This is a genomic window from Bacillus sp. SH5-2 (assembly GCF_008368905.1).
In the GTDB taxonomy this organism is placed as follows: domain Bacteria; phylum Bacillota; class Bacilli; order Bacillales; family Bacillaceae_G; genus Bacillus_A; species Bacillus_A luti.
This window is the reverse complement of the sequence record NZ_QOSD01000025.1, coordinates 57,672-115,342: the sequence shown is the minus strand read 5'-3', so window position 1 is coordinate 115,342 and position 57,671 is coordinate 57,672. Positions and strand designations below refer to the sequence as shown.

62 protein-coding genes, 1 pseudogene and 2 other annotated features (2 of these 65 cut by a window edge) are annotated in these 57,671 nt (G+C 36.5%); of the genes and pseudogenes, 12 read left to right on the top strand and 51 right to left on the bottom strand.

Annotated features, from left to right (window positions below):
* A protein-coding gene (locus DN410_RS22115) for a TetR/AcrR family transcriptional regulator (RefSeq protein WP_000023674.1) crosses the window boundary here: on the top strand, positions 1-176 show its final stretch. Its footprint begins 442 nt before the window's first position; the window shows 176 of its 618 coding nt (coding positions 443-618); its start codon lies off the left edge, out of view; its stop codon occupies positions 174-176.
* 42 nt (positions 177-218) lie between these two features.
* On the opposite strand, the gene DN410_RS22110 is transcribed toward DN410_RS22115, so the two are convergent.
* The 24 genes from DN410_RS22110 to DN410_RS21990 all read right to left on the bottom strand — a co-directional run bounded on the left by DN410_RS22110 (position 219) and on the right by DN410_RS21990 (position 25,620).
* Positions 219-1,304 carry a M42 family metallopeptidase gene (locus DN410_RS22110; protein ID WP_060632484.1) on the bottom strand — a complete coding sequence of 362 codons (1,086 nt, stop codon included), beginning with the start codon at positions 1,302-1,304 and terminating at the stop codon, positions 219-221.
* A 70-nt stretch (positions 1,305-1,374) separates the two neighbouring features.
* Positions 1,375-1,866 (bottom strand): dUTP diphosphatase, encoded by a 492-nt coding sequence (locus tag DN410_RS22105; RefSeq protein WP_000365050.1) that lies wholly within the window; start codon positions 1,864-1,866, stop codon positions 1,375-1,377.
* A 469-nt stretch (positions 1,867-2,335) separates the two neighbouring features.
* Complete coding sequence (gene rplT / locus DN410_RS22100; protein WP_001138362.1) at positions 2,336-2,692, bottom strand: 50S ribosomal protein L20; 357 nt, start codon at positions 2,690-2,692, stop codon at positions 2,336-2,338.
* Positions 2,693-2,729: 37 nt separating this feature from the next.
* Positions 2,730-2,930: a 50S ribosomal protein L35 gene (gene rpmI, locus DN410_RS22095; protein WP_001125945.1), complete on the bottom strand. Its 201-nt coding sequence runs from the start codon at positions 2,928-2,930 to the stop codon at positions 2,730-2,732.
* Positions 2,931-2,951: 21 nt separating this feature from the next.
* Positions 2,952-3,455: a translation initiation factor IF-3 gene (gene infC / locus DN410_RS22090; protein WP_000973214.1), complete on the bottom strand. Its 504-nt coding sequence runs from the start codon at positions 3,453-3,455 to the stop codon at positions 2,952-2,954.
* A gap of 62 nt (positions 3,456-3,517) precedes the next feature.
* Positions 3,518-3,638, bottom strand: a sequence feature (ribosomal protein L20 leader region).
* A 210-nt stretch (positions 3,639-3,848) separates the two neighbouring features.
* Entirely contained in the window at positions 3,849-5,786 is a 1,938-nt protein-coding gene (gene thrS / locus DN410_RS22085; RefSeq protein WP_149178071.1) for a threonine--tRNA ligase, read from the bottom strand.
* 47 nt (positions 5,787-5,833) lie between these two features.
* Positions 5,834-6,062: a binding site (T-box leader), on the bottom strand.
* Between the two features lie 31 nt (positions 6,063-6,093).
* A complete protein-coding gene (gene ytxC, locus DN410_RS22080; protein ID WP_149178070.1) occupies positions 6,094-6,975 on the bottom strand; it encodes a putative sporulation protein YtxC in 882 nt (293 codons plus the stop codon).
* Positions 6,976-7,252: 277 nt separating this feature from the next.
* Positions 7,253-8,191 (bottom strand): primosomal protein DnaI, encoded by a 939-nt coding sequence (gene dnaI, locus DN410_RS22075; RefSeq protein ID WP_149178069.1) that lies wholly within the window; start codon positions 8,189-8,191, stop codon positions 7,253-7,255.
* 33 nt (positions 8,192-8,224) lie between these two features.
* On the bottom strand, positions 8,225-9,631 hold the full coding sequence (locus DN410_RS22070; protein ID WP_149178068.1) for a replication initiation and membrane attachment family protein: 1,407 nt from the start codon (positions 9,629-9,631) through the stop codon (positions 8,225-8,227).
* 148 nt (positions 9,632-9,779) lie between these two features.
* The gene (nrdR, locus tag DN410_RS22065; protein ID WP_001203687.1) at positions 9,780-10,241 is read right to left on the bottom strand and encodes a transcriptional regulator NrdR; all 462 of its coding nucleotides are present in this window, start codon (positions 10,239-10,241) and stop codon (positions 9,780-9,782) included.
* 288 nt (positions 10,242-10,529) lie between these two features.
* Positions 10,530-10,913 carry an adenosylmethionine decarboxylase gene (gene speD / locus DN410_RS22060; protein WP_002003660.1) on the bottom strand — a complete coding sequence of 128 codons (384 nt, stop codon included), beginning with the start codon at positions 10,911-10,913 and terminating at the stop codon, positions 10,530-10,532.
* Between the two features lie 387 nt (positions 10,914-11,300).
* Positions 11,301-12,329, bottom strand: coding sequence for a glyceraldehyde-3-phosphate dehydrogenase (locus tag DN410_RS22055; RefSeq protein WP_000198976.1), 1,029 nt, complete (start codon positions 12,327-12,329; stop codon positions 11,301-11,303).
* A 109-nt stretch (positions 12,330-12,438) separates the two neighbouring features.
* Positions 12,439-13,041, bottom strand: a complete 603-nt coding sequence (gene coaE / locus DN410_RS22050; protein ID WP_149178067.1) for a dephospho-CoA kinase — start codon at positions 13,039-13,041, stop codon at positions 12,439-12,441.
* A 51-nt stretch (positions 13,042-13,092) separates the two neighbouring features.
* On the bottom strand, positions 13,093-13,725 hold the full coding sequence (ytaF, locus tag DN410_RS22045; protein WP_149178066.1) for a sporulation membrane protein YtaF: 633 nt from the start codon (positions 13,723-13,725) through the stop codon (positions 13,093-13,095).
* Positions 13,726-13,797: 72 nt separating this feature from the next.
* Positions 13,798-14,628, bottom strand: coding sequence for a DNA-formamidopyrimidine glycosylase (mutM, locus tag DN410_RS22040; RefSeq protein ID WP_149178065.1), 831 nt, complete (start codon positions 14,626-14,628; stop codon positions 13,798-13,800).
* Between the two features lie 12 nt (positions 14,629-14,640).
* Positions 14,641-17,274 carry a DNA polymerase I gene (gene polA, locus DN410_RS22035; protein ID WP_149178064.1) on the bottom strand — a complete coding sequence of 878 codons (2,634 nt, stop codon included), beginning with the start codon at positions 17,272-17,274 and terminating at the stop codon, positions 14,641-14,643.
* Between the two features lie 282 nt (positions 17,275-17,556).
* The gene (gene phoR / locus DN410_RS22030) at positions 17,557-19,320 is read right to left on the bottom strand and encodes a sensory box histidine kinase PhoR (protein WP_149178063.1); all 1,764 of its coding nucleotides are present in this window, start codon (positions 19,318-19,320) and stop codon (positions 17,557-17,559) included.
* Positions 19,313-20,032 carry a two-component system response regulator PhoP gene (gene phoP / locus DN410_RS22025; protein ID WP_149178062.1) on the bottom strand — a complete coding sequence of 240 codons (720 nt, stop codon included), beginning with the start codon at positions 20,030-20,032 and terminating at the stop codon, positions 19,313-19,315. The genes phoR and phoP overlap by 8 nt, the downstream gene beginning before the upstream one ends.
* A gap of 162 nt (positions 20,033-20,194) precedes the next feature.
* Positions 20,195-20,431 carry a hypothetical protein gene (locus DN410_RS22020; RefSeq protein ID WP_149178061.1) on the bottom strand — a complete coding sequence of 79 codons (237 nt, stop codon included), beginning with the start codon at positions 20,429-20,431 and terminating at the stop codon, positions 20,195-20,197.
* A gap of 91 nt (positions 20,432-20,522) precedes the next feature.
* Positions 20,523-20,996: a MaoC family dehydratase gene (locus DN410_RS22015; RefSeq protein ID WP_000914178.1), complete on the bottom strand. Its 474-nt coding sequence runs from the start codon at positions 20,994-20,996 to the stop codon at positions 20,523-20,525.
* A 216-nt stretch (positions 20,997-21,212) separates the two neighbouring features.
* Positions 21,213-22,151 (bottom strand): malate dehydrogenase, encoded by a 939-nt coding sequence (gene mdh, locus DN410_RS22010; RefSeq protein WP_149178060.1) that lies wholly within the window; start codon positions 22,149-22,151, stop codon positions 21,213-21,215.
* Between the two features lie 19 nt (positions 22,152-22,170).
* Complete coding sequence (icd, locus tag DN410_RS22005; RefSeq protein ID WP_000206898.1) at positions 22,171-23,463, bottom strand: NADP-dependent isocitrate dehydrogenase; 1,293 nt, start codon at positions 23,461-23,463, stop codon at positions 22,171-22,173.
* 159 nt (positions 23,464-23,622) lie between these two features.
* Positions 23,623-24,771: a citrate synthase gene (gene citZ / locus DN410_RS22000; RefSeq protein WP_149178059.1), complete on the bottom strand. Its 1,149-nt coding sequence runs from the start codon at positions 24,769-24,771 to the stop codon at positions 23,623-23,625.
* 387 nt (positions 24,772-25,158) lie between these two features.
* Positions 25,159-25,620, bottom strand: coding sequence for a DUF441 domain-containing protein (locus tag DN410_RS21990; protein WP_000625507.1), 462 nt, complete (start codon positions 25,618-25,620; stop codon positions 25,159-25,161).
* A gap of 423 nt (positions 25,621-26,043) precedes the next feature.
* Here DN410_RS21990 and ytvI point away from each other — a divergent pair, with 423 nt between their 5' ends.
* The gene (gene ytvI, locus DN410_RS21985) at positions 26,044-27,162 is read left to right on the top strand and encodes a sporulation integral membrane protein YtvI (protein ID WP_149178057.1); all 1,119 of its coding nucleotides are present in this window, start codon (positions 26,044-26,046) and stop codon (positions 27,160-27,162) included.
* 507 nt (positions 27,163-27,669) lie between these two features.
* Here the strand turns inward: ytvI and DN410_RS21980 are convergent.
* The 8 genes from DN410_RS21980 to dnaE form a co-directional block, all read right to left on the bottom strand.
* Positions 27,670-28,059: an FxsA family protein gene (locus tag DN410_RS21980; RefSeq protein ID WP_149178056.1), complete on the bottom strand. Its 390-nt coding sequence runs from the start codon at positions 28,057-28,059 to the stop codon at positions 27,670-27,672.
* Between the two features lie 194 nt (positions 28,060-28,253).
* The gene (gene pyk / locus DN410_RS21975; RefSeq protein WP_149178055.1) at positions 28,254-30,011 is read right to left on the bottom strand and encodes a pyruvate kinase; all 1,758 of its coding nucleotides are present in this window, start codon (positions 30,009-30,011) and stop codon (positions 28,254-28,256) included.
* A 53-nt stretch (positions 30,012-30,064) separates the two neighbouring features.
* A complete protein-coding gene (gene pfkA / locus DN410_RS21970) occupies positions 30,065-31,024 on the bottom strand; it encodes a 6-phosphofructokinase (RefSeq protein ID WP_149178054.1) in 960 nt (319 codons plus the stop codon).
* A gap of 128 nt (positions 31,025-31,152) precedes the next feature.
* Positions 31,153-32,127, bottom strand: a complete 975-nt coding sequence (gene accA / locus DN410_RS21965) for an acetyl-CoA carboxylase carboxyl transferase subunit alpha (protein WP_000818792.1) — start codon at positions 32,125-32,127, stop codon at positions 31,153-31,155.
* Complete coding sequence (accD, locus tag DN410_RS21960) at positions 32,115-32,984, bottom strand: acetyl-CoA carboxylase, carboxyltransferase subunit beta (RefSeq protein WP_071710384.1); 870 nt, start codon at positions 32,982-32,984, stop codon at positions 32,115-32,117. Before accD ends, accA begins: the two co-directional genes overlap by 13 nt.
* 185 nt (positions 32,985-33,169) lie before the next feature.
* Positions 33,170-33,814 (bottom strand): FadR/GntR family transcriptional regulator, encoded by a 645-nt coding sequence (locus DN410_RS21955; RefSeq protein WP_149178053.1) that lies wholly within the window; start codon positions 33,812-33,814, stop codon positions 33,170-33,172.
* Between the two features lie 14 nt (positions 33,815-33,828).
* On the bottom strand, positions 33,829-35,037 hold the full coding sequence (gene ystJ, locus DN410_RS21950; RefSeq protein ID WP_179958635.1) for an NADP-dependent malic enzyme: 1,209 nt from the start codon (positions 35,035-35,037) through the stop codon (positions 33,829-33,831).
* Positions 35,038-35,170: 133 nt separating this feature from the next.
* Positions 35,171-38,497, bottom strand: a complete 3,327-nt coding sequence (gene dnaE / locus DN410_RS21945; protein ID WP_149178051.1) for a DNA polymerase III subunit alpha — start codon at positions 38,495-38,497, stop codon at positions 35,171-35,173.
* Positions 38,498-38,539: 42 nt separating this feature from the next.
* Between dnaE and DN410_RS21940 the strand changes: the two genes are divergently transcribed.
* Together DN410_RS21940 and ytrI are read left to right on the top strand one after the other, a co-directional pair.
* Positions 38,540-38,953, top strand: a complete 414-nt coding sequence (locus tag DN410_RS21940) for a YtrH family sporulation protein (RefSeq protein WP_002019462.1) — start codon at positions 38,540-38,542, stop codon at positions 38,951-38,953.
* Positions 38,950-39,453, top strand: a complete 504-nt coding sequence (gene ytrI, locus DN410_RS21935; protein WP_149178050.1) for a sporulation membrane protein YtrI — start codon at positions 38,950-38,952, stop codon at positions 39,451-39,453. Before DN410_RS21940 ends, ytrI begins: the two co-directional genes overlap by 4 nt.
* A 51-nt stretch (positions 39,454-39,504) precedes the next feature.
* Here the strand turns inward: ytrI and DN410_RS21930 are convergent, their stop codons facing one another.
* Entirely contained in the window at positions 39,505-40,437 is a 933-nt protein-coding gene (locus tag DN410_RS21930; protein ID WP_218947477.1) for a DHH family phosphoesterase, read from the bottom strand.
* A 240-nt stretch (positions 40,438-40,677) separates the two neighbouring features.
* On the opposite strand from DN410_RS21930, the gene DN410_RS21920 reads away from it, so the two are divergent.
* Positions 40,678-40,983, top strand: coding sequence for a YtpI family protein (locus tag DN410_RS21920; protein ID WP_001144781.1), 306 nt, complete (start codon positions 40,678-40,680; stop codon positions 40,981-40,983).
* Positions 40,984-40,990: 7 nt separating this feature from the next.
* On the opposite strand, the gene DN410_RS21915 is transcribed toward DN410_RS21920, so the two are convergent.
* Together DN410_RS21915 and DN410_RS21910 are read right to left on the bottom strand one after the other, a co-directional pair.
* Complete coding sequence (locus DN410_RS21915) at positions 40,991-41,254, bottom strand: DUF3949 domain-containing protein (RefSeq protein WP_149178047.1); 264 nt, start codon at positions 41,252-41,254, stop codon at positions 40,991-40,993.
* A 222-nt stretch (positions 41,255-41,476) separates the two neighbouring features.
* Positions 41,477-42,790 carry a CBS domain-containing protein gene (locus tag DN410_RS21910; protein WP_098545481.1) on the bottom strand — a complete coding sequence of 438 codons (1,314 nt, stop codon included), beginning with the start codon at positions 42,788-42,790 and terminating at the stop codon, positions 41,477-41,479.
* Positions 42,791-43,037: 247 nt separating this feature from the next.
* Here DN410_RS21910 and DN410_RS28065 point away from each other — a divergent pair, with 247 nt between their 5' ends.
* The gene (locus DN410_RS28065) at positions 43,038-43,196 is read left to right on the top strand and encodes a hypothetical protein (RefSeq protein WP_162200550.1); all 159 of its coding nucleotides are present in this window, start codon (positions 43,038-43,040) and stop codon (positions 43,194-43,196) included.
* Positions 43,197-43,236: 40 nt separating this feature from the next.
* Here the strand turns inward: DN410_RS28065 and DN410_RS21905 are convergent, their stop codons facing one another.
* Complete coding sequence (locus DN410_RS21905) at positions 43,237-43,920, bottom strand: metal-dependent hydrolase (RefSeq protein WP_149178046.1); 684 nt, start codon at positions 43,918-43,920, stop codon at positions 43,237-43,239.
* A 149-nt stretch (positions 43,921-44,069) separates the two neighbouring features.
* On the opposite strand from DN410_RS21905, the gene pepQ reads away from it, so the two are divergent.
* Positions 44,070-45,167: a Xaa-Pro dipeptidase gene (gene pepQ / locus DN410_RS21900; RefSeq protein ID WP_149178045.1), complete on the top strand. Its 1,098-nt coding sequence runs from the start codon at positions 44,070-44,072 to the stop codon at positions 45,165-45,167.
* Between the two features lie 29 nt (positions 45,168-45,196).
* On the opposite strand, the gene DN410_RS21895 is transcribed toward pepQ, so the two are convergent.
* The 8 genes and pseudogenes from DN410_RS21895 to DN410_RS21860 all read right to left on the bottom strand — a co-directional run bounded on the left by DN410_RS21895 (position 45,197) and on the right by DN410_RS21860 (position 48,760).
* Entirely contained in the window at positions 45,197-45,571 is a 375-nt protein-coding gene (locus DN410_RS21895) for a hypothetical protein (protein ID WP_071710374.1), read from the bottom strand.
* Between the two features lie 132 nt (positions 45,572-45,703).
* Positions 45,704-45,910, bottom strand: a complete 207-nt coding sequence (locus DN410_RS21890; RefSeq protein ID WP_001248905.1) for a hypothetical protein — start codon at positions 45,908-45,910, stop codon at positions 45,704-45,706.
* Positions 45,911-45,973: 63 nt separating this feature from the next.
* Positions 45,974-46,105: pseudogene (locus DN410_RS21885) on the bottom strand (anti sigma factor C-terminal domain-containing protein); the annotation flags it as partial.
* Between the two features lie 190 nt (positions 46,106-46,295).
* Entirely contained in the window at positions 46,296-46,751 is a 456-nt protein-coding gene (locus DN410_RS21880) for a GNAT family N-acetyltransferase (RefSeq protein ID WP_149178044.1), read from the bottom strand.
* A 71-nt stretch (positions 46,752-46,822) separates the two neighbouring features.
* Positions 46,823-47,167 (bottom strand): DUF6176 family protein, encoded by a 345-nt coding sequence (locus DN410_RS21875; protein ID WP_149178043.1) that lies wholly within the window; start codon positions 47,165-47,167, stop codon positions 46,823-46,825.
* Between the two features lie 2 nt (positions 47,168-47,169).
* On the bottom strand, positions 47,170-47,958 hold the full coding sequence (locus tag DN410_RS21870) for a GNAT family N-acetyltransferase (RefSeq protein WP_149178042.1): 789 nt from the start codon (positions 47,956-47,958) through the stop codon (positions 47,170-47,172).
* Positions 47,955-48,287, bottom strand: a complete 333-nt coding sequence (locus tag DN410_RS21865) for a cupin domain-containing protein (protein ID WP_000450941.1) — start codon at positions 48,285-48,287, stop codon at positions 47,955-47,957. The genes DN410_RS21870 and DN410_RS21865 overlap by 4 nt, the downstream gene beginning before the upstream one ends.
* Before the next feature lie 44 nt (positions 48,288-48,331).
* On the bottom strand, positions 48,332-48,760 hold the full coding sequence (locus DN410_RS21860; RefSeq protein WP_149178041.1) for a hypothetical protein: 429 nt from the start codon (positions 48,758-48,760) through the stop codon (positions 48,332-48,334).
* Between the two features lie 178 nt (positions 48,761-48,938).
* Here DN410_RS21860 and DN410_RS21855 point away from each other — a divergent pair, with 178 nt between their 5' ends.
* Complete coding sequence (locus tag DN410_RS21855; protein WP_000594567.1) at positions 48,939-49,154, top strand: helix-turn-helix transcriptional regulator; 216 nt, start codon at positions 48,939-48,941, stop codon at positions 49,152-49,154.
* Positions 49,151-49,576: a hypothetical protein gene (locus tag DN410_RS21850; RefSeq protein WP_149178040.1), complete on the top strand. Its 426-nt coding sequence runs from the start codon at positions 49,151-49,153 to the stop codon at positions 49,574-49,576. The genes DN410_RS21855 and DN410_RS21850 overlap by 4 nt, the downstream gene beginning before the upstream one ends.
* 51 nt (positions 49,577-49,627) lie before the next feature.
* Here DN410_RS21850 and ald read toward each other — a convergent pair whose 3' ends face one another.
* Both ald and DN410_RS21840 read right to left on the bottom strand, forming a co-directional pair.
* Positions 49,628-50,761 (bottom strand): alanine dehydrogenase, encoded by a 1,134-nt coding sequence (gene ald / locus DN410_RS21845; RefSeq protein WP_149178039.1) that lies wholly within the window; start codon positions 50,759-50,761, stop codon positions 49,628-49,630.
* A gap of 213 nt (positions 50,762-50,974) precedes the next feature.
* Positions 50,975-51,766 carry an SDR family oxidoreductase gene (locus DN410_RS21840; RefSeq protein WP_149178038.1) on the bottom strand — a complete coding sequence of 264 codons (792 nt, stop codon included), beginning with the start codon at positions 51,764-51,766 and terminating at the stop codon, positions 50,975-50,977.
* 147 nt (positions 51,767-51,913) lie between these two features.
* Between DN410_RS21840 and DN410_RS21835 the strand changes: the two genes are divergently transcribed.
* Entirely contained in the window at positions 51,914-52,372 is a 459-nt protein-coding gene (locus tag DN410_RS21835; RefSeq protein WP_001066672.1) for a universal stress protein, read from the top strand.
* Positions 52,373-52,427: 55 nt separating this feature from the next.
* Here DN410_RS21835 and DN410_RS21830 read toward each other — a convergent pair whose 3' ends face one another.
* Positions 52,428-53,099, bottom strand: a complete 672-nt coding sequence (locus tag DN410_RS21830; protein WP_149178037.1) for a hypothetical protein — start codon at positions 53,097-53,099, stop codon at positions 52,428-52,430.
* 82 nt (positions 53,100-53,181) lie between these two features.
* Positions 53,182-53,877, bottom strand: a complete 696-nt coding sequence (locus DN410_RS21825) for a hypothetical protein (RefSeq protein WP_149178036.1) — start codon at positions 53,875-53,877, stop codon at positions 53,182-53,184.
* Positions 53,878-53,972: 95 nt separating this feature from the next.
* Between DN410_RS21825 and DN410_RS21820 the strand changes: the two genes are divergently transcribed.
* Both DN410_RS21820 and DN410_RS21815 read left to right on the top strand, forming a co-directional pair.
* On the top strand, positions 53,973-54,152 hold the full coding sequence (locus tag DN410_RS21820; protein WP_000342758.1) for a hypothetical protein: 180 nt from the start codon (positions 53,973-53,975) through the stop codon (positions 54,150-54,152).
* A 96-nt stretch (positions 54,153-54,248) separates the two neighbouring features.
* Complete coding sequence (locus tag DN410_RS21815; RefSeq protein WP_149178035.1) at positions 54,249-54,818, top strand: DinB family protein; 570 nt, start codon at positions 54,249-54,251, stop codon at positions 54,816-54,818.
* 37 nt (positions 54,819-54,855) lie between these two features.
* Here DN410_RS21815 and DN410_RS21810 read toward each other — a convergent pair whose 3' ends face one another.
* From DN410_RS21810 to DN410_RS21800, 3 genes are all read right to left on the bottom strand, one after another.
* Complete coding sequence (locus tag DN410_RS21810; RefSeq protein ID WP_149178034.1) at positions 54,856-55,209, bottom strand: DUF3139 domain-containing protein; 354 nt, start codon at positions 55,207-55,209, stop codon at positions 54,856-54,858.
* A gap of 102 nt (positions 55,210-55,311) precedes the next feature.
* Entirely contained in the window at positions 55,312-56,700 is a 1,389-nt protein-coding gene (argH, locus tag DN410_RS21805) for an argininosuccinate lyase (protein ID WP_149178033.1), read from the bottom strand.
* Positions 56,697-57,671 carry the 3' portion of an argininosuccinate synthase gene (locus tag DN410_RS21800; protein WP_149178032.1) on the bottom strand. It continues 231 nt past the right edge of the window, so the window shows 975 of its 1,206 coding nt (coding positions 232-1,206); its start codon lies beyond the right edge, outside the window — the gene reads right to left on this strand; the stop codon is at positions 56,697-56,699. The genes argH and DN410_RS21800 overlap by 4 nt, the downstream gene beginning before the upstream one ends.

The following is a 57,671-nucleotide window of genomic DNA, read 5'->3' as shown; positions in this document are numbered from 1 at the left end:
AACTTATGGTTCCCCGTGACATTCTTATTAGCTACGTGACAGGTGCTCATATCGGAATGATTATGTCTTGGTTAAAAAGGGGCATGATATATACTCCGCATTTCATGGCCATGCAATTAACTCGTTTAATTATTTTAGGAGCCCATACTGCTGCAGGATTAGAAAGACCTTTTTAAAACATAGAAAGAGCGAAGGAAAGGTTCCTCCGCTCTTTTCTATTAATTAAATGTAATGTTATGTACAGCCTCTTTATCAAGACGTTTAATAACTTCTACAATTAACTTCACTGCATTTTCATAGTCGTCACGGTGTAACATTGCCGCATGAGAATGAATGTATCGCGTTGCAATCGTAATTGCCATAGAAGGAATACCATTTACAGCAATATGAATTGCACCAGCATCTGTTCCCCCGCCCGCTACTGAATCATATTGGTACGGAATTTGCAATTCATCAGCAACATCAACTACAAAGTCACGTAAACCTGTATGTCCAATAACAGAAGCATCATATAAAATGATCTGTGGTCCATCGCCCATTTTACTTTGCGCTTCTTTTGCCGTTACACCAGGTGTATCCCCAGCGATACCAACATCTACTGCGAATGCGATATCTGGTTTAATATAGTTTGCAGATGTTTTCGCACCACGAAGACCGACTTCTTCTTGTACAGTCCCTACGCCATATACAACGTTCGGATGCTTTTCATCTTTTAATTGTTTTAATACGTCAATTGCAATTGCACAACCAATACGGTTATCCCATGCTTTTGCAAGCAACATTTTTTCGTTCTTCATCACTTGGAATTCAAAGTAAGGTACAACTTGGTCTCCAGGTCGTACACCCCACTCCATCGCTTCTTCTTGGCTAGAAGCACCAATATCAATGAACATGTCTTTAATGTCAACTGGCTTTTTACGTGCTTCTGGAGGTAAAATGTGCGGTGGTTTTGAACCAATTACACCTGTTACGTCTCCTTTACGCGTTACAATTGTTACGCGCTGTGCAAGCATAACTTGTGACCACCAGCCACCAACCGTTTGAAAACGAAGGAAACCTTTGTCATCAATTTGCGTAATCATAAAGCCAACTTCATCTAAATGACCTGCAACCATAATTTTCGGGCCGTTTTCTTCCCCAACTTTTTTCGCAACTAAACTTCCCAAATTATCAGTAGAAAGTTCATCTGCAAACGGCTCGATATATTTCTTCATTACTTCACGTGGTTCACGCTCATTACCAGCAATACCACGTGCATCTGTTAATTCTTTTAGCATTGTCAATGTCGCGTCTAATTTTGTCATTGCCAACACCCTCCTTTTTCTTCAGTCACTTCATTATACAATAATTAAATTGAAATATTCAAAAATTAAATTAGTATCCTTGTGTTTGACGCTGATGATTTACTTCATTTTTGTCTAAATACGCTTTTTCAATCTCTTCTTGTTCAAATTCAAGCGCTTGTCCAAGTCGAAGATAGCTTGTAAATAATTCAATATAGTTCGTAATAGATGGTTGATCCGTAAAACGAATCACCTTAGCATATGTGTCTAAGAAAATTTCGACTTGTGTTTTATTCGTTTGTGCACACTTATAGAATAGGAAGTTTTTATCAATACCTAAATCAATTCCGATTGATAAAATAAAATGCAAACCGTCTACGTATTCTTCTAATATTACTTCACGTTCTGAAGCCGGTTTATTGCTCCAATATTTAAAACAACGTGTTTCATTTGCAAGTTCTCCAATTTCTACAAGAAGAGCTAACATTTTTTCTTTTAACAACTTTTTCGGTTGTAAGTCATGTTCTTTCGCAATACGGTCATCTAATTCTTTTTGTAATTTAAATAGTTGTAGTAAGTCCATTCTATTGTCCTCCTCCAACATCGCATTTTACGCAACAATGTTGTTTCATCTCAAAGTTCATTATTATTTTTCGTTTTTTATTAATAAGTCAGCCATTTATCTCTTTACAAAATAGCTTGTCCTTAATTTACAAATACGTTTCAATCATCACTATTAGATTATTCACTCCGATTGGTGCTAGTTAATACTTATCGGGGGATTGCCCACTAATAAAAATATTATTTTATCTGATGAAAGTTCCATATCATCTTTCCATTATAGCAGTGTCGTTTCAGGTAGGAAAGATACTCTTCTTTCCAAAGAAGTATAATTGAAAAAAGCCAGGAGGATTCTCCTGGCTTTATATATATATTCTTCTATATTGCTATGGCTTTTATATTGATTTTGTCATATCGATAACGACATACTTCTCTTTGAATACAAACAAAAAACCTTAGAAGAAAAATCTTCTAAGGTTTCAACTAATTAATTAGTTAATGTTGTTTTTTGCAACTGTTGCTAATTCAGCGAAAGCTTTTTCGTCATGAACAGCTAAGTCAGCAAGCATCTTGCGGTTAACTTCGATGCCAGCATTTTTAAGACCGTGCATTAAGCGGCTGTAAGAAAGACCATTCATACGAGCTGCTGCGTTGATACGTGTAATCCATAATTTACGGAAGTCACGTTTCTTTTGACGGCGGTCACGGAATGCATACATTAGAGATTTCATAACCTGTTGGTTAGCAACCTTGAATAATGTATTTTTTGAACCGTAGTAACCTTTTGCTAATTTAATTACTTTTTTACGACGTTGACGAGTAACTGTACCACCTTTTACTCTTGGCATAATATTACCTCCTAATTGTTCTATATATCAGCCGAACTTATTTTAAGTTGTCAAGCATTTGACGAATGCGTTTGAAGTCACCAGCGCTTACTACACCAGCTTTACGTAGTTTACGTTTAGCTTTTGTAGATTTGTTAGCGAATAAATGGCTTGTGTAAGCGTGAGAACGTTTCAGTTTACCTGATCCAGTCTTTTTGAAACGCTTTGCAGCGCCGCGATGAGTTTTTTGTTTAGGCATAGGTATTTCCTCCTCTATCTATTACTTATCGTTTTTCGGTGCTAAAACTAAGAACATACTACGTCCTTCCATTTTAGGCTTAGATTCGATTGTACTAACTTCAGCACAAGCTTCTGAGAAGCGATCTAAAACACGTTGACCGATTTCTTTATGAGTAATGGCACGTCCTTTAAAGCGAATTGACGCTTTAACCTTGTCGCCTTTCTCTAAAAACTTGATAGCATTACGAAGTTTTGTGTTAAAGTCGTGTTCATCAATTGTTGGACTTAAACGAACTTCTTTCATGCTAATTACTTTTTGATTTTTGCGCTGTTCTTTTTCTTTCTTCTGTTGCTCAAAGCGGAATTTACCGTAGTCCATAATGCGGCATACTGGCGGTTTCGCATTTGGAGCAACTAATACTAAATCAAGATTAAGATTTGCAGCTAAGTCTAAAGCGTCATTACGAGACTTGATTCCAAGTTGATCGCCATTTGCGCCAACTAAACGTACTTCACGTGCACGAATTTGCTCGTTAATCATCATATCCTTGCTAATAGTAAGCCACCTCCAAGGTTTTCTCAGAACATAGTTTGTAGTCATAGAACCCGACAAAAAAAGTGCGGGCATACGACACCCACACTTGTAAAATCTTAAGTAAGAAATACATTTACCTGTAAACTGCGAATGCGTCCATCAGGTGAGAAGCGGGTGCTTCTACTTGTTCCACAAAACAATATTCTATTATCCTTGATGAGTTTATCATAGGACATGACGTCTGTCAAGAAGACGCGATGTGTTTTACTAACAACAAGAAATATTGTAACAAACAACTACCATACTTGCAATACTTTTTTATGATAAGTATCATATGGTTATTTTTTCTAATTTCTCTCACTTATATTACATAGAAAAGCCGCGGTATACCGCGGCTCTTTCTTATCGTTTGCCTTCTACTTTAATCATGTCAACAAAGGCCTCTAGTGCGATTGTTTCTGATTTTTGTTCACCATATTTACGTACGTTTACGCCATTTTCAGTTACTTCATTGTCACCTACTACAAGCATGTACGGAATTTTTTGCATTTGTGCTTCACGGATTTTGTAACCGATTTTCTCTTCACGAGTATCTAATTCAACACGGATACCAGCACGTCGTAATTCATCTTGTACTTTCTTCGCATAGTCTAAATGTACTTGCGGAGAAACTGGAATTACTTGTACTTGAACTGGAGCTAACCAAGTCGGGAATGCACCTTTGTATTCTTCGATTAAGAAGGCTACGAAACGTTCCATAGTTGATACAACACCACGGTGAATTACAACTGGACGATGTTGTTTGCCGTCTTCACCAACGTAAGCTAATTCAAAGCGTTCTGGAAGTAAGAAGTCTAATTGTACAGTTGAAAGTGTTTCATCTTTTCCAAGAGCAGTACGAACTTGAACGTCAAGTTTTGGACCGTAGAATGCCGCTTCACCTTCAGCTTCATAGTAATCAAGACCCATTTCATCCATAGCTTCTTTTAACATACCTTGTGCTTTTTCCCACATCTCATCATCAGCATAGTACTTTTTAGTATCTGCTGGGTCGCGATAAGATAGACGGAATGAATAGTTCTCTAAACCGAAATCTTTGTACACTTCTAGAGTTAAGTTTACAACGCGTTTCAATTCTTCTTTAATTTGATCTGGACGAACGAAAATGTGCGCATCGTTTAAAGTCATTCCGCGTACACGTTGTAATCCAGATAACGCACCTGACATTTCATAGCGGTGCATTGTTCCAAGTTCCGCAATACGGATTGGTAGTTCACGGTAGCTGTGAATATCGTTTTTATAAACCATCATGTGGTGAGGGCAGTTCATTGGACGAAGAACTAACTCTTCATTATCCATCTCCATTGATGGGAACATACCATCACGGTAGTGGTTCCAGTGACCAGAAGTTTCATAAAGCTCTCTGCTTCCTAGTACTGGAGTGTATACGTGATCATAGCCTAAGCTTGCTTCTTTATCAACGATGTAACGCTCGATAATACGGCGGATTGTTGCGCCTTTTGGTAACCAAAGTGGTAAACCTTGTCCTACTTTTTGGCTATTAGTAAATAGTTTTAGTTCTTTACCTAATTTACGATGGTCGCGCTCTTTTGCTTCTTCAAGCATACGTAAGTGCTCATCTAATTCTGCTTTCTTAACGAATGCAGTACCGTAAATACGTTGTAACATTTTATTATTGCTATCGCCGCGCCAGTAAGCACCTGCAACGCTTAATAATTTAAACACTTTAATTTTCCCTGTAGATGGAAGGTGAACACCACGACAAAGGTCGAAGAATTCGCCTTGCTCATAGATTGAAATAACTGCATCTTCTGGAAGATCGTTAATTAAATCTAATTTTAACTCATCGCCGATTTCTTCAAAGCGACGAATTGCTTCTGCACGTGGTACTTCATGACGAACGATTTCTAAGTTCTCGTTCACGATTTTTTGCATTTCTTTTTCGATTTTCTTGAAGTCTTCAACTGTAATTGCTTCTTCCATATCAATATCGTAGTAGAAGCCATTTTCAATTACTGGACCAATGCCAAGCTCAACCTTAACATCTTTATATAAACGTTTTAACGCTTGTGCTAAAAGGTGGGCTGTTGAGTGGCGTAAAATATATAAGCCATCTTCAGAATCTAATGTGATGATAGAAACTGCACCATCTTCTTCGATTGGTGTAACAAGATCGATCATCTCATCATTTAATTTTCCAGCCACAGCTTTTTTCTTTAAGCCTGGGCTAATAGAAGCTGCGATTTCTTCAGTTGTTACGCCTTTTGGAAACTCCTTCACAGCTCCATCAGGGAAAGTAATTTTAACTACATCTGCCATCACTGGTCACTCCTCTTTTTCTCAAAATAAAAAACACTCATCCCGTAAAAAGGGACGAGTGTTGAATTCGTGGTTCCACCCTTGTTCCAATTAACATAATTGTTAATTGCTCAAGTTCAACATAACGGTGTTGTCCGTTAGCAATTACTAGAAAAATCGTTCACTGCTAAAGTTTAGAGGTGGTAAGTAATAATCCCGTACTAGGAAGCTCACACCCTAAGGCTTCCCTCTCTGAAAATCGTAGAAAACTACTCATGTCCTCATCATGACATTTCGATATATTTCATTTATGTAGGTAATTATATGCTCAAAAACTTAGAAAATCAAGGGCGTTACCTTTATTTTTTAAATTTTTCACATTGCGCTCAAACTCATGTAATCCATGTAATTGTACTCGTTCTTGAAATACGTTTCGCAACGTAATAATCATATTGTGGTCTTGTTCTTTCGTATATAAATAAATTTTTTTCGGCGAAATAGAAAGCAGTGGTGCAATTACTTTCGTATCAATATATACATCCTTTTGCTTTAATAATTCTTCATCTATATATTGGACCAATCTCTCCTGTTTTAAACGCCTACCTTTATCATCATAAAAAATAAAGCTTTCATCAAAAATAAGGTGTACACAGGACAAACGTGATTTCCGACTACTCACTTGTTGCCGAAGCGTCTCAATGAACATTTGATACTCTTGTTCCATCTTATACTCATCAATCGCCACTTCCGCAAGCTTAGCTACCATTTCCCTATATGTACGAAGACGAAAACGAACATATGATGTAAACGAGAATGAGAGCGGATCACAAATCCAATTATTTAAAGAAGACTTAATGTATGATTCAAATGCATTGCGTGTTAAATCTTGTGCTACACCTTTTCTTCTTCCCTTTAAAATCTCCTGTGCCATATGCAATATTTGATGACACTCTTCTTGTTCTTCATAAAAGAACTTTTCTTTTAAGGTTGTATATATCCACTCATTTTGTTTCACATTCACAATGAAATACACCATTACTGGTAATAAAATCTTTTCAATATAATTCGATTCACAGACCGGTATGTGAATCACAACTTTCTGTTCCTGCAAGTACACACTCGTTTCCTTATATAACATTTCCGCTCTTTTCAGTAGTTGTTTATATACGTGCATAGCATCATTTTTTTCTTCGAAGCAAATTTCAATCACTTTTGTCCCCCCTTTTATCCCCGCTCTAAAGGATTGTATCTATACGTTACAAATCCTATAAGAGTTTGGCCCGTGGAAGTTCACTCTTAGTAGAATTTCATTTCCTATCGTTAGAAGATCCACTCGATATGGCTTGCTAATTTTATATATATTAAGGGAGGGAGAAAAAAATGATACAAGCTACTATGAATTTTCTATAAGAACTTTTCATTTTACAATTCAGCTGGTGTAAAACGCGTTCAAAACGAAAAAAGAGCAAGCCTCTCAGCTTGCTCTTTTACTTATGACGACGGTTTTTCCCGCCAATTGAAATTGGTTTTGCTAAATATTTAATCCGTTCCATAATACGAGCTGCTTTCATTTCTTCCGCTTCACCACGTTGTGTATACGTTAAATGATGTTCCAGCTCCTTGAAATCAAAGTTAGACGTAAAGAACGTCGGCAAGTTTTCTAGCATACGGAATTGTAAGATTGCGCCGAGCACGTCGTCACGTACAAAGCTTGACATCGCTTCTGCTCCGATATCATCTAACATTAGCACTTGTACACGTTTAACGGCATCAATTTTTTCCCCAATCGAATTATCTTGAATCGAACTTTTAATTTCACGTAAAAATTCTGGGAAGTATACAAGCATCGAACTTATTTTCTTTCGAGCAAGTTCATTCGCGATTGCTCCTAATAAATACGTTTTTCCTACACCAAATTTACCGTACAAATATAAACCTTGTACTTTTTTACCTGGTTCATATGTACTTAAAAATTCATTTGCCGCTCCGATTGCATGGATACGTGCATCTAAATCGGAAGGATCTAAATTCTCCATGGTTGCCTGTAAAATATCATTTGGCATATATACACTTTGAACGAGTTTTTCGTATTTTTTTCTCTCGTCATACGCTACTTTTCTAATGCAGCGATCATATTGAATATCAATCATCTTACCTTGGATAACAAGCTTTGGTTCATATCCTTGCAGCATGTTTTTACATGACCCTAAATCTGGACAATCCACGCAACCTACACTTTGTCCAATATATTCATATAACTTCACGAGACTGCGCTCAATCATAGAAGTTGTTACTTCACCTTGATGTTCGTCTATAAATTGTTTCACACGCGGATGTGCCATCACTTCCGCTTTTAATACTTCATATCTATTTTTAAAATTTTCATTTTCCATTAATTTTGCAAATGAATTTTGAATATGCTCCATTTTCTCACCTCAAAGAGCGTTCATTCTCTTCTATTAATCACGCTTATATTTTTTCAACACTTCTTCTAGTCGTTTTCGTTCATCTTCTAACGTACTTGCACCTTTTTCAACACTTACATCTTTTTTCACAGTTTCTTTCTCTTGTTCTTTCGGCTCTTCTTTCAGCCAATCTGGTACCATTTCTTTTCGTACTGTTTTCTTCGAAGTACGGCCTTTTTTCTTCGTCTCAGCCCACTCTTGATATTGACGGTTTTCTTCTTTCGCCAGCGCCATCGCTTCAGCTACTGTACCGACCTTTTTACGCGCCCAATGACCAGCAATCTTCTCCACATACGTTTTCGCAAGCTTCATATCTGAGCGTAGCATAACGTAATAAATAAGTACATTCACAACTCCTGGCGTTAATTTTTGGTTCATCATTACATCTTCAACGATTTGCAAGTCTGCTTTCGTCGCCTCTGCACCACCGGATATCTCTTTCAATAGCTGTTTTGGCGAGATTTCTTCTAACTGCTTTATTAGCATCTCTTCCTGCGTAGAAGGCTCTTTTTCTTTCATCATACGCGCACTATGAGGCTGTACTCTTTCGCTTAATACAGGTAATGCTTGACCATTTTCAAATTGATACCAATCTCGTGCCCCTTTTCTAAGTCTCTCAATATCAATTGTTTGCATCTCCGTCACCGCACCAAGAACGATATTCTGCATCGATAATACATCTACACCATATACGTAAGAAAGTGTAATCACACATTCTCTCACTTGATCTGTAATCGCCTTTTTAGGAACAAGAGCTGACAGTCCATCTACAAATAAGGAAAAATCAAAGAAATCATTCCAAACTTCCGGAGCGTCTCCCTTCTCATTACTTGGCATAGTTGTCGTTTTCGGAATACGAAGGTCTTCTTGCGCATGCTCAAGCTGCCCTGGATTAAACGATCCAAACACATCATTGAAAGAGCGCGTAACATTTTCATAAGAAGCAAAATCAAATTCTTCTTCTAAGAAATATTGCTTTACTTGATTATATTTTGTCCGACTCAATCGATTGTATAAAAAGATACTTAAAACAATATCATCAAAAAACTGCTTCGGAGACAAAGGCGGTTGCAACTCGTATATAAACATTCGAATATCTTTTTCTTTCTTAATATATACCTTTAAAAGCCCAATCGCCTCTAACTTCACTCGCTCCTCATATATTTCAGGAAGTTGCATTTGCATAGTCACCATAAGGGAATGATGTGTATTCTCTTTTCCAAATACACGATCCTGCTCTAACTCTCCCCACAGCGTCATGTATAAACTAAAAGCTCTACTACCTATTAACGGCTGATACAACATTGTTAACACTTTTCGGTCGTAATTATGTAGTAGCCCTTTCGCACTTACTTTGTAACGATCAATTGGCAATAGCTCCATCCATGACTGTTTTTCCATTCTTGCTTTTCCTTTCTCTCATCCAATCTATCCTCAAATTCATTCTATCTTCATTATATATTTTATTAGCGAAAGAGAGCTATTAGCTTACGCTTCTAGCTCTCTTATCTCATTACTTACAGTATGTAAAGAGAATGGAATAAGGTTTCTATTCTCTTTCTTTTTGCAGTATATCTTTTAATTCTTCAATAAATACATTTAAATCTTTAAATTGACGATATACAGAAGCAAAACGCACGTAAGCAACATCATCGATATCACGAAGTTCTTCCATAACTATTTCACCAATCATATCACTTTTCACTTCTGAAATACCTAAATTACGAAGTTCACGTTCCACACTTTGTGTTACTTCCTCTAATTGCCTTAAAGATACTGGTCTTTTTTCACACGCTTTAATTAAACCACGTAAAATCTTTTCTTTATTAAATTCTTCTCGTGTACCTTCTTTTTTAACAACGATAAGAGGCGACTCTTCTACTCTTTCAAATGTCGTAAAGCGACTTAAACAACTTTCACACTCTCTCCTTCTTCGAATAGAGCGCCCCTCGTCTACCGGACGCGAATCTAACACTCTTGTGCCATTATGAGAACAGGATGGACAACGCAATATATTCACTCCTTTACACTATAATCTTTATTTTCTCTCTACTCACTTCACCTAAAAATATATATACAATATTATATAACTCATTCTAACGCTCTTACCACTTTAAGTTTCAACGCATTATTCCATCATTAAGTTTTCCAACAAAATGAGATATTAGATGCGGCGCTAACTTATTTGTAAAAATTCCATTTATTGAACTAACGAGTACGTTACGTTTTTCCTTTTTTATAAACTAAAAAAGAGGTGCATTATACACCTCTTTACATTTTAAATCAATTATGTTCTTTTTTAAAGAGCTTTTGTTTCTCTCTGCTTAATTTCGAAGCTACCAGTGCCTCGAGGAAGCTCGATGCTCTCACGCGTTTTCGCGTTTAAACCTTCTGCAATATATTCTGCAGCAACATTTGGATCAATACGATCCCCACAAGTATAAACATCAATACTTGCGTAACCGTGCTCCGGAAAGCTATGAATTGTTAAATGTGATTCCGAGATAATTACTACTCCACTTACACCTTGTGGTGCAAATTTATGAAAAGCAACCTCACGTACTTCAGCACCAGCTCTTAGTGCTGCATCCACAAATAATTGTTCAATATACGGCATGTCGTTAAGCTTGTCGAAATCGCAATCCCAAAGTTCAGCAATCACGTGACGACCCATCGTATCCATAGTATCCATTCTACAGTTCCCCCTTGTAAATTTATTCTAACTGTTCGAATTGAAAACTAATTTGCAATTTGGCTTGCTCCACTACCACGGGGGAAAGTTAGTCCAGAGAGGTCCTAACCCTTTAAGTAGTGACTACGTACCTCAGCTCTTAAGTTTACGAGTGTTAGTATACTTTGTTTATTTTCATTTTGCAACAACAGTTTTTTCGATTTTCTGTCATATTTTCCTCTTTACTTTTCCCTAAAAAAAAGAAATGATTCACGAATGCAGTAATCCCAACGCTTTGTGGTATGTCCACTTTTTAAAATATACTCATATAATTTTTTTCCTTTTCAGAAAAAATTAAAAAGAGAGGGCAAATATTCACCTGCCCTCTCCCTTATTTACTTAAATATGTTGCACATTTTTTTGTTTCGCTAATTCGTCAACAACTAACGTTACAAGATCTACAACACGACGAGAGTAGCCCCACTCGTTATCGTACCAAGCAAGTACTTTCACTTTACGCTCACCCATTACCATTGTAGATAAACCATCGATAATAGCTGAGTGTGTATTTGTATTAAAGTCGATAGATACTAATGGCTCTTCACTGAACTCTACAATGCCTTTTAACGCACCGTTCGCAACAGTTTTGAATGCATCATTAATAGCTTCAACTGTCACATCACGTTTTACATCTACTACTAAGTCAACAAGAGACACGTTTGGCGTTGGTACACGAAGTGCCATACCGTGAAGTTTTCCGTTTAAGTGTGGAAGAACTTTTGCTAGCGCTTTCGCAGCACCTGTCGTTGTCGGAATAATTGATTGTCCGCAAGCACGTGCTCTTCTTAAATCTTTATGTGGGTTATCAATATTTTTTTGGTCATTTGTATAAGCGTGAACAGTTGTCATTAAACCGTTTTCAATTCCGAACTGCTCATCTAACACCTTCACAACAGGCGCTAAACAGTTTGTTGTACAAGATGCATTTGAAATCACAGTATGTTTTGTAATATCTAATTGGTCTTCGTTCACACCAACTACAATTGTTACATCTTCATTTTTACCAGGCGCTGTTAAAATAACTTTTTTCGCTCCAGCTTCAACGTGAAGAATTGCTTTTTCTTTTGAATTAAATTTACCAGTTGCTTCAATTACAACTTCAACACCTAGATCTGTCCAAGGCAATTCCTTTGGATCGCGGTTGTTTAAAAGGCGAATCATTTTTCCATCAACTAATAAGTGATCTTCAAATGCTTCTACTGTTCCGTCAAACTTGCCGTGAACTGTATCATATTTAATTAAATGTGCTAACGTTTCAGATGGATAGCTTGCATTGATTGCTACAATTTCGAATGCGCTTTCTTTTATTGCCTGACGAAATACCATTCTCCCAATACGTCCAAATCCATTAATTGCCACACGAGTCATAATATGTTATCCCCCTTGAATGCGTTATACTATTTATCTCCAATCCCAATAATAGTATAACACAAAAAGGAGATATGTCACTAAGCATTTTCACTAATTTCACAATTTTTTAGCCAATAATGTTCCATTCCTTTAAAATTTCCTGTAATTGTGTTTTCGTTTCCATAATTGTGCCATCATTATTGATCACTTCATCTGCATTCTTCACTTTTTCTTCTAATGGCATCTGAGATTGAATACGCGCCTTTGCTTCTTCTTCTGAAAAATTATTTCGTTTCATTAAGCGTTCTAATTGTGTTTTCGGCGTAACTGCTACAACTAAAACGCGATCCACAAGACTTGTTAATTTACTTTCAAACAAAAGCGGGATATCTAACACAACCGCTTGCACACCTTTTTTTATGTACATTTCTTTTTGTGTATTCATTTCTTCACGTACTGCAGGATGCACAATTTTATTTAACTGCAATCGTTTTTCTTCATTATAGAAAACGATGTTTCCCAATTTCGGACGATCCAGTTCCCCATCTTGTTGTAACACTTCCGCTCCAAACACTTCTACTATTTTGTTATATGCGGGTTTTCCTTGTTCTACAACTTCTCTTGCAATAACATCTGCATCAATAACTGGTATACTTAGCTCACGAAACATTTTTGATACCGTACTTTTTCCGCTTGCAATGCCTCCCGTTAATCCAATTACTACTGTCATAATAATCCTCCTCATAATAAAAGGCGCGAAACTAATGTTCCACGCCCATACTTACATTTTCCAAATTCCAATAATGATGAGTAATACCCCAGGCAGGAATGTAAATTTTTGCAACCATTTCATATTCGACAAAACCGTACCAAGCTTCATTCCAATAAATAAAAATAAAGAACTCATTACTGCGACTAATATTGCCATCATGGCAGGTGCATAACCTAATAAAGATGCACCAATTCCAGCGCCAAATGAATCTACAGAAAGAGCTATACCGAGAAGTAATGCTTCTCCTGCAGAAATAATTCCCGATTTATCAAAATCTGCAACAGTCGGTTTCCGTAAAATTTGAATCACTAGTCCTAGTGAAGCAATCTCTAATTTCCAGACCTTCTCCTCTTGCTTCGGTTCTTCTTTTTTATCACTCCGAAAAAATTGGTATAACACCCAAATCCCTATTCCAATAAGAACAAGCCCACCGATACGCGTTGCGATAACAGGTGAAAAAATTTTCGCGATCATATGTCCAATTCCCATTGAAACAAGCATAACAGCTGCTGAACAAATTCCGATAATTATAATTGATCTTAGTGGAATTCTCACGCTTCTTAAACCATATGTTAGCCCTACACTACAGCTATCTAAGCTTAATGTAAAAGCTAATAAAATAAGAGATAAATAAAGGTACATCGGTAAGCTCCTCCCTTATACATAGCTCTGCTGTATGTATATGACAAATGCCTATCCGATGTTATCTCTTTTCTATATTCTAGGCTGACAAATTGGGCAGTAATGCGTTCCTCTCCCGCCAACAACTGTTTTTTCTAAAATCGTACCGCAAGTCACACATGGTTCTCCTTTTTTTCCATATACATTTAGAAGCTCTTGGAATGAACCAATTTGTCCTTGCGAATTGATATACGTTCTAATTGTACTACCGCCTCGCTGCACTGCTTCGCCTAGCGTTGTAACAATCGCTTCGTATACTTTCTCGATTTCTTCTTCTGTTAAAGATGACGCTGCTCGCTCTGGATGGATGTGAGAACGGAATAAAACTTCATCTACATATATATTTCCAAGCCCTACTAAAAGACGTTGGTCTAATAATACGACTTTTATTTTGCGATTTGTCTTTTGCAATCTCTCTTGTAAATACTTCGGTGTCAATTCAGCATCAAATGGCTCTGGTCCTAAGTCAGCAAGAGGCATTTGATTCAATTCTTCACCTTTCTTAAAGAGATGCATCGTACCAAACTTTCTCACATCTTTATAATGCAATTCAGTTCCATCTGTAAATAAGAAACGGACATGCGTATGTTTATCAATTGGTTCATCCTCTTGATGCAGTAAAAACTTACCTTCCATACGTAAATGGGAAACAATGACATAATTTGTTACATATAAAAGCAAAAACTTTCCTCTTCGCTTTATATTTTCAATCGTCTCGCCTCTTAACATTTCTTTAAAGATTTCTGCATCATCTGGACGTTTTACTATTTTTGGATAGGTAACGATGACATCTTCAATCGTTTTTCCTGTTACAAGATTTTCAAGTGTCCGTCTGACGTTTTCAACCTCTGGTAATTCAGGCATTTCATCACTTCCTTATTTTGCGTCGTACCAAGTTGGACCGTAAGAATAATCAACTTTCAGCGGAACTGCGAGTTCAATTGCATGTTCCATCACTTCAGGTACAAGCTTCTCTAATTTTTCAATTTCTTCTTTTGGTGCTTCAAATATTAATTCATCGTGTACTTGCAGAAGAAGACGCGCTTGTAATCCTTCTTCTTCTAGACGATCCGCCATAATAATCATCGCTTTTTTAATAATATCTGCTGCAGTACCTTGAATTGGTGTATTCATAGCTGTACGCTCAGCGAAGCTACGCAAGTTGAAATTACGACTCGTAATTTCTGGAATGTAACGGCGGCGATTTAATAAGGTAGCCACATATCCTTTTTGCTTCGCATCTTTTACGATGTCATCCATGTATTCTTGTACACCAGGGAAACTTTCTAAATACTTTTCAATAAATTCCGCTGCTGCTTTTCTTGTAATACCTAGGTTTTGTGAAAGACCATAATCACTAATACCATACACAATTCCGAAGTTAACAGCTTTCGCTTGTCGTCTCATATTCGAAGTTACTTCATCTTTTTCAACACCAAATACATCCATAGCTGTTTTCGTATGAATATCCATGTCATGTTGGAACGCTTCGACTAGCCCTTTATCATTTGCAATATGAGCTAATACACGAAGTTCAATTTGCGAATAATCTGCTGCGTACATAATCCACCCTTCTTCTGATGGAACGAATGCCTGACGAATCTTTCTCCCTTCTTCTAATCGAATCGGGATATTTTGCAAGTTCGGATCCGTTGAACTTAATCGGCCTGTTTGCGTTAATACTTGATTGAAACGAGTATGAATTTTAGATGAATCTTCATGTACAACTTTTAATAAACCTTCAATATAAGTTGAATTTAGTTTTCCTAATTGACGGTAATGTAAAATGTTTGGAATAATTTCATGGTGATCCATCAGCTTGTCTAGTACATCAGCTGACGTAGAATAGCCTGTTTTCGTCTTTTTAATAACTGGTAAATTTAAGTTTTCAAACAGAATAACACCAAGCTGCTTCGGTGAATTAATATTAAATTCCGTTCCCGCAAGCTTATAAATTTCCTGTTCCATTTCCTTTAATCTACCTGCAAGTTCTACTCCCATATTACGAAGACGTTCCGTATCAACTTTTACACCTTTTACTTCCATATCAGCTAATACACGTGCAAGTGGCAATTCTAACTCTGTAAACAGTTCATATTGCTCATTCTTTTCTAACTCTTCAACGAATGTTTGCTTTACATCATGTAATACATGCACTTTACGAGCGACATGCTCCGCTACTACTTCTAGCTCTGGAACAGCACGCTTCGCACCTTTTCCGTAAACTTCTTCATCAGATTTCACAGCATGCGTTTCTTTCATTTTCGCTACAGTACGGAAATCTTTATCTGTATCAGCCGGGTCAAGTAAATAAGCAGCGATTAATAAATCAAAGTCAATCCCTTGTATATCTATACCGTTCCATTTCAGTGCAACGATCGCACGCTTCGCATCAAATGTATGCTTTCTCATTTCTCCATTTGCAAGCCACTCTTTAAAAGCATCTGACTTAAGAGCAATGTCTGTCTGAATAAAGTAACAACCATTTTCATTTTGAATACCAAAACCTTGAATATCCGCTTTATGATAGTTATCTTCCTGTACTTCAACAATAAGTGCACTATCTTGCTGAAGCATTTCTTCTGTAACTTCTTCCACGATATCAAATGTAATATCATCTAATTCAGCTGGAGCTGTTTCCTCAGGTGTAACACCTAACTTATTTAAAAGAGATGTAAATCCTAAATTCTCGAACATTGGAATGACATCACTTGCTTCATATCCTTTATACTCCATATCATCCACATTCACAGTAATTGGTGCGTCTGTAATAATTGTTGCAAGATCTTTACTCATAAGAGCTTGGTCTTTATTTGCTTCCAGCTTTTCTTTTAATTTCTTCCCGCTTACTTGATCTATATTTTCATATACTGCTTCAACCGTTCCAAACTGTGTTAACAATTTAATCGCAGTTTTTTCACCAACTCCTGGTACACCTGGAATATTATCTGATTGGTCTCCCATTAAACCTTTCATATCGATAATTTGTTTTGGTGATAAACTGTATTTCTCAAATAAAGCTTCTGTCGTATATTCATCTACTTCTGTAATTCCTTTTCGAGGAATGCATACAAGCGTGTTATCAGAAACAAGTTGAAGTAAATCTTTATCTCCTGAAATAACTTTTACACTTGCCCCTTGCTCACTCGCTTCTTTCGCTAACGTTCCCATAATGTCATCCGCTTCGTAATTTTCCAGCTCATAACGTGGCACATTGAACGCATCAAGCATTTCACGAATAAACGGGAACTGCTCTGATAATTCAGGTGGAGTCTTTTGACGTCCGCCCTTATACTCACTATACGTTTTATGACGGAACGTTGTTTTACCTGCATCAAATGCTACTAACATATGCGTCGGCTTTTCTTCCTCTAATATTCTCATTAACATCATTGTAAAACCGTAAATTGCGTTCGTATGTATACCTTTGTCGTTATTTAAAAGCGGTAGTGCAAAGAAAGCACGATACGCGATATTATTACCATCTACTAGTACGACCTTTTTTTCCAAAATCGAAACCTCCCCATACAAATTTGAAATGATTTTTTTCACAGAAAAAAACCGTTCCTTTCCTCTCTCTATATTAACATGACTAATAGAGAGAAGAAAAATAACGGTTATTTTCCTATATATAAATCGGCTTATATTGGCATAAAGGGAAGTGACGAGAATAGCACAACTACTCTCGTCCAAAATTACTCCTTGGATGAAGGGGTTTTCATCTATTATATTAACAGAGCTTTATTAATATTTAATTAAGCCATTGTTAATATATTGTAAACATCCATCATCCTATTTATCAGTTGCTGATTTTGGTAAAACAACCGTAAATGTTGTCCCTTCTCCAACTTCACTATCCACTGTAATTGTACCGTGATGCGCCTCAACTAAATGCTTTACAATCGATAACCCAAGGCCTGTACCACCAGTATTTCTACTTCTCGCTTTATCCACTCGGTAAAAGCGTTCAAAAATACGTGGAATTTCATCTTTACTAATACCAATTCCAGTATCCGATACTTTTATATAAGCATTATATTTATCTTCTGCTAATTCTACAGAAACAACGCCTCCAGCAGGTGTATATACGATTGCGTTATTCATTAAATTAATAAAGATTTGCTTCAAACGACTTGGATCTCCAATGACAGAGACACGTTTTAACGCATTTACTTGTAAAGAGATTTCTTTTTCTCCCGCTTTATTATCAAGCACCATATGAATGTCTTCAAGAAGCCCCTTCATATCAACGGTCCCCATACTCAATTTAAATCCTTGTTGCTCAATCTTTGATAAATCTAATAAATCTTCAATTAACCCTTGCATACGTTCACTTTCTTTTAAAATAATATGCAAGAAATGTTCGCAGAATTTTTTATTATCCATAGCACCGTCTAAGAGCGTTTCTGAAAAACCTTTAATAGAAGTAATCGGCGTTTTTAGTTCATGAGAAACATTCGCTAAAAAGTCTTTTCTCATTTGTTCCAATTTCTTCAGCTCAGTAATATCATGGAATACAAGAACAATCCCTTTCCATTCATGGTTTGTCCCAATAATCGGTGCTCCATATACTTCGAAATGCTTTCGCTCAATTCCAAGTGGTAACAACATTTGTTTACGCACTTTCACTTCTGTCATAAAGATTTCTTCCACTAGCTCTATAATTTCTGTATGGTGGAACGACTCATAGTATAAACGATCTAAATATTCTTCGTCTGTTACGTGGAAAGTCTCCTTATACGAACGGTTTACAAGATTTATATAACCGCGGCTATCAATTAGAATCATTCCACTTCCCATATTTTCAATTAATGTGTGCAGGCGGTCTTGTTGCATTTCTTGCTCAAGCGTCATCTCTTGTAAATTACGCGCTAAAATATTAATTGCTTTACTCAGCATTCCTGTTTCATCCGAATGACTTTCGTATGCACGCGCTTTATAATTACCCTTCGCTAATTCGATTGCAACTTTCGTAACGGATTCAATCGGTCTAATATATTGCCCTGTAATTTTCATACCCAAGAATACAACTACGAGACAAGCGATGACAAATCCAATGATTAATAATCCCCACGTTTTCTGGTGAACATCCCTCAAAGTATCAATTGTACTTTTCACCAAAATATATCCTTGTTTTCCTTCTACATCCTGAACGAATACAACATGATAAAACTTATTTTTTTGATCCGTTTCTTTCGTAATCACTTTATTTCTTTGCTTCGCTGTTTCAGAGGAAAGTTCTTTAATCATCTCTTGGCTAAACGCAGATCGTTGCCCTTTGCTATATTGAACTTTATTGTTTTCATCCACAAATAGAATAGAAGCTGGTATTTTCTCTTCCAACTTTTCAAATACATACGGATTTTTTAAAACATCATCAAAGCCTTGTTCTTCTGCTAATACGGCAACATACTCTATCTCTTTTACCATTCTCTCTTTAGCATGATCTATATAGTAGTTTTCAAACACGGTTTCCAGCAACAAACCTAGTCCGACTAAAATAAACACAATAAGAGAAACAAATGTAAAAAGAAGCCTGGAACGAAATTTATTCATCCCCTTTTGGCTCCTCTAATTTATAACCTAAACCACGTATCGTTTTAATGTACGTCGGTTTTTTCGTATTTTGTTCAATTTTATCGCGCAAATGGCTTATATGGACATCAACAATTCGCGTATCACCAGCAAAATCATAATTCCATACAGCACTTAATAATTGATCACGCGTCAATACGCGACTCTTATTTTTCGCAAGATAAACAAGTAGTTCAAATTCTTTTGGTGTTAATTCAAGCTTTCTTCCTTGGAAATAAGCCTCATAAAACTCTGGTAAAATTTTAAGTTCTGCAATTAGGATGCTATCTTCATCTGGCGCTTCTGCAACTTGTTCTTCTTGTTGCAATTTCGTACGACGCAAAATCGCCTTCACACGAGCAACTACTTCCCTTGGACTAAATGGCTTCGTCATATAATCATCTGCCCCAAGTTCAAGACCTAGCACCTTATCAAACTCATCATCTTTTGCTGTTAACATTAAAATCGGCGTCATAACGCGCTGCAATCGTAATTCTTTACAAACTTCCATACCATCCATTTTTGGAAGCATTAAATCTAATATAATTAAATCCGGACGTTCTGTTGTCGCTTTTTGAAGCGCCATTTCTCCATCCATCGCTGTTATAACTTCAAAACCAGCTTGTTGTAAATTAAATTCAATTAAAGTTAAGATAAACTCCTCATCATCAACTACTAAAATACGATTGTTCATTCTTTTCCTCCAAGTTATAGACTTGAAACCTTCTTCATCCTAGTATTTTCCCCGTTATTCTCATCATACTAGAAAACAGGTTCCCCCTCAATATAATTGTCTATTCATGGAGTTCGTTTGTATAGAATTGAGAAAACAGATGTAATTACGCCCCGCCTACAGCTACATAGGATTTTGCCAAACTTTATAGATTTCTCTCTCTTCTTTAAAGCTCACTTTCGTATGAACTTTAAAATCTTGATTTTGCGCTAAGAAAAACGAAAGAGCATACGCTATTTTATAATCTGGTGTTTCATATCCATCAAATACTCTCCCGTACATTTCATTCGCGATTGAATCGGCCCACACTTCAGCTTCTCTTATCGTTTCAAAGGTTATGTCTTCACTTTTCCATTTCACAGCTATATCACCTTCCAAAAAAAGTAGCGCTAGCATATCCTTAATAAGAATATGACTAGCGCTACTTTTATATCATTCTAACTTTCAACTTTTAAAAATTATCCAATGCTTTTTCCATAATGGAAACAGATTTATAAGGTGGTGTTACTGTTAATGAGCCTTTCACAACAGTATCTCCTTTTTCATCATGAGCAGATACAAGCATATCAATTGTATGTTCCTCCTCAGAAACAGCCACTACTTCAAAGTGGATTTGTAACGTTTCATAATGGTGAACATGCTTCACGAACGTAAGGTCCTTCCTAGTAATATGGCTACCTGGACCTGGTAAATATTTCGTAACTGCCGTTGTAATCATTCCAGTTAGCATAATGCTTGGTACAATCGGCTTTTCATACGGAGTTTGGGATGCGTAATCATGCTGAATATATAATGGATTGGCATCATTCGTTAACCCTAAGTACAATAACAAATCTTTATCCTCAATTTTTTCAGTGATAGATAATTTCTCTCCTACTGTAATTTCATCCATTTTACGACCAATTTGAACTTTTTTCTTTAACATGTTACAACCCCCTCCGATTTTTTCACCTTATTATCCTACTAAAAGCGATACCTTATCCGAAATTTACTATGATGAGGGCAATGTATAGTATAAGTCTATAGTTTCATTATAGGATACACCAAATGATAGCGTTTTCATATTATTTCAAAAAAATATTTCAATAAATAGTAGAAAAAGATTCGGGGCCCCGAATCTTTTTCCGCTTATATTTAATTATTAAACAAGAACTTTCATAACGTTACGTACAGATTCTACAGAGCGATCTAACGCTTCTTTTTCATCTGCAAGAAGTTCTAACTCAATAATTTGTTCAATTCCGTTACCACCTAAAATGACTGGTACCCCTAAGTAAAGGTCACTATAACCATATTCACCTTCAAGGTACGCAATAGCCGGTAATACACGGCGTTGATCTTTTAAGATTGCTTCTGTCATTTCAACTAAAGAAGCAGCTGGTGCGTAATATGCACTACCGTTTCCTAATAAGCCTACAATCTCGCCGCCACCTTTACGTGTACGTTCTACAATTGCCTCTAAACGCTCTTTCGGAATTAACGTTTCTAACGGAATGCCACCTGCATAGGAATAACGTACAAGAGGTACCATATCGTCACCGTGTCCACCAAGAACAAATCCTGTAATGTCTTTCACAGAAAGATTTAATTCTTGCGCAATGAATGTACGGAAACGAGCTGTATCTAATACGCCCGATTGACCGATTACACGTTCTTTCGGGAATCCCGCCTCTTTAAATACAGAATATGTCATTGCATCAACTGGGTTTGTTAATACAACAATAATCGCATTTGGTGAATGTTTTGCAATGTCGCGCGTAATACTTTTCATAATTTTAGAGTTTGTTGCTACTAGGTCATCACGGCTCATACCAGGCTTACGCGCAATACCTGCTGTAATAACGACAACGTCAGAATCAGCAGTATCTGCGTAATCAGATGTTCCAATAATGTTAGCATCAAAACCTTGTACTGGGCTCGCTTCTAACATATCTAACGCTTTCCCTTTTGTTGGATTTTCCAGCTGTGGAATGTCCACTAATACAACATCTGCAAGTTCTTTTTGTGCTAATAAGAATGCTGTTGTTGCTCCTGTAAATCCTGCACCGATGACTGAAACTTTCTTGCGTTTGATTGTCATAATTTACCCCCCGCTTTAATTATGCGTTTTTGATTATCGCTACATCCATGTTTTTAATAAGTTCATTAGCGAACTCAGAACATTTCACTTCTGTTGCGCCTTCCATTAGACGAGCGAAGTCATATGTTACTACTTTTGATGCAATTGTTTTCTCAACTGAAGCTGTTACTAATTTCGCTGCTTCGTTCCATCCTAAGTGCTCTAATAATAGTACACCAGAAAGAAGAACAGAAGATGGATTCACTTTATCTAAACCTGCATATTTTGGAGCTGTACCATGTGTAGCTTCAAAGATAGCATGTCCAGTCACATAGTTAATGTTTGCACCAGGTGCAATCCCAATTCCACCTACTTGTGCAGCAAGTGCATCAGAGATGTAGTCTCCGTTTAAGTTCATTGTTGCAACAACATCGAACTCACGTGGACGAGTTAAAATTTGTTGTAAGAAGATGTCTGCAATAGAATCTTTTACGATGATTTTTCCAGCCACTTCAGCGTCTGCCATCGCTTTATTCGCTGCATCTTTTCCATCTTTTTCAACGATACGATCATATTCAGCCCAAGTAAATACTTTATCGCCGAATTCTTGTTCCGCTACTTCGTAACCCCAGTTTTTGAAAGCACCTTCTGTAAATTTCATAATGTTTCCTTTATGAACTAATGTAACAGAAGAGCGTTTTTCGTTAATTGCATATTGAATTGCAGCACGAACAAGACGCTTTGTCCCTTCTTCTGAGATCGGCTTAATACCAATACCAGATGTTTCTGGGAAGCGGATTTTATTAACACCCATTGCTTCTTTTAAGAAAGCAAGAACTTTTTCTGCTTCTGGAGATCCTTGTGCATATTCAATTCCAGCATAAATGTCTTCTGTATTTTCACGGAAAATAACCATATCAGTATCTTCCGGACGTTTTACAGGTGAAGGAACACCTTCAAAGTAACGAACTGGACGCAGACATACATATAAATCTAATTCTTGACGAAGCGCTACGTTTAGAGAACGAATACCACCGCCAACTGGAGTTGTAAGTGGGCCTTTAATCGCGATTAAATATTCACGGATTAAATTTAAAGTCTCTTCTGGTAACCACTCGCCTGTTTGGTTGAATGCTTTTTCCCCTGCAAGCACTTCTTTCCAAACGATTTTCTTCTCACCATCATAAGCTTTTTCAACTGCTGCTTCTAGTACGCGAGATGCAGCTGCCCAAATATCAGGACCAATTCCATCTCCTTCGATAAATGGAATAATCGGATTGTTTGGTACATTCATAACACCATTAGTTACAGTAATTTTTTCACCTGTTGTCAATGTGATAACCCCCATGTTTGAAATTTCATATGTATGAAACTGAGGGAATAACCCCTCAGTTCAAACCGTTAGTAAAATTAAAATATTCTAATCATTACATCTTCCCGAAAAAATCAGACTTTTGAAAGCGTATTTTTACTATCGAAATAGTGTTTTCGCTTATCGTTGTGCAATTGGAACATACACTTGATGTGTTGGTCCATTATAATCAGCACGCGGACGGATTAAACGGTTGTTTTCATATTGTTCTAGAATATGAGCTAACCAGCCTGACATACGGCTAATTGCAAAAATAGGTGTAAATAAGTCATGGTCAATTCCTAAACAATGGTATACAGAAGCTGAATAGAAATCAACATTTGGTGGAAGACCTTTTTCTTTTGTTACAATGTCTTCAATTTTGATAGACATATTATACCATTTGTCTTCTCCTAAAAGCACGCATAATCTCTTAGACATTTCACGTAAATGTTTTGCACGTGGATCACCATGCTCATATACACGGTGGCCAAATCCCATAATTTTCACTTTATTTTGAAGAGCATTATGAATATATGATTCTACATTTTCTTCTTCGCCAATTTCAGTTAACATCTTCATTACATTTTCATTTGCCCCGCCGTGAAGAGGACCTTTTAATGCACCAATTGCTGCTGTAATACCAGAATATACATCTGAAAGTGTAGCTACGCAAACACGTGCAGTAAATGTAGAAGCGTTTAACTCATGATCCGCATGAAGTACAAGCGCCTTATCAAAAGCTTCAATTTCAACTTCATTTGGCTCGCGGTCATTTAACATGTACAAGAAGTTTGCAGCTAGTGATAAATCTTTTTTCGGCTCAACAACGTCTAAACCTTTACGGATTCTTGCATAAGCAGCAATTAAAGTTCCTACTTGAGCCTGTAATTTAACCGCTTTCAAATAATTGGACTTTCCATCCATAATTTCAGCGCTCTCATCGTATAATGATAGCATGGAAATTGCAGTTCGTAAAACAGACATCGGATGCGCAATTTTTAAATCTACTTGTTTCAAATATGTTAAAATCTCACCTGGAACTTTATAGTATTCAGATACAGTGCCTTTAAATTCCGCTAGTTCTTTTTCGTTAGGAAGCTTGCGGTGCCATAATAAGTACACTACTTCTTCAAATGTAGCATTCTCAGCTAAATCATCAATATTATACCCAACATAAGTTAATGTATCATCAATAATAGAGCTCACAGATGATGTTGTTGCTACTACCCCTTCTAAACCTCGAATAACAGTCATGACATTCTCTCCTTTTCCTGAAAATTCTCCCAACCTTGCTCCTTATATCTATTTGCTCCCCTTATAAATTATGAACGCTCGTTCACTCTTTAGGCAAGCAAAATGCACGATCATGCAAATTTTTTGCGATGTTCCCCTCTTAATGTCCATTACCTACATGGAAAGCATGAGCGTGAATGTCTCCCCGAATCCTCACGCTCAAAACAACAAGTTAGTGAGGAAAATGAATTCCGAAGAGTTTTATGATAAAAACAACATAAAACAATATCATTATAAAATTGTTTTATGTTGTTTTTATTTTATCTGGTGTAAAGTCTCTGCTGTTATGTAACTTTTCAAAGTTTCTAATCCTATTATAAACAATTATCTGACTTTTGTGAACAGAAAGAATTCAAAATTTTTATATTACTATAAAATTCCTTATTTAAACATCTGTATAATACTCATAACTGCATAGGCAATTCCAGCCCCAATTAATGGACCTACAGCAACCCCATTAAATAAAGCAACTGCTATAATTGTCCCGAAAACGAGCGCAGTTGTAATATGAGGATCTGTCGTTAATAATTGCACGCCGCCTTTTGCTAACAAAGCAACTGCTACCCCTGAAGCTAAAGCAATCCATGCATAATACGATTTCGCTGCTTCTCCAAGTTGTTTAAACCCTATTTCTCCCGTCGCAATCGGTACGAGTACCGCTATTGTAATAACCGTAACACCGAGGTTAATCCCTTTCGTTTGCAGATAAGGAAAGACTTTATCCCCTAGAAACGTAAATTTCAATAAAAATAGCACACCAATAGCTACAGTAAGCGATTGGTTTTTCGCAATAAGTCCTATAATAAGTAGTATGAATAAAAATAACGTTGACTGACTAATCATGTCTGCACTTCCTTTCTGAAAATAATGAACTCATTTCCAAACAAAAATACCTTTAAACCTATCGTTATACATGATATACGGATGCCTATTTATCGATAACATCTTCAATTTTTTTATGTATTTTAAAATGCAAAACCGAGACTTTCACACAAAAAAATTAAAGCATGTATACATGTTTGAAAACGGTCGTCTCTTCTTTCTTTTCTAATAAGAAACAGGTAAAATAAAAAGAAGAGAAAATGAAGTTTTTACCATATAGTAGAAGCATCAACACCAAGCTTTCACAGTCACTCACGTACTGAAAAAGCAGGTAAAAATCCATCATTCCACTATAACATAAAGTGAAACTTTAATCAGTGCGTCACACTCGTTATAAGTTGAACGAATTAGGATAATCCAAATTGGAATGGGAGGTATACATCTTTGAACCGAAACTTACTATATATGATATTGCGACTCATATTTGTCATTGTAGCAACGGTAGTTGGGTTCTATGCATTACTATACATGTCAGGGCTTATCTATCCTTTTATTATCGCTTTTGCATTTGCTTATTTGATTAATCCTGTCGTCAATTTTCTTAATCAAAAACTACAATTCCCTCGCGCACTGGCAGTACTCGTTAGCTTAATTCTCGTATTCGGAGCTATCGTTGGACTTGTTACATACCTTGTAACGGAAGCAATATCCGCCACAACATACTTACTACAAATTGTTACAGTAAAGTTTCCAGATATCGTTACATTCGCTCAGCAATTTGCACTTAATCATATTATGCCTCTCTACGATGATTTAATCTCAAAATTTAATCATCTCGGAGAACCACAGCGCTATACGATTACACAAAACATACAAAACTTAGGAACCGAAGCAACGACACAAATGAAAGAACTTTTAACTGCCATTATAAGCGGGTTAACAAATTTCATTAGCGCACTACCAACGACTTTAACTGTGCTTGTATTCGTTTTATTAGCTACTTTCTTCATTAGTTACGATTGGCATCGTCTTGCTCAGAAAGTAAGAAAATTTCTACCTAATCGGGTACACGGCTACGGAAAGACTATTTTTGTCGATTTAAGAAAAGCGTTGTTCGGTTTTGTTAAAGCACAACTTACACTCGTATCTATGACAACCGTTATTGTACTAATCGGGCTTTTAATATTACGCGTACCATATGCAATTACTATCGCGATTATTACAGGAGTTGTAGATTTACTCCCGTATTTAGGAACAGGAGCCGTCTTCGTTCCTTGGGTTATATACGTATTTTTCACTGGCGACACAGCATTCGCCATTGGTCTTCTCATTTTATACATCGTCGTGATTGTCCAAAGACAAATTATGGAGCCTAAAGTACTTTCCTCTAATATCGGCCTCGATCCATTAGCGACACTGATCGCTCTATTCGTTGGCTTTAAGCTCTTTGGCTTTTTAGGATTAATCATCGGTCCAGTCATCTTAGTACTACTTAATACATTGCACAAAGCTCGTGTCTTCCATGATTTGTGGAAATATATTAAAGGCTCACCTTCAAAATAATAGTTTCTAATTCATATACAACAAAAAACTTACATGTAATCAGTGGGAATTTCCCACTGATTATTCCTTGTACTTATTTTTCACACTCATTACATACAACAAGAGGATTTACCAAAAAAAGGATAATTCTCTTGTTTTTTTGCATAAAAACACATATTTCGAGGTATTTTTACATATTTATTCTATTTATTTTATAATTATTACTTACATTTATTACTTTTTATGTAAATGAATAAATATACAAAGTGGCACAGAATACGACTTAAACTAACAATTTCCTACTCTTATCTAACTTTTTCCATACCAATTGATTCATTTTATACTCAAAAATAAGCTTTAGTTCAGAAAGATCTTCCTACAACACACTCATTACGAGCCACTAAATCCTTAAATCACATAAATACACAGTACATATAATAAAGAAAAACTTTAATTAACAGAACTTTGACCAACCTCTCACCCTTTTGCAAGCAAAAAAATAGTACTTAGATCAATATGATCTAAGTACTATTTCTGCACAATAATAGTAGAGCTCTTTCTAAACTTCCATTCCATCCATTTCATAACAAGCGGTTTCAACAAAGCCCTCGTAATAGGGATAACAAAAATAAAACCTATTACATCCGTCACATAGCCAGGAAGCACTAAAAGAATCCCTCCTACAAACACAAAAATACCATCTAGTACCGCCTCACCTGGCATTTCTCCTCTATTCAACTTAGATTGAATCTCTCTAAGCACTTTAAATCCTTGCCTTTTCGCCAAATACACACCTACAACACCAGTAAATACAATCATAGCGAACGTAGACCATAGACCTATTACATGACTCGATCCAATTAATACCGTAATCTCAATCGCCGGTATTAAAATCAACAAGAATAACAACCATTTCATAGTTCCACACCTCTTTTACACTTCGTTTTTAACGCCTTTATAACGCTCATACAAGCCCTTTAGAAACGAAACTACCTTTCCCTTAACCCTCATAATAAACGGTTCTCCTAAGCGTTTTCAGGCATCTCAAACTATTTATACTCCATTTTTGTGTAAAAAAAAGAGAAGGACTCCGATCCTTCTCTCCGTATTACTTATAGCACTTCCGCATGTCCATTATAAACAATTCCGCGTGCCGCATCAACTGTTACTTCTTGGCCATTTTTTAAAGTTGCTGTTACGCCATTTACACCAACGATAACAGGAATACCGATTGATACGCCTACAACAGCCGCGTGGCTTGTTAGACCGCCTTCTTCTACGACTAAAGCTGCAGCTTTTTCGATTGCAGGGATCATATCTTTATCTGTGCTTGTTGTAACAAGGATATCACCTTTGTTTACGTTCGCTACAGCTTCAGCAGCTGTTTTTGCTACAACTACTTTACCTTTTGCAGCTTTACGACCGATTCCTTGTCCTTTAGCAACTTCTTCACCAACAACGTGGATTTTCATTAAGTTTGTTGTACCAGTTTCAGCAACTGGTACGCCAGCAGTGATTACTACAGTATCTCCAAGTCCGATTAGACCTGCATCCATACCTGTTTGAATTGCTGTATCTAACATTTCGTCAGTAGAAGCTGCGCGCTTCTCAGCCATAAATGCTTGTACACCCCAAACAAGTGCAAGACGACGGCCTACTTGCTCGTCAGATGTTACAGCTACGATTGGTGATTTCGGACGGTATTTAGAGATCATTTTCGCAGTATATCCACTTTCTGTTGGAGCTACGATTGCAGCTACATCAAGAGCAAGTGCTGTATGCGCAACAGATTGGCTAATTGCATCTGTAATTGTTGGAGTGAACTCTTTAATACGTTTTTTGAACATATCTTCATATTGTAATGATTTTTCAACACGTACTGCAATGTTAGCCATCATTGTTACTGCTTCTACTGGATACTGTCCAGCAGCTGTTTCACCTGAAAGCATGATTGCATCTGTACCATCGAAGATTGCGTTAGCTACGTCACTTGCTTCCGCACGAGTTGGACGTGGGTTACGTTGCATAGAATCTAACATTTGTGTTGCAGTAATAACTGGTTTACCTAACACGTTACATTTTTTGATTAGACGTTTTTGTACTAATGGTACTTCTTCTGGTGGAATTTCTACACCCATGTCACCACGAGCTACCATTAAACCGTCAGAAACTTCTAAGATTGAATCGATGTTGTCGATACCCTCTTGGTTTTCGATTTTTGGTACGATTTGGATGTATTGAGCGTTATGCTCTTCTAATAATTCACGGATTTCTAATACGTCAGCTGCTTTACGTACGAATGAAGCTGCGATGAAATCAACTTTTTGCTCGATACCGAAGATGATATCTTTTACGTCTTTTTCAGTGATACCAGGAAGCTTAATGCTTACGTTCGGTACGTTAACACCTTTTTTATTTTTTACAGTTCCGCTGTTAAGAACTTTCGTACGGATGTTTCCGTCAGCTTTTTCGATTACTTCTAACTCGATAAGACCGTCATCGATTAGAATGCGAGAACCTGGGTCTACATCGTCATAAAGACCAGCATAAGATACAGAGAACTTCTCTGCAGTACCTAATACTTGCTCAGTAGAAAGAACTACTTCTGCACCTGTTACAAGCTCAGCTTGTCCGTCTACGAAGTCGTGAGTACGGATTTCTGGACCTTTTGTATCAAGTAAAATACCAACTGTTTTACCAGTTTTCTTTGAAGCTTCACGAATGTTTTTAATACGAGCGCCATGTTCTTCGTGGCTACCGTGAGAGAAGTTTAAACGAGCAACGTTCATACCCGCTTCGATTAATTGTTCTAATTTCTCAATACTTTCACTAGCAGGACCTATTGTACATACAATTTTAGTTTTACGCATATTGCACCTCCGAAAATTATGAAACCGTTCCCAAATATCCGACGTTACGCCGATTAGATGGATAATTCTTTAGATAATTGACACATATCTTTATCGATCGTATGTTTTTGAGCTAACGCTTCGATAATGTCATGGTCAACAAGTTTATTATTTTGAATACCTACACAACGTCCACCTTTACCAGCAATTAACAACTCAACTGCTCTTGCGCCAAGACGGCTTGCTAATACACGGTCTTGTGCACTTGGTGATCCACCACGTTGTACGTGGCCTAATACAGTTACACGAGTGTCAAAGTTTGTCGCTTCTTCGATTTGCTTACCGAAGTCGATTGCACTTCCAACACCTTCAGCTACAACGATAATACTATGTTTTTTACCACGTTCACTACCACGCTTCAGACGAGCAATAACATCTTCCATGTCATACTCTTCTTCTGGAATTAAGATTGTTTCCGCACCATCAGCTAAACCAGCCCATAATGCGATATCACCAGCGTGACGTCCCATTACTTCGATAACATATGTACGTTCATGAGATGTAGCTGTGTCACGGATTTTATCAATTGCATCAATAACAGTGTTTAAAGCTGTATCGAAACCAATTGTGAAGTCTGTTCCTGGGATATCATTGTCGATTGTACCTGGTACACCAACACATGGGAATCCTTGTTCAGTTAATTTTTTAGCGCCTTGGTAAGAACCATCTCCACCAATAACAACAAGTCCTTCGATACCGTGTTTCTTTAATTGCTCGATACCTTTTAGTCGTACTTCTGGATCTTTAAACTCAGGACATCTTGCTGTATATAATTTCGTACCACCGCGGTGGATAATATCGCCAACAGAACCTAGTTCTAATTTTTCAATGTGACCAGAAATTAATCCAGCGTATCCATGGTAAATACCATATACTTCAATATCATGGAAAATCGCTTTACGAACAACTGCACGAATGGCAGCATTCATACCAGGTGAATCTCCACCACTTGTTAATACACCAATACGTTTCATTTGTACTCACCTCATAAAGATTATTTGCCTTATAATAAAATAACACGAAAAAATATAAAATTACAATGGAGAAGATGTGTCTTTTCATAATAAAAACGTGCATTCGCGAAGTGGAACGCACGCTTTTCTTATTTTATCCAAATGGAAGCGTTTGAAAACGAAACTTGCCCAATTTTCATATATTTTTCATAACGTTTTTCGATTAATTCATCTTTCGAAATTCCGTTTAATTGTTCAAAAGTTTTTCTAATCATTAAGTCGATATTTTCCGACTGTTTCAAAATATTACGGTGTGCGCCACCTTTTGCTTCTGGAATAATTTCGTCAATTACACCTAATTCTTTCAGATCTGCCGCTGTAATTCTCATCGCTTCTGCAGCTTCCTTCGCCTTTCCTGCATCTTTCCAAAGAATTGCCGCTGCGCCCTCTGGTGTAATGACAGAATAAGTGGAATTTTCTAGCATATGAATGTAATCTCCTACTCCAAGACCTAGCGCACCACCACTACCTCCTTCACCGATAACGATACAAATAACAGGTACCGTTAAACCTGCCATTTCAAATAGGTTGCGGGCGATAGCTTCACTTTGACCACGTTCTTCAGCAGCTTTACCAGGATAAGCTCCTTTCGTATCAATAAAACAAATAATTGGACGATTAAACTTCTCCGCTTGCTTCATGAGACGCAGTGCTTTTCGATAACCTTCTGGATGAGGCATCCCAAAATTACGACGAATATTTTCTTTCGTATCTTTTCCGCGTTGATGCCCAATTACAGTTACAGGCATCCCCTTATATTTCGCAATGCCGCCGACAATCGCTGCATCATCACCAAATAGGCGATCTCCATGACATTCAAAAAAATCAGTAAATAAGTGCTCAATATAATCGAGCGTTGTCGGTCTTTCTGCATGACGAGCAATTTGAACACGGTCCCATACTTTCATATTGCCGTATATATCTTCCTCTAAATTTTCTAGCTTGTCTTCCAAAATACGAATCTCCTCACTGAAGTCCATCTGGCTGTTTTTCGTATAGTCTTTCAGTTCACGAATCTTATTTCTTAGCTCAACAACCGGTTTCTCAAATTCTAGCTCTGCCATACAGCCATTTCCCCTCCTTGATGAACTTCTAAAATCTTGCGAAGTGATTCCCTCATATCATCACGATGCACAACCGCATCTAATTGACCATGGTCTAATAAGAATTCTGCCGTTTGGAAGTCCTCCGGTAGTTTCTCACGCACGGTTTGTTCAATTACACGTCTACCGGCAAATCCGATAAGTGCGCCTGGTTCTGCAAGATTATAATCACCAAGTGAAGCGAAACTCGCTGAAACCCCGCCCGTCGTTGGATGAGTCATAACAGAAATAAATAATCCTCCTGCATTACTATGCTTTTTCAAAGCTACGCTTGTTTTTGCCATTTGCATTAAACTTAATATCCCTTCTTGCATACGGGCACCACCCGAAGCAGTAAAGATAATAAATGGAACTTGTAAGTCGTATGCCTTTTCAACCGCACGGGCAATTTTTTCTCCTACTACAGAGCCCATGCTCCCCATTCGAAAACGAGAATCCATTACTGCAACAACAACAAGCATGTCATCAATTGTTCCTTCACCAGTTACAACCGCTTCGTTTAATTCAGTCTTCTTACGATCGCTCTCTAATTTCTCCTCATATCCAGGAAACTCGAGTGGATTTAATGAAACCATTTCTTTGTCATACTCACGGAATGACCCCTCGTCCAATATACTATCAAGACGTTCCCATGCATTCATAGGATGATGATATCCACAGTTCACACATACTTTTAAATTTTTTAAAAGCTCTTTCGTATACATGATTTTTTTACATTTCGGACATTTTGTCATAACGCCATCAGGTACATCTTTCCGTACTTGTTCTGAAGGTATTGCAGCGTACTTTTTCTTTTTCACGAATAAATCTCTTAGCACAATTTGACCCCCTTCGTTGAGAGCTAAGGTTAGCGTAAGAAGAAAATGGGGCTAACACCAAAGTTTGATGTTAGCCTTATCTTCTCAATCTGTCTAATAACCTCTCTCTTTACGTTTAACTTTAACCGCTATGCGGTAGAATGTTTGTCATAACGTGTCATGGTCATTTCGACAAATTTTATACATTACGAGTGAAACTGTATATTCTCTACTAATTCATCGTAAATTTTTAGTGCATCATTTTCTTGTTTTTCTTCCAAAGTCGCATAAAGCTTTCTATACAAATCGATAGAGTCTCCTGAAACCTCACAAGAAAGAGTTGCTACATAATCATTTACGATCATCCAAATGCGATATAGTAAATAATTATCGACTTGTTCAATAAGTGTTTTAAAGAATGTTTGATGAAGCGTTGGAATTGAGCTTTCATTTTCTTCAAGTACTTGATCTAATTTCCTTAGTACTTTAGAAAACGTTTCTTTCGGTAAATTACATACAATTCGAATCATATCTTTTTCAAGCAATCGTTTTGTTTGCAATAAATCACGAATTGTCTTCTCATCTTGCAATAAAAATGGAGCGATTAATTGTACAAGACCGTTATCGTAAAAGTTTCGAATAAACGTCCCTTCACCACGTCTCGTTTCAATTAACCCTACAAGTTCTAGAGCACGCAATGCTTCTCTTACAGAGGAGCGTCCAACGTTTAAGCGTGAACTTAACTCACGCTCAGACGGCAAACGATCCCCCGCTACCAATCCATCCTCTTCCATAATAGAACGGATTTTTTTTACAATTTCGAGATATACTTTTGTATTTGATGATGTCAATGGAAATTCCTCGCTTATTCTTTACCAATCAGCGCTAATTGTTTTGTTTTCTCAGCGATCTCATTTGGATCTACTTGACGGCGAGCTACTCCTGTCTCCATTGCAGCTTTCGCAACATAAGCCGCTACTTGAGGCGCTACACGCGCGTCAAACGGTGCTGGAATGATATAATCTGCATTTAACTCAGCTTCTGCTACAAGCTCTGCAATGGCCTGTACAGCTGCCATCTTCATTTCTTCGTTAATTTGTGTCGCATGTACATCAAGTGCTCCGCGGAAAATACCAGGGAACGCTAGTACATTATTTACTTGGTTCGGGAAGTCAGAACGACCTGTTCCAACAACAGCTGCGCCCGCTGCTTTTGCCAATTCTGGCATAATTTCTGGAACCGGATTCGCCATTGCAAAAATAATTGCATCGTCATTCATTGTACGAACCATCTCTTCTGTTAATGCACCTTCTGCAGATACACCAATAAATACGTCCGCACCTTGTACAACATCAGCTAAAGAACCTTCAATACGATTCTTATTCGTATATTTTGCAACTTCATCCTTAACCGGATTCATACCTGCAGGACGACCTTCGTAGATCGCACCTTTACGGTCACACATAATAACGTCACGTACACCATAGCGATATAAAAGTTTAATAATTGCAATACCTGCTGCACCTGCGCCATTTGCAACAACTTTAATGTCAGACATTTTCTTTCCAACTAATTTCAGTGCGTTCACAAGACCCGCTACTGTTACGATAGCTGTTCCGTGTTGATCATCATGGAAGATAGGAATATTTGTTTCTTTTTTCAAACGTTCTTCGATAATGAAGCAGTTTGGTGCTGCGATATCTTCTAAGTTAACGCCGCCAAAAGTTGGCTCCATTAATTTTACAGTTTCAACAATTTTATCTACATCGTTTGTATTTAAGGCAATCGGGAATGCATCTACACCAGCAAAGCTCTTGAATAATACAGCTTTACCTTCCATTACTGGAAGAGATGCTTCAGGTCCAATGTTACCAAGACCAAGTACAGCCGTTCCATCAGTCACAACTGCTACCATATTTCCCTTCATCGTATATTCATATACCTTACTTTTATCGTCATAAATTTCTTTACAAGGCTCTGCAACCCCTGGAGAATATGCAAGACTTAAATCTTTTGCATTTTCTACTTTTACTTTTGATACCGTTTCTAATTTTCCTTGATGCACTTTATGCATGTGAAGTGCTTCTTCACGAAGTGTTGACAAACTATCCACTCTCCTCAAATTATTCTAGCTGATATCAATTTCTCCAAGTGGTCTGACCACGAACACTACTACTATAATAATCGAAGTGTAGGGAAATTGTCCATTATATTTTCACAACTACATTTTCTTCCCCGACAATTTCACGAAGTGCTCCTAAACATTCTTCACTTGGATGAATCGATAAACTTCGAGATAATTGTACCATTTTATGTTCCTTTTCATAATAAATTAGTACTTTCGCAAAACCTGAATAGTCAAACAATAGTTTTGTAACCTGATTTAAAAGCTTTTTCTCATACTGAGATGGCAATTTCACATAAACCGATGCGTCTTTCTTTTCTTCATAAGCATCCATTTCTTCTAACGGATAGAGTCCATTTACAATCCATTGTAGCTTATGATTCCTTAGCTCAATTATGCCGTCAACTAAAACAATTGCCCCTTCTTGTAACTTGTCTGAGAAATGTATATACGTTTCTGGGAAGAGAACCGCCTCCATTTCATCATTTTGATCACAGAATGTAATAAACGCCATCTTTTGCAACTTTTTCGTACGAATCACTCTCACACTTGTTATATACACGATAGCTCTTTGTACTTTTTTCTTATGTCGCATCGCCTGAGCAAGAGATGGAATTTCTAATTCTTTTCCTAACTTCACATACTGTGCTGTCGGATAACTTGATAAATAAAATCCAAGTGCTTCTTTTTCTTTATTTAATTGTTCAATAAAAGATAGCTCTTCTCCTTGTACGTATTTTGATTTTGGAACAGCATCTCCTAAATCACGTGCAAGATTAGCGTACTCTAATGCCCCTTTAAGACTTTTCCATAAGTTTGTTCTCGAAATACCAAAATCGTCGAAACATCCCGACCAGACGAATGCCTCTAAATTTCGCTCTGTTACAAACTTTGATGGCATACGAAGACAAAATTCAAATAAATCTTCGAACATTTTTTTCTCGCGTTCTTCAAGTAATGCCGTCACCGTAGCCATTCCGATATTTCGAATTGAGAGTAAACTGTAACGTATTGCATTCCCTTCTATCTGGAAGTTGTAACCACTTCTTTGAAGAGACGGTGGCAAAACGTGAAAACCTTTCCGCTTCGTTTCTCGTATATACTGCACAATCTTATCTTCATTTCCAATTGCACTTGATAATAATGCCGTCATAAATTCCAGCGTATAATTCGCCTTTAAGTAGGCGAGTTGATATCCAATCATACTGTAAGCTACAGCATGACTTCGGTTAAAACCGTAATTCGCAAATCTTACAATTAAGTCGTAAATTTTATTTGCAGATGTCTCTTCATAACCGTTTTTCAAACAACCTTGCACAAAATGCTTACGTTCCTGATCTAAAATGTCACGATTCTTTTTACTCACTGCACGGCGCAATAAATCTGCCTCTCCGAGCGAAAATCCAGCTAACTTCGAGGCAATTTGCATAATTTGTTCTTGGTATACAATTACACCGTATGTTCTTTCTAAAATCGGTTTTAAATCTGGATGTAAATATTCAATTTTTCTTTTTCCATGCTTCGATTCAATAAAGGTAGGAATTTGTTCCATAGGCCCTGGTCTGTATAACGAGTTAACAGCGACGATGTCTTCAAATTCATTCGGCTTTAACCCGCGAAGTACATTTCGCATACCACCTGATTCAAGTTGGAATACACCTGTTGTATCCCCTCTTCCTAGCAATTGAAACGTCTTTTCATCTTGAAGAGGTAACTTTCTTATATCAATTTGTTTCCCCGTTTTTTTCACGATAAACTTTATAATATTTTCAAGTAACGTTAAATTACGTAACCCTAAAAAGTCCATCTTGAGCAACCCAAGTTCTTCTAATGCATCGGCCGGATATTGTGTAACATACACATCGTTATGCCCTTCTTGAATCGCTACACTTCCCGTTAACGGTTCTTGACTCATAATAACGCCAGCTGCATGAATAGACGTATGACGCGGCAAGCCTTCTACACGCTTTGCAATCTCAAATACACGTTCATGCAAAAGATTTCCTTGAATAAACTCACGAAGCGATTGTGACTCTTCATAAGCATCTTTTAACGTTATACCAAGCTTTGATGGGATAAGTTTTGAAAATATGTCAATATCTCTCGGCGGCAGCCCCATTACACGTGCAATGTCTCTAATTGCCGCTTTCGCTGCAAGTGTACCAAACGTTACAATTTGCGCAACACGAAGCTGACCATATTTATCTTTCACATATCGAATCATCTCATCACGTCTTATATCCGGAAAATCGATATCAATATCTGGAAGTGTCACACGTTCGGGATTTAAAAATCTCTCAAATAATAAATCGTATTCAATCGGATCGATATCTGTAATTTCTAATACATACGAAACAAGTGAGCCAGCAGCTGATCCACGGCCTGGTCCTGTTAAAATATGATTTTCATGCGCATATTTCATAAAGTCCCATACGATAAGGAAATAATCACTAAATCCCATGCTAGAAATGACATTTAATTCATGATTCAAACGCGCTATATGCACGTCTTTCGGCGTACCATATCTTTTACGCATACCTTCTTCACAAACACGGCGCAAATACGTATCATTCGTTTCGTTAGATGGAACAGGAAATTTTGGTAATTGATTTACATGAAACGGTATTTCTACATTACAACGTTCTGCGATTTTTGCTGTATTATAAATGGCTTCTTCTGCTTGAGAAAATAGTGCTCCCATTTCATCTGATGACTTTAAATAATATTGATCTGTTTTCAGCCTCGGCCTATCTGGATCAGTCATTTTCGTTCCACTTTCAACAGATAATAAGCATTCATGAACAAGTGCATCGCTTTGATTGATATAACGTACATCATTTGTTGCAACGACTGGAATGTTTACCTTATTAATAAATTCAGGTAGCTTCTCTTGTAAAAGCAGCTCATCTTGAATCGCATGATGCTGCAAGCTTATATAAAAATCGCCAAACATATTTTGATATGTGCGAGCTACTTCTTCAGCCTGACTCTCTTTGTCTTCTAATAATAACTGTTCAATTTCCCCATCTTTCCCTGGTGAAATTGCAATTAGCCCTTTCGCATAATGCGCCAGCCACTTCTTCGGAATACCTTCTTTTGATTTCGTCATAATGCTACTAGAAATCTTTAATAAATTTTGATAGCCTATTTCATTTTCAGCAAGTAAGACAAGCGGATAAGACCTTTCTTCTTCTTCACTAAAAATAGAAGCTGTTAAGCCGATAATAGGCTGTATACCATTTTTCTTACATGCTTTATAAAATGGAATAACGCCATACATAACATTTTCATCCGTAATAGCCAGCGATGAAAAACCAAGCTCTTTTGCCCTGACTACAAGCTCATCAATTTTACAAGCACTTTTTAACAAACTAAAAACGGTTTGACATTGTAAATGCACAAACTTCACTGTTGTACCCTCTCTTTACCTATTTGACTACTTTTATTATAGGTGAAGAGGAAAGCGGAAATCAAAACATACTTCTTATACTTTGTCCATATATATGAAGAAGAAAGGGGAATGACGATGGATGTAAGAGAACATACTTTTTTCTCTCTGCTTATTATTAGTTATTTTATTGCCTTTGGGGTTATACTTGGCGGTTCATTAATTGGCGGATTTGGTGCATTTCTTATCGGAAAACCAGCTCTAACGTATATTAATCAATTTGCTCAAAATTTAAGAATTTGGGCACTTGTTGCAGCAATTGGCGGAACATTTGATACTTTTTATAGCTTTGAAAGAAGTTTTTTTGGCGGAGATATGAAAGATATCGTAAAACAAATTCTCCTTATTTTTTTCGCAACTGGTGGTATGCAAACTGGTCTTATTATTATTAAATGGCTAACGCAGGAACATGTATGAGAGTACCAAGTGCTAATACAGCTAAAAGATGGTATTTAGTTTTAGCTGGTGCTGCTGTTGGAGGCGTGTTGAGTTGGTTTGTTTTTTTGTACATATACGGTGTTTTTCAACAAGAACAAGCTAGTAAAATAGCACAGCAACGAGAAATTATAGAAAAGCAAGAAGCAAAACTCCACGTCCTTCTCGAAGATCAAGAGAAATTGAATACGGAAAATAAACGGCTCTTAACTATTCAAGAGATTAAAATAAAAATAATAAATCGAGAAAAATACGATTTAGACAACCTTACACTCGAAAATATGACTACATCTATCCATAATGATCTTCAACATCTTTTAACGAAAAACATACAAAGTATCGCAAAAAATAAAGACCTACTCAAAAAGGTAATCGAAAACAAGACGTACAAACATTACGATCGTATATATCGTTTTAAAGTCGATACAGTATCTTTTGATACTGTGCTTGAAATTAGCATTGCGATAGAGAAAGAAAAATAAAGAAGGAGGGCTTTAGCGCCACTCCTTCTTTTCGTTCTAACATATAATTTCTTATTTACAAATCTCACGTAAATCAGCAAACAGACGATCCGCTTCTTCCCAAGAAGATGCTTTTGCACCTGAAGCCATCGGATGCCCTCCGCCGTTATATTGCATTGCTAATTTATTAATAACTGGTCCTTTTGAACGAAGACGAACACGAATCACATCATTTTCCTCTAAAAACAGAACCCACGCCTTTAATCCATCAATATTACCAAGTGCTCCGACAACACCAGATGCTTCAGAAGGAAGTACATCGAACTCTTCTAATACTTCTTTCGTTAGCTTAATGTAAGCCGCTCCTTCTTCTACCATCGTAAAGTTTTGTAAAATATAACCGTTTAAACGAGCGATCTTTTCTTTCGTCTTATACATTTCATTGTATAAATCTGTGAATTTCACACCCATATCAACAAGCTCACTTACGTAACGAAGTGTTTTCGCTGTTGTATTCGGGAATAAGAAACGACCTGTATCTCCAACAATTCCTGCTAAAATAAGGCGTGCTGCTTCTTGTGTTATCTTTAATCCTTTATCTTTTCCATAACTGTAAAACTCATAAATCATTTCACTTGTAGAACTTGCTGTCGTATCTACCCACGTAATATCTCCGTACGGATCTTCATTTGGATGATGATCAATTTTAATTAACATCTTCCCTTTTGTATAGCGTTGATCGTCAACACGTTCTTGGTTTGCTGTATCACATACGATAACAAGTGCATTTTCATATACACTATCTTCAATATCGTCCATTACTCGTAAGTATGCTAGTGATGGTTCATTGTACCCAACCGTATAAATATTTTTCTCTGGAAACGATTCTTGCAGAATTGTACTAAGACCGCCCTGTGAACCTAATGCATCTGGATCCGGACGTACGTGACGATGAATAATAATCGTATCAAACTCTTTAATTGCTCCTAAAATTTGCTCATGCATATGTATAATCTCCTTTTTATTCAACTTCTTCACTTTAACGTGCAGCAAAAGCCCAATTGGTGCGGACTAATCATTAGCGCCTGGAAACATCCTCACACTAATAAAAGTTTCACTTTACCCTCCATTATAACGGAAAGTATTTCATACATGCGAACAATTGCTTTATAATAAAAGTTAGAAAGTTTAGATATTTCTTTTTTCTCCACTATTATTTTTCACAAAGCGATGGGAGTGTGCATTATGCCAGTATTAGTCTTCTGTATTATCGTCTCATTTATGTTGTACCTCTTCTACAAAACAAAATACTTTCGTACAAACCGCCCAATGGAGAAAGGTTGGCTCTCAGGAAAATCCGCAATGGCACTCGGTTCATTCGTCTTATTCTTCGGGATAAACCAATTCTTTTTAGAACTTTCAACTGCCCGTATGATCGTTGGTGTCTTATTCGTTCTATTTGGTAGCGCAAGTGCATTTAATGGATTTCGCCAATACAAACATTTCTTACCATTAGCAGTTAAAGAAGCAGAAGCTTATGAAGCAACGTAAAAAAGCATCAACATTGTGATGCTTTTTTACGTCCTCTAACTTTTAAAATCATATATGCAACAAAAGCAGAAGGTATATTAAATGGGTTCCCTTGTACGTGAAAATGTAATTGTTCTTCTTCAAAAGACATTTTTTCATATAGTTCTCGCTGAGATAATCCTGTTCGTTTCTTTTTTTCATTCAAACCTTGTAAGTATAAATATTGAAACGGTATCATCACAAGAAAGTAAAATAGTGCGATTCCACCAAAAAAGAGTACTTCTGATGACATATTGCATACCACCTTCCGAAAATCCATTTTCTTACAATATAATTATAACATAATATACAATTGAGATAAATTAATATTCTGTCTTTTCACACTACCTTCCCATTAATTTTTCCCCACTCCACCTTATACATATTCTACTGCGACTAAAACGTTTAATATTGTTTTCCAAACTTAAACTAACAAAAAAAGATAGAACAAATCAAAACGATTTGTTCTATCTTTTTATTTATCGATTAACTGCACCATAAGTAATGCTTTTCCAACAACATTACCTTCATGATGCACTTCTACATCAACCTTACCAAATTTACGCCCAATTTCTAATACTTTCGGATGAACGGATACAACATTATCAATTTGAACTGGCTTTACAAAATAAATCGTTAAGTTCTCAACAATTAAATCGCTCTTCTTTTGCGCACGAATAACGCGATTCGTTGCTTCCGTCACAATAGTTGCGAATACACCGTAAGATAGCGTTCCGATTGAATTCGTCATTTGTGGCGTCACTGAAAATTGATATAGATGCTCATTTTTTGCTTCTTTCGGCGTCATAAATTGGTTCGTTACAATGTCATCAATTGTTTCACCGACTTGTGGTTGACGCTGAATCATTTGCAGCGCCTGAAGTACATCCTGACGGCTAATAATACCTTGCAGTTTATTTCCTTCATCAACAACTGGAAGTAATTCAATGCCTTCCCACACCATCATACGCGCCGCAGCTGCGACAGACATTTTTCCATTTACCGTAATTGGATGCTTTGTCATTACTTTATCAATTGGTGTTTCTTTCGCAACACCAATCATATCCTTAGAAGTTACAATACCTAATACCTTTTTATTTTCATCAACAATCGGATATCTTCCGTGCATCGTCTCTTCGTTATACGCATGCCATTGCTGCACTGTATCATTTGGCTTTAAATATAACGTTTCTTCAATTGGCGTTAAAATATCTTCAACGAGTACAATTTCTTTCTTAATGAGCTGATCGTAAATCGCACGGTTAATTAACGTTGCAACTGTAAATGTATCGTAACTACTTGAAATAATCGGCAGTTTTAATTCATCTGCTAATTTCTTCACATGATCTTCCGTATCAAATCCACCCGTAATTAACACCGCTGCCCCAGCTTCTAGCGCTAATTGGTGTGCGTTCGTACGGTTACCGATAATAAGTAAATTCCCTGCTTCTGTATAGCGCATCATCGCTTCTAATTTCATAGCCCCGATTACGAATTTATTTAATGTTTTATGTAGCCCTTCTCTGCCACCAAGTACTTGACCATCGACAATGTTAACGACTTCTGCATATGTCAGTTTTTCGATATTTTCTTTCTTCTTTTGTTCAATTCGAATTGTTCCGACACGTTCAATTGTACTAACATATCCTTTATTTTCTGCATCTTTAATTGCACGGTAAGCTGTCCCTTCACTTACACTCAAATCTTTCGCAATTTGCCTTACAGAAATTTTATGCCCTACCGGCAGGCTATTAATATGTTCTAAAATTTGGTTATGTTTGGTAGCCAAATGGTTTCACCATACTTTCTTTTCCCTAAATTCTTCATGTGTTGTAGTTTCAGTATACTATATTTTCAAAACTGTTACACTCTCTCTTTATATATCTGTACTATTTTTTTTATAACAAAATGACCCTTACATTCCACTAGTCACTCTATTACAACAATGTAATGCTATTGTCATCTCGTTCGATAGTTAGTCCACTCGATTCCCTATACAATGAAGACAAGAAATGAAACAAAGGAGCGGATACATGATGAAAAAATTATTAGAAGTTGTAGGTGCTGTATTTTTAGCTTTCGTAGACGGGAAAAAAGTTGCAATGGAATTGAATGAAACACCTGAACAGCCACTTCCAAAAAGAAAAGAATCATCAAAACAAGTACAACCTTTAAAAGCTGTCCTACACACGTAAAAAACCCTTCACTTGTCTTTTCAAATGAAGGGTTTCTTTTCTATATTGTAATACTTTCTCCAGCTTCTAATACTTTCCCTGTACAATTTTGTAGCTTTTCTACAAATTGATATGGATCTTGTTCAATTACTGGGAACGTATTGTAATGCATCGGTACAACAGTTTTCGCCTGAACCCATTTCGCTGCTAAAACAGCATCTTCTGGTCCCATTGTGAAATTATCACCAATCGGTAAAAATGCTACATCAATATTATTCAGTTCTCCAATTAACTTCATATCAGAGAAGAGTGCAGTATCTCCCGCATGATATACCGTTTTCTCTTCTGCTGTAAATAAAATCCCTGCTGGCATACCTGTATATGTAATTGTCTTATTTTCTTCATCAATATAACTAGAGCCGTGGAATGCCTGTGTAAACTTCACTTTTCCGAAGTCAAATTCATGTGAACCACCAATATGCATCGGATGTGTATTTACACCTTGCCAACTTAAAAATGTCGCTAGTTCAAATGGCGCCACAACAACTGCATTATTTTTCTTCGCAAGCTCTACTGTATCTCCAACATGATCACCATGTCCATGCGATAAAAGAATCGCATCTACTTTTACATCTTCAGCCTTTAAATCTGTTTTCGGATTTCCCGTTAAAAATGGATCAATTAAAATCACTTTTCCATTCGTTTCAATCTTTACAACTGAATGCCCGTGATAAGATACTTTCATGATTACATTCCTCCCCTATTCACATTCTCACTTTTTATTCTACATGATTTTTCAATTCCCTGTCTTTTCTAACATCTATTTACTTGTCATAACGCTTTCTTCCGAGTTAAAGTTATATTTGTAATTAAATATCTCGGGGGTGCCAATCGATGAATGCTAGATTAGAAAATTTAATGCAATGGCTAAAAGAAAAAAACGTAGAAGCTGCGTTCTTAACTTCTACACCAAACGTCTTCTACATGACAAACTTCCACTGTGAACCACACGAAAGACTTCTTGGTATGTTTGTATTCCAAGAAAAAGAACCTATTTTAATTTGCCCTAAAATGGAAGAAGGCCAAGCACGTAACGCTGGCTGGGAACATGAAATTATTGGATTTACTGATACTGACAGACCATGGGATATGATTGCAAAAGCAATTAAAGACCGCGGTATCAATGCAAATTCAGTTGCAATTGAAAAAGAACATTTAAACGTAGAGCGCTACGAAGAATTAACAAAATTATTCCCAAATGCAGCTTTCAAATCAGCTGAAGAAAAAGTTCGTGAACTTCGTTTAATTAAAGACGAAAAAGAACTTTCTATTTTACGCGAAGCGGCTAAAATGGCAGACTATGCTGTTGAAGTTGGTGTAAATGCAATTAAAGAAAATCGTAGCGAGCTAGAAGTATTAGCAATTATTGAACACGAATTAAAAACAAAAGGCATACATAAAATGTCATTTGATACGATGGTATTAGCAGGTGCAAATTCTGCTCTTCCACACGGTATTCCAGGTGCAAACAAAATGAAACGCGGCGATTTCGTACTATTTGATTTAGGTGTAATCATTGAAGGTTACTGCTCTGACATTACACGTACAGTAGCATTCGGTGAAATTTCAGAAGAACAAACTCGCATTTATAACACTGTACTTGCTGGACAGCTACAAGCAGTTGAAGCATGTAAACCAGGTGTTACACTTGGTGCAATCGACAACGCAGCTCGTTCTGTGATTGCAGATGCAGGTTACGGCGATTTCTTCCCGCACCGCCTTGGTCACGGACTTGGAATTAGCGTACACGAATATCCAGATGTAAAAGCTGGCAATGAGTCTCCATTAAAAGAAGGTATGGTCTTCACAATCGAGCCTGGTATTTACGTACCAAACGTAGGTGGCGTTCGTATTGAAGATGATATTTACATCACAAAAGACGGATCAGAAATTTTAACGAAATTCCCGAAAGAATTACAATTTGTAAAATAATAAAAAAGGCAGCGGGAGTGCTGCCTTTTTTATTTCTGCTTTAACACCATCTTCTCTTCATACTTATCATCCCATTTAATCACAATCTCTATCGGTTCATCTTTAGATAGAGGCGCGCAACTTACACAAGAAGATTTCATTTCAACCTTTGCTCCTTTATGATTTTCTGACGTTTGTGTCATTGTGCTAAAGGCTCCATTAATAGCAATCTCTAAATTTTTCAATTCTGTATTCCCATCTCCGCCCTTATATTGAAACGTAAACATGCCATCTTCACTGTCATCCTTAATATGACCTTTATATTGCCCCTTCCAACTTTTGCTCTCGCTAGAAAAAGTAACATATGAAATTGAACAACTTCCTAAAAAGAAAATACTAATGAACAAAAATAATACTTTCTTCATAATGCCCCTCCATTCCAAAGCACTTATTTCTTGTCTCACTCTTCTCAATGTATATATGTAAAGAAGCTGAATACAACATTGAAAGATTACTACAAGAGCCAACCCAATATTATAAAAAAGAAGGCCCTTTCTTTAAAAAGTGCCTTCTTCTATTTCACTAATATTTAATTGAAATTTCACGATCCAAACTGAGAAAAGGTGGACAAGAAGCGCAAACGCCATACATGCTCCGCTTAAAAAAGTTAGTATAGGATGCGAATACACGTGCCCTAATCCATAAGATATCGCCACGAAAAACATTGTTATGTAAATATAAATTGCTCCATGTATTTGCCTCATATGAACCTCCTTTTCCCATATTATAACATAAATTTTCTGATTATTCACATTAATTACTTGTAATCAATATTTCTCAACTGTTACACCTCTAACAGCCGCTTTAATATATGGTGCTCCTTGTAAACTTTGTAAATCCTCTGTTTTACCTGTTACAACTACACCGTATATTCGTAGGTCTTCTGGTTTATTGTTTCTTTATAGTTTGTCCTAAAAGATTCTTGATATCCCCTTTTATTTTCACTTAAAGATATTCAAATACAACTTTTCTAAATTTTCATCATAATAAAAAGCACATCTATTTTGATGTGCTCTTCACATATACTTTAGTAACATATGAATCATTTTTTGAAACAGAAACTCCCTCTCATCTCTCCCCATACTATCGTTATGACTTATTTGCCATAATAATTGAACGAGGATAAAACCCCAGCTTTTCATAAAACGATACAGCTTCATTTCCGTACACTACTGTTAATTCAATTTCATCTATCTTCTTCGCTTTAAACCATTCCGCTACACTATTCATTAATTTCAAACCAAATCCGTTTCTTCGGTATTTTTCATCAACGAATAAAACTTCAATCTTTCCGCTTACACTTTTACTATACGCTATACAAAATCCTAATATATCATCTGTTTCCGCCTCAACTAATAATTCAATTCTATATTCTCCGTACTTTGAATTCTGTTTATAATTTTCAATACGTTCCTCAAATGTCATTCTTGGATAATCACCAGAAAAATGTTTTGATTTATTATTATGATATTCATGCAATTTATTTAAAGGTTCTCTTATTATTTCTATTTCATCGAGTGTGATATATTTATTACTAATTCTCATCCTATAGCATCTCCAATAATATATTTCAGCAAAAAGAGCAGATGTTTTTTTGTTTACAAAATATTAATCTATTATTTCATCGCGTCCTTCACAACATCCTGAATCATAACAACTTCTGTTTTCATATCAACAGAGGGTACTTCTTCATCAATACATTCATACCAAAATCCCAAGTGCTTTTTATCAATTTCATGATGAGAATTTTCGACAAGAGCCCCGCCTTCTCCTTGCACAGAATACCAATATAAGTACTCTTCTCCATCTCTTATTTCCCGGAAAATTGTCTCAACGTACATCTTTTCGTCGTTTAATGTCAAAAGCACTTCTTTCATATTGTCATTAAGAAGCTGCATCCATTCATCTACACGATGACTTTTATCAGGCTTCACTTTAAATCTCGTTAATTCTACATTCATTTTTATTCCCCCGTTTTCTTACGTACAAACAAACTATATTCTACTGGATTATAAAAACTTAATTTACTAGCTAATTTTTGCGAAGGTATATTATCTGTATTACAATCCCAGCACGGTATAATATCATTTTGTATGCAATGTTCAATAAACCTTGTTGCAACAGCTTGAGCTAATCCTTTCCCTTGATATACTTTATGCGTCGCAATATCAATTTCAGCAAATCCGTTCCCACTAAATATCGAAACACATTCCGCTACAATCATCCCATTTTGTTCTATACAAAATCCAAAACCATCATTCAAAAACGCTTCAGTTGATCCCCAATATTCTTTATAATACTCCGCTGTAAATTCATTGCTTTGTGCTATATCTTTTCTATCAATACGCTTCACTTTATATGTATTTTTGCTACAATCTCGTTTTCTCTCTTCAAAGGTTACACTTTGAAATTTCATTCGCGGGATGTTCCGAAGTACATTACTAAAACGCTCTTCTATCATCATTTCCCATTCTTTGCTCGAAGTGAACAATGTAAATCTCTTCTCTGTTTTTTCAATAGCCTTTTTTATATACGAAAATAAATCTTCGTTATAATTTTGATCATCATTATCACCAAATAAATAATAAATACCATTAGCTGTACGAATTAGTCCTGCTGTTAACTTCTCGTTTGCAAAAATCTCACCATCTATCATTTGATCACATACCGCATAAGCAAAAGTTGCTGTCCTTGCATTACCTTCTAAAATCGAAATAACATTTCTATACTCAGCTACAAATAATTGTTTCATAATTGCTCCACTTTAATCGTATCAGCCTCTATATTTTCAAAACAAAGATTTACCGTTCTCTTTAATGCTCTCGTTCTATGAATCGTACATGCTGGAATTAAAATAGAATCATTTGGCTTTAATACCGCTGTTTCTCCATCTTCAAAATCAATAAGTAATTCTCCCTCTAAAACAATAAATAATTCATCCGAATTAGAATGATAGTGCCAATCATATTCACCAGTAAATACAGCGATTCGCAAGCAATGACTATTTACATTTGAAACGACGAAGTTTTTATGTTGATCTTGAATGTCCTTTGTTAATTCTATTAAGTTCACAGTTTCCATCTTTCGTCTCATCCTTTCATTAGTCGTTCTTCTGAAAAACTAATTTAGTCTCCACCACCTCCGCAATCTCCTCCACCATCACTTGAGCTGCTACAATCATTGCTACTGTAATCACCGAATCCACTTGATGAGCTTGAAGCGTATGAAGATTTTTTGCTCATTTTTCTTTGCTTATCTTTCTTACCTTCATGACTAGGCCATACTTTATTAAATAATATAAAGAATAAGACTAACTCTATTACGAAAAAGATATAGCCTAAAATATTCTCAATAATATTCGGGGTTATCCCAAAACTGTAAAACACCCCACCTGAATAAAGACACAAAATGATATACAGAGCCATACAAATATATCGAAATGTTTTTTCTATCATAAGGACTACTTTTTTGGGAGTCGGTATGTTTTTCTCCTGTTTTTTCTTTATATAATTTTGTCTCCTAGCTTGCTTTTTCTTCCTCTTTTTGCTCCCCATCGAATCCCCTCTTTTGATTTCTTTTTTCATTTAATTCCAAATTATCACAAAAAATAACATTATAACAAGCTATATTTCACGTAAAGTTTTGTTTACTTTTTGTAAAGTTTCATTTACTTATTACCTAAAAATGGATATAATGAATGTAACAAATTTATAAAAAGGAGACTTTGTATATTTGATTAAAAATAAGGTAAAACAATTCCGCGTCGTTAGAGACATCACCCAAGAACAATTAGCTTCCTCTGTTCAAATCACTAGACAATCCCTCATCGCTATCGAAAAAAACAAATACAACCCAAGTTTAGAATTAGCATTGAAATTATGTGAGTTTTTCAACTGTAAAGTAGAAGATTTATTTCAATTAGATAAAACCGGGGAGGAAAAAGAATGAAAAATACTTTTAATCAAAAGTTCATTTCGCATCTTACCATTTTGTTGTTAGGTTCAACTCTTCTTTATTTCAATAGTAATGATGAAGAAAAGATTAGTTCTGTCCTTCTATTCGCTGGCATATACATACTCTTGGACTTGATACTATTCGTAGTGAAACGAATATTCTTTAAGAAAAAAAAGAACGATGCAGAGAAATATCCATTACCTGAGATGGATGAAAGAATCGAGAAGATGAGTTTAAAACTTATGGCACAAATTTTCGGTCTCTCTCATTTAGTTGGATCTGCGATACTATTTATTTTATATATCACTGACAAAAACTCGATGATACGAGTTGAGTATGCCTTATATTACTTGTTCGGCATTCTTTTCTTTACAATGATGTTCGGATTAAAAATTGTAAAGAAACTAGACAATTAATCTAAACAAAAAGCCCCTCCTTACGAAAGGAGGGGCTTACCTGTATTTCTATTATGATAAAGCAGGAGCTTTTTCAAGAAGCTCTTTCGCATCAGCGTATTGTAAACCGTGAGCTTCTGCAACTGCTTCGAATGTTACATATCCATCTAATGTGTTAATACCTTTTAGTAATGCAGTGTTACCTAGGCAAGCGCCTTTATAGCCTTTGTTCGCAATTTGTACTGCATATGGTACTGTTACGTTTGTTAATGCAAGAGTTGATGTACGTGGAACCGCACCCGGCATATTAGCAACTGCATAATGAACAACGCCATGTTTTTCGTAAGTTGGGTTGTCATGAGTTGTAATACGGTCAGTTGTTTCGAAAATACCACCTTGGTCAATCGCGATATCTACAACGACAGAACCTGGTTCCATTGATTGAATCATTTCTTCTGTTACAAGTTTCGGCGCTTTTGCACCTGGAATTAATACCGCACCAATAACAAGGTCAGATTCTTTTACAGCTTCTGCAATGTTGTATGGATTAGACATTAACGTTTTTACTTGGTTTCCGAAAATGTCATCTAATTGACGAAGACGTTCTGCACTTAAGTCGATGATTGTTACATCTGCACCTAAACCTACTGCAATCTTCGCTGCGTTTGTACCAGCTTGACCACCGCCGATAATTGTTACTTTGCCGCGTTTTACCCCTGGAACGCCTGCAAGTAAAATACCTTTACCACCTTTGTTTTTCTCAAGGAATTGTGCACCGATTTGTGCAGACATACGACCAGCTACTTCACTCATAGGTGCAAGTAATGGTAAAGAACGGTTGTCTAATTGTACTGTTTCGTATGCAATTGATACAACTTTGTTATCAATTAATGCTTTCGTTAATTCTGGTTCTGGAGCTAAGTGTAAGTATGTGAATAAAATTAAACCTTCGCGGAAATAGCCGTATTCACTTGCTACTGGCTCTTTTACCTTCATAACCATATCTTGATTCCATGCTTCTTCAGCAGTTTCAACAAGTTTCGCACCAGCTTGTACGTATTCTTCATCCGTAAAACCAGATCCTAAACCTGCTCCTTTTTGAACAAAAACTTCATGACCATTTTGTACTAAATGTACTGCTCCCGCTGGCGTCATTGCCACGCGGTTTTCATTGTTTTTAATTTCTGTTGGAATACCGATACGCATTATTAGTTCCCCCTTGAGTTATGAAATGACCCCTGAATCATTTTTTAAAGCGCTTTCTACGCTCTTATATTTTAACATAATATCTCAATATTTTACAAAAAATAACGCAAGTTTTCCGATAGATTTAATCTTACATTAAAGGACAGTATTATCCGCACCTCTTTGCATAAAGGATAAACTGTCCAATTATTCGTAACTTCACTTTATCTTCCTCTATCGATGTCTATGAATAACATCTACTGCACCGGTTACTTCAATAATTGTACCGGTAATCATATCGGAATCGTCCTCACATAAAAACGAAATCGTTCTTGCGATATCTTCACCTGTTCCAGATCTACCAATTGGTGTGTTATGTTCTTTCAACTGACGTGCTTCTTGAATTGTCGCTTCTTTCATTTCACCAATAATATCACCAGGACATACCATGTTTGCAGTAATACCATATTCCGCTTCTTCATAAGCCACTGTTTTCGTTAATGAAACAAGTCCTACTTTCGCTGCCGCAAAAGCTGAACGGTAAATCCATCCCGGTGCGCTATCTGCCCCTTGGAATCCGTAATTAATAATACGGCCAAAGTTCTGTTTTCTCATAACCGGAACGACAAGTTTCAACAAATGAAATACCGCTGTTAAATTACCCTGAATCATTTCATTCCATTCGTCTTCTTCATAATCAACTAATTTTTTTCGTTCAAATACATATGGACCAGCATTATTAATTAAAAAGTCAATTTTGCCAAAATGGCTCATCGCTTCTTCTACCATTTTATGTAAATCTTCCTTTTTCGTGACATCCGCTTGCACGAATTGTAGACGCTCTTCCATATTTTTATATGTTTCTTTCATCTTCTCCATAGCCACTATATCGCTATGATACGTTACTGTTACTGAATATCCTTTAGCCAATAACTTTTCTGTTACTTGCTTTCCTAAACCTTTCGTACCGGCTGTAATGAGCGCATGTCTCACAAAACTGCCTCCTTTTAAATTGCTATAGTTCATATGTAACAAGTTCTCGCACCAATTACAACTAAAATGAATTGAAACAGAGTTTTCAAAATTCTGTAACGTTTCCGACAAGCACATTACCAAAATTTGCTTTATAATAAAGTTGTAAACGGTAATAAAAATGATTGGGAGGAATTTACTATGAATAATACATATACAAATATTTTAATCGCGGTGGATGGTTCTAAAGAAGCAGAAAAAGCCTTTAAAAAAGCAATTCAAGTCGCAAAACGTAACAATGCAACATTAACAATTGCTCATATCGTTGATGTAAAAGCATACTCAGCAGTAGAAGCTTATAGCCGTGCAATTGCTGAACGTGCAAATCTATTTGCAGAAGACTTATTAGAAGACTACAAAAAAACTGCGCTTGAAGCTGGCCTTGAAAAAATTGAAACTGTATTAGAATTTGGTAATCCTAAATCTAAAATTTCAAAAGAAATCGCTCCAAACCATAAAGTAGATTTAATTATGTGTGGTGCAACTGGTTTAAATGCTGTTGAGCGTTTCCTAATTGGTAGCGTCTCTGAACATATTATTCGCTATGCGAAATGCGATGTCCTTGTTGTTCGTGGTGATGAGGAACAAGGTGATCTTTAATTCATAAAATAAATAGGGTAGATAAGAGACTTTCTCTTATCTACCCTATTTTCATTTATACTTTAGGAATTCTGTAATCGGGATTATGTTGCTCCCAGCCACCTTGTGTATCTACACTCGTATCGCCATCACCATCTACCCATATTGTTCTCCCATCAGGTAAAACTCTTTCATGTGGCGTTACATGATGAGTATTCGGATTTTCTTCCGCCGTATACTCTACATCAGCTGTTTCCGGAGCCGATGCTTGTGCTACACTATCACTTCCTACCCCATCTGTAATTCCATCTGCACCATCAATTATATCTATAACCCCTACTGAGAAAACGCCTACAGCTGCAACCTTTGCTAATTCTTTTCCTGCTTCTATCGCTTTATCAGTATCTCCCTCTCGTATCGCTTGCACCGTTTCAACTCCCTTTTCTGAAACATGTACAATACCTTTTCCAATTGTCGTTGCCGTATCTTGAACCGTTCCAAGTATTTCTTCGTATCCTCGCTTCGCTTGCTGTTTATCATCTGTAATGAGGCCACCTATAGCATCATACGTCCCATCGGCAAGATTCCCAACGATTTCCCCAGTTTTAATCGTAGCTTTATTAACCCCTTTTCCAACATCCTTTATGAAATTACTGTTCGTAACTTCTCCTACTACTTCTATCGCACCGCCCACTACTTCAGCCGCAACTTTAGCCGTCGCTCTAGTTACTAATTTAATTAAACTCATACCGCATCCCCTTTCCCTTGAATATTATTATATGAAATTATTACAATTTTAATTATATAGCTGTAGTCTATATAACTACAACTTATTTCACATACTTCACTATAAATACAAGACAAGCTATAACAACAACTGTAATTGCCAATACATAGGGCGGAAGGAATTTCAAAGACCATAGCGCCATCATGATCGTAGCGACAGTTAAATATGTTTGCCTTGCACCTTCTGTCATTTTTTTACGAAGGCAGAATACATACAAATAGCCAATTGGCGGCGTAATAAAACAAAGAACATATATGATTTTTGATTTCAAATACCATTTTTGTTCTCCTAGTTTCTTTATGTCTTCTTCTATTCTCTTATGCTCTTGTTCTCTCGCTTCTTCTACAAGCGGATCTTCCTCTTCTCCTCGCTTTTCTTTCATATAAGGAAGAAAGTGCATGAAAAAATAGTATGCAAATACGAACGCTCCAAATCCAATATTTAATCTTTCTAATGGAATATGTTCACTAAAAAAAGCAGCAGTAATCACTAAAGATAAACAGTACGTCATCATCCAAAATGAACGTTTTCTCTTTTTTCGTTCCATTTCTTTTTTATCTTGTACATGTTTTCTTTTCGAAAGCCATATCGAAATACAGCAATCTATTACAAATAGAGTAAAGATAAATATTGCAACTTGTACTGTTTCTACATTCTCAAATGAAAAGATATTTGGGAATGCAACGTGTAATACAATTAACGTATACAAAATTAAACCTATAAAATAAATACGTCTCATGTTCCATTCCTTTCTTATTTCCTAACATTACGTTAACATACATTTTTTAGAAATAGACGGACAAAATATATATGTTTAAAAAAGGAGGATGCAACATGGATGATTCTGAACGTATTATTTTAGATGTGAATGGGAAAGAAATCGAAATGTTAGATACGATCCGTACACATTTTAAAGAAAAGCATGGAATTGAACTGAGTAACGGTGCATTACTACGAGATTTGATGGATATTGAGTATATTCGAATTACGGAAGATCGACATAAGTATGATTAATCGGTAAAACTTGAAGCCTAGAGCAAATCTCTCTAGGCTTACTTACATCCACACAAAAATGTTATAATTAGGAAAAAATGTGGAGGGTGTCAAAATATGAAATCTGAAAATATCTCAAAACATTTTCATACATTACATGCACAAAGGAACGAGTTCCTTCCTCATCTCCATTCATTATCACAAGAACAACTATGGTATAGGAAAGAGGACAAAAAATGGTCTACTGGTGAACACTTTTATCACTTATATTTAATTGCAAGGATGCTCAAAGTAGCGATTAAATTCTCTCTCACTCTTATCCCTTATGCAAAGCTAAGAAAAAATGCCCCATTTGAAACTGAAATACACGACATTTATGCCGAATACAAAGAGAAACATGGCAGAGGAATGAAAGCTCCTTGGGTTTTAGTTCCTTCAAAAAAAGTCTATCATTCTATGGATGGAAAAGAATTAGAAGAATTACTTTCACGTGAAACTGATGAAATAAAAAAACTAGTTCAAAATATAGAAGAAAATATTGCAGGGCATATCGTATTTTTAGATCCAATTGCTCACTACCCTAACCTTATTCAATCGATCCAGCTTTTAGCGATACATGAGAAACATCATTTTATCATTATGAAGAACAACTATAATATGCTCGGGCGTCCCCCTCTAAAAATATAAAAGACTGCCCATATTACCTATCAGCAGTCTTCCATACCTATTTAAGCTCTTGATGTTTCCCGCCCATACCACCTGGCTCATTACTAACTTGGTGTACAGTTAGTTTATTTGTTTTAGCATCTTTCGAAACTCTATATGTATACGATTCATTTGGTTCATCTTTAAACTGGACATTCATACCGTAAAAACCACTTTTACTATAAAAGGCCGGTTGTATGTATGAAATATCACTTTCTTTATATCCTTTCTCTTGCAAATGCCACATCACTAAGATAATCGCTTCTTCTCGCTTCTCTTTTTCACCAACAGACAAATATTTATCCAAGAGAAATACTTTAGCATTTGCAAGTAAGCTGATTAATAGTACGACCATAAATATTATTTTTTTCATAGATTCCCCTTACTCTTAATTGTAATTTTTGACTATATCATAACTTTAATACCAATAAAAAGAAAGTACGCTAGGCTTTAACAGACTAGCGTACTTTTTAACTCAATTCCTAATAACTTCTTTTGTTAAACCTTTCGCTTTATCCAAAGCTTTTTGGATTTGCTCAAACCCAGTCCCGCCAGCACTGTTACGACGCTTTACAGCCGCATATGGTGACAGCACTTCATACAAATCTTCTTCAAATAAAGAACTCATTTCTTTATACGTTTCAAGTGATACATCCACTAAATAAATTCCTTTTTGCGTGCAGTGTAGAACTAACTTCCCAACAATTTCATGAGCTTGACGGAATGGTAGTCCTTTGTTTGCTAAGTAGTCGGCAATTTCTGTTGCGTTAGAGAAATCTTGCGTCACAGCTTGCCCCATTTTTTCTTTGTTTACAGTCATCGTCTCTAGCATGCCTGCCATAATATGGAGGCAGCCTTCTACTGTTTTTACTGTATCAAACATTCCTTCTTTATCTTCTTGCAAGTCTTTATTGTAAGCGAGCGGTAATCCTTTCATTACTGTAAGTAAACTAAATAAATTGCCATACACTCTGCCTGTTTTACCGCGAATTAGTTCCGCCATATCCGGATTTTTCTTTTGCGGCATAATACTGCTTCCCGTTGCGTATTGATCGCTCATTTCAATAAATTGAAACTCTTGGCTACTCCACAAAATAAGTTCTTCGCAAAAGCGTGATAAGTGCATCATAAGCATAGATGAGTTACTTAAAAACTCCAGTATGAAATCACGATCGCTTACCGCATCTAAACTATTTTCATAGATTCCATTAAATCCGAGAAGTTCTGCACTATATTCTCGGTCAATCGGGAATGTTGTCCCTGCTAACGCTCCTGCTCCTAATGGTGAAATGTTAATACGCTTTAATGAATCTTCATAACGATTCACATCACGCTCTAACATCCAAAAGTAAGCAAGAATATGATGCGCAAAGGAAATCGGCTGTGCACGCTGCAAATGCGTATAGCCAGGCATAATGGTTTCAATATTATTTTCTGCTTGATGAACAAGAACAGTTTGCAATTGTTTTGTAGCTTTTATAATGTCTTCTACCTTTTCTTTTAAATACAAATGCATATCTGTCGCCACTTGATCGTTACGGCTTCGTCCTGTATGAAGTTTCCCCCCTACTTCGCCAATTTGTTCAATTAACATTTTTTCAATGTTTAAGTGAATATCTTCTGCTTCTACTGAGAATTGAAGCTTATTCTCTTTTGCTTCCTCTAATAAATAGTGAAGCCCCACCTTTATTTTCTCTGCTTCTTCTTTCGTCACGATGCCTTGCTTTGCTAGCATCGTGACGTGCGCAATACTTCCCTTTATATCTTGATTTACTAATTGTTGATCGAAAGAGATGGATGCTCCAAACTCCTCAACCCACGCTTCTGCTTCTTCTGTAAAACGTCCGCCCCAAAGTTTGCTCACGCTTCCACCTTCTTTTGATTCACTTGGCTGTATACTTTCGTAGGTAAACCGAATAATGAAATGAATCCAACTGCTGCATCATGATTAAATTCATCTTGAGCAGTATATGTTGCTAGTTTTTCATCGTATAAAGAGTACTCAGATTTACGTCCTTCTACAATTGCATGACCTTTAAATAATTTCACACGCACTGTACCTGTTACATTTTTTTGTGTTTCTTGTAAGAAAGCATTGAGCGCTTGTTTTAAAGGAGAGAACCATAAACCGTTATAAATAAGTTCTGTTATTTTCTGCTCAATCATCGGTTTAAAATGCGCTACTTCTTTTACAAGTGTTAAATCTTCAAGTTCTTTATGCGCTGTAATTAACGTCATTGCTGCTGGACATTCATATACTTCACGAGATTTAATACCAACAAGGCGATTTTCTACGTGATCGATACGTCCAACGCCGTGTTTTCCAGCAAGTGCATTTAACGTTTTAATTAATTCTGAAAGTGAATATGCGGCGCCGTTTAAAGTAGTCGGTACGCCTGCTTCAAAACCGATTTCTACAAACTCTGGTTTATTCGGTGTATCTTCTAATGCCAATGTCATCTCATATGCATCTTCTGGCGGCGCTGCCCATGGATCTTCTAAAATGCCACATTCATTGCTGCGTCCCCATAAGTTTTGATCGATCGAAAACGGGCTATCTAAATTAATCGGAATTGGTACATCGTTTTCTTTTGCATATGCAATTTCTTCTTCACGTGACCATTTCCATTCACGTACAGGCGCAATCACTTCTAAGTAAGGATTTAATGCTTGGATAGAAACTTCAAAACGAACTTGGTCATTTCCTTTCCCTGTACATCCGTGTGCAACTGCAGTTGCGCCTTCTTGTTCTGCGATTTCTACTAATTTCTTCGCAATAAGCGGACGAGATAATGCAGAGACAAGAGGATATTTCCCTTCGTATAACGTGTGCGC

Coding starts and splice junctions, on each gene's coding strand:
- DN410_RS22110 (WP_060632484.1), bottom strand. CDS start 1,304: ATGACAAAATTAGACGCGACATTGACAATGCTAAAAGAATTAACAGAT.
- DN410_RS22105 (WP_000365050.1), bottom strand. CDS start 1,866: ATGGACTTACTACAACTATTTAAATTACAAAAAGAATTAGATGACCGT.
- rplT (WP_001138362.1), bottom strand. CDS start 2,692: ATGCCAAGAGTAAAAGGTGGTACAGTTACTCGTCAACGTCGTAAAAAA.
- rpmI (WP_001125945.1), bottom strand. CDS start 2,930: ATGCCTAAACAAAAAACTCATCGCGGCGCTGCAAAGCGTTTCAAAAAG.
- infC (WP_000973214.1), bottom strand. CDS start 3,455: ATGATGATTAACGAGCAAATTCGTGCACGTGAAGTACGTTTAGTTGGC.
- thrS (WP_149178071.1), bottom strand. CDS start 5,786: ATGGCAGATGTAGTTAAAATTACTTTCCCTGATGGAGCTGTGAAGGAG.
- dnaI (WP_149178069.1), bottom strand. CDS start 8,191: ATGGAGCATATTCAAAATTCATTTGCAAAATTAATGGAAAATGAAAAT.
- DN410_RS22070 (WP_149178068.1), bottom strand. CDS start 9,631: ATGGAAAAACAGTCATGGATGGAGCTATTGCCAATTGATCGTTACAAA.
- speD (WP_002003660.1), bottom strand. CDS start 10,913: ATGGATACGATGGGTCGTCACGTGATTGCTGAACTTTGGGATTGCGAT.
- DN410_RS22055 (WP_000198976.1), bottom strand. CDS start 12,329: ATGACTCGTGTGGCAATTAATGGATTTGGACGTATTGGGAGAATGGTA.
- coaE (WP_149178067.1), bottom strand. CDS start 13,041: ATGACAGTAGTAATTGGATTAACGGGAGGCATTGCAAGCGGAAAAAGT.
- ytaF (WP_149178066.1), bottom strand. CDS start 13,725: ATGTACCTTTATTTATCTCTTATTTTATTAGCTTTTACATTAAGCTTA.
- mutM (WP_149178065.1), bottom strand. CDS start 14,628: ATGCCTGAATTACCAGAGGTTGAAAACGTCAGACGGACACTTGAAAAT.
- phoR (WP_149178063.1), bottom strand. CDS start 19,320: ATGAATAAATTTCGTTCCAGGCTTCTTTTTACATTTGTTTCTCTTATT.
- phoP (WP_149178062.1), bottom strand. CDS start 20,032: ATGAACAATCGTATTTTAGTAGTTGATGATGAGGAGTTTATCTTAACT.
- DN410_RS22015 (WP_000914178.1), bottom strand. CDS start 20,996: ATGTTAAAGAAAAAAGTTCAAATTGGTCGTAAAATGGATGAAATTACA.
- mdh (WP_149178060.1), bottom strand. CDS start 22,151: ATGACAATCAAACGCAAGAAAGTTTCAGTCATCGGTGCAGGATTTACA.
- DN410_RS21990 (WP_000625507.1), bottom strand. CDS start 25,620: ATGATTAGTCAGTCAACGTTATTTTTATTCATACTACTTATTATAGGA.
- DN410_RS21980 (WP_149178056.1), bottom strand. CDS start 28,059: ATGAAATGGTTGTTATTCTTGTTGATTTTAATACCGGCGATTGAGATT.
- pyk (WP_149178055.1), bottom strand. CDS start 30,011: ATGCGTAAAACTAAAATTGTATGTACAATAGGTCCTGCTAGTGAAAGT.
- pfkA (WP_149178054.1), bottom strand. CDS start 31,024: ATGAAACGTATTGGTGTATTAACAAGTGGTGGAGATTCACCTGGTATG.
- accA (WP_000818792.1), bottom strand. CDS start 32,127: ATGGCAGAGCTAGAATTTGAGAAACCGGTTGTTGAGCTAAGAAATAAG.
- ystJ (WP_179958635.1), bottom strand. CDS start 35,037: ATGCATAAAGTGCATCAAGGAAAATTAGAAACGGTATCAAAAGTAAAA.
- ytrI (WP_149178050.1), top strand. CDS start 38,950: ATGAGAGTACCAAGTGCTAATACAGCTAAAAGATGGTATTTAGTTTTA.
- DN410_RS21930 (WP_218947477.1), bottom strand. CDS start 40,437: ATGCATGAGCAAATTTTAGGAGCAATTAAAGAGTTTGATACGATTATT.
- DN410_RS21920 (WP_001144781.1), top strand. CDS start 40,678: ATGCCAGTATTAGTCTTCTGTATTATCGTCTCATTTATGTTGTACCTC.
- DN410_RS21915 (WP_149178047.1), bottom strand. CDS start 41,254: ATGTCATCAGAAGTACTCTTTTTTGGTGGAATCGCACTATTTTACTTT.
- DN410_RS28065 (WP_162200550.1), top strand. CDS start 43,038: ATGAAAAAATTATTAGAAGTTGTAGGTGCTGTATTTTTAGCTTTCGTA.
- DN410_RS21905 (WP_149178046.1), bottom strand. CDS start 43,920: ATGAAAGTATCTTATCACGGGCATTCAGTTGTAAAGATTGAAACGAAT.
- pepQ (WP_149178045.1), top strand. CDS start 44,070: ATGAATGCTAGATTAGAAAATTTAATGCAATGGCTAAAAGAAAAAAAC.
- DN410_RS21895 (WP_071710374.1), bottom strand. CDS start 45,571: ATGAAGAAAGTATTATTTTTGTTCATTAGTATTTTCTTTTTAGGAAGT.
- DN410_RS21890 (WP_001248905.1), bottom strand. CDS start 45,910: ATGAGGCAAATACATGGAGCAATTTATATTTACATAACAATGTTTTTC.
- DN410_RS21880 (WP_149178044.1), bottom strand. CDS start 46,751: ATGAGAATTAGTAATAAATATATCACACTCGATGAAATAGAAATAATA.
- DN410_RS21875 (WP_149178043.1), bottom strand. CDS start 47,167: ATGAATGTAGAATTAACGAGATTTAAAGTGAAGCCTGATAAAAGTCAT.
- DN410_RS21870 (WP_149178042.1), bottom strand. CDS start 47,958: ATGAAACAATTATTTGTAGCTGAGTATAGAAATGTTATTTCGATTTTA.
- DN410_RS21865 (WP_000450941.1), bottom strand. CDS start 48,287: ATGGAAACTGTGAACTTAATAGAATTAACAAAGGACATTCAAGATCAA.
- DN410_RS21860 (WP_149178041.1), bottom strand. CDS start 48,760: ATGGGGAGCAAAAAGAGGAAGAAAAAGCAAGCTAGGAGACAAAATTAT.
- DN410_RS21850 (WP_149178040.1), top strand. CDS start 49,151: ATGAAAAATACTTTTAATCAAAAGTTCATTTCGCATCTTACCATTTTG.
- ald (WP_149178039.1), bottom strand. CDS start 50,761: ATGCGTATCGGTATTCCAACAGAAATTAAAAACAATGAAAACCGCGTG.
- DN410_RS21840 (WP_149178038.1), bottom strand. CDS start 51,766: ATGAACTATAGCAATTTAAAAGGAGGCAGTTTTGTGAGACATGCGCTC.
- DN410_RS21835 (WP_001066672.1), top strand. CDS start 51,914: ATGAATAATACATATACAAATATTTTAATCGCGGTGGATGGTTCTAAA.
- DN410_RS21830 (WP_149178037.1), bottom strand. CDS start 53,099: ATGAGTTTAATTAAATTAGTAACTAGAGCGACGGCTAAAGTTGCGGCT.
- DN410_RS21825 (WP_149178036.1), bottom strand. CDS start 53,877: ATGAGACGTATTTATTTTATAGGTTTAATTTTGTATACGTTAATTGTA.
- DN410_RS21820 (WP_000342758.1), top strand. CDS start 53,973: ATGGATGATTCTGAACGTATTATTTTAGATGTGAATGGGAAAGAAATC.
- DN410_RS21815 (WP_149178035.1), top strand. CDS start 54,249: ATGAAATCTGAAAATATCTCAAAACATTTTCATACATTACATGCACAA.
- DN410_RS21810 (WP_149178034.1), bottom strand. CDS start 55,209: ATGAAAAAAATAATATTTATGGTCGTACTATTAATCAGCTTACTTGCA.